Source organism: Allobosea sp. FW305-C-101, from assembly GCF_058783685.1.
This window is the reverse complement of record NZ_JBYSYT010000004.1, coordinates 332,539-387,551: the sequence shown is the minus strand read 5'-3', so window position 1 is coordinate 387,551 and position 55,013 is coordinate 332,539. Positions and strand designations below refer to the sequence as shown.

Below are 55,013 nucleotides of genomic sequence, written 5' to 3'. Positions count from 1 at the left end.
ACCAGCGCTCGCGCGAGATTTTTCGCCAGATCGTCGACGGCTACCTGACGACGGGGGAGCCCGTCGGCTCGCGCAACATCGCCCGCCTGCTGCCCATGGCGCTGTCGCCGGCGACGGTGCGCAATGTCATGACCGATCTCGAACTGGCCGGGCTGATCTATGCGCCGCACACCTCTGCGGGACGCCTTCCGACCGAGCGGGGCCTGCGCTTTTTCGTCGACGCGATGATGGAGGTCGGCAACCTCACCGCCGACGAGCGGTCGCGCATCGAGGCGCAGATCAGGGTCGCCGCCAGCAACCGCAATCTCGACCAGACCCTGACGGAAGCCTCGGCACTGCTCTCCGGCCTGTCACGCGGGGCGGGCGTCGTCGTCACCACCAAGGCCGATGTCCGGCTGAAGCATATCGAATTCGTCCGGCTCGACCCGGCCCGCGCGCTCGTCGTGCTGGTCTCGGAGGACGGCACGGTCGAGAACCGCCTGCTGGCGCTGCCGGCCGGTCTGCCGGCCTCGGCCCTGAGCGAGGCCGCGAATTTCCTCAACGCCCGCATCCTCGGCAAGACGCTGGCCGAACTGCGCGGCGAGATCGGCGGGCAGCGCGCCCTGATGGAGCGCGAGCTCGATGTCCTGACGGCCCGCCTCGTCGAAAGCGGCATCGCGACCCAGGCCGGCCCGGGCAGCGACCGCCATCTCATCGTGCGCGGCCAGGCCAATCTGCTCGACGATCTCCGGGCACAGGAGGATCTCGAGCGCATTCGCATGCTCTTCGGCGATCTGGAGACACAGACCGACGTCATCGACCTGCTGACGCGCGCCGAGGATGGCGACGGCGTGCGCATCTTCATCGGCTCGGAGAACAAGCTGTTCTCGATGTCCGGCTCCTCGATGGTCGCCGCGCCCTTCCGCGACGCCGAGCAGCGCATCGTCGGCGTCGTCGGCATCATCGGCCCGACGCGCCTGAACTATGCCCGCATCGTCCCGATGGTCGACTACACCGCCAAGGTCGTCGGCCGCCTGCTGGACGGCAGCCGCTAGGCGTTGGCCAAGGCCCTGAGTTGGCTTTGCCGGCGGAAGCGGTTATCGAGCGGGCAAAGCATCCCTTTCCGCAATTCAGGTGCGAGCCATGTCCGAACAGCTTCCCGACCGTCTGTCCGTCAACCCGGAGAGCCCCTTCTACAATGAAGAGGTGCTGGCGCGCGATATCGGCATCCGCTTCAAGGGCGTCGAGAAGACCAATGTCGAGGAATATTGCGTCTCCGAAGGCTGGGTGAAGGTCGCCGCCGGCACCGCCAAGGACCGCTTCGGCCGCCCGATGACGATTACGCTCAAAGGCCCGGTCGAGCCTTACATCCGCGGCAACGTCGAGGGCTGAGCGTTTACCAACGTCATTCTCGGGCTTGACCCGAGAATCTCAGGCAGAATTAGGCGCCCGAGCCTCCGCCGGCACGAGATGCTCGGGTCAAGCCCGAGCATGACGAGTGTCGCTCAGGCCAGGCTCTTGTAGAAAAACGTCGAGCCGCAATCGGCGCCATCCGGCATCAGCGCATAGCGCGGGATGGTGCCGGCTTCGCTCCAGCCGAGCCGGTTATAGAGCCGCCGCGCCGCGCCGTGCTCGTCCGTGTCGAGTACCAGCAGGTCGCGGCCCTTCTCCCGCGCGATCGCCTCGGCCCGCTGCATCAACGCTTCGCCGATGCCCTGCCGGCGCGCGCGCGAATGCACCAGTACCTTGGCGACCTCGGCCCGGTGCGGCTGGTTCGGTTTGCCGATCAGGTGAAGCTGGGCCGTGCCGACGATGCCGTTCTCGTTCCGTGCGGCCAACAGGATGACCTGCCCGCTCGCGACACTCGCCGCGACATCGCGCCAGAAGCGCTCGTAGTCGGCTGCCGTGTTCCAGTTCATGAAGCCGACCGAGGCGCCGTTGGCGACGCTGTCGCGCAGGATCTCCGCAAGGGCCGGAACGGCTGTCTCGGCAGCGCTGGCGTCGAGCGTTTCGATGGCGACGGCGAGGCTGGTCGCATTCATGCGATATGTCCCGGAAAGGCGCCGCTCCTGGCGGCGAGGATGACGGTGTAGCGGACGGGCGCATCGCCCGGATTGCGGTAGATGATCGGCCCGCGCAGATGCATCTGCAGGCAGTCGCCCTCGGCCAATTCATGGCGAACGCCTTCGACGGTCAGGTCGAGACGGCCGCGCAGCACCCAGATCTGCTGATCGAGCGCCGCGGCGCCGGTCGCATTGTCCAGCCTCACTTCGGCGCCGGCCGGAAGCTCCACCTCGACGATCTCGAAGCCCGAGCCCGTCCCGCGCGGCGAGACATTGCGGCGCAGATAGCCGCTCGCCGGATCGCGCCAGAGCGGCTGGGCGTCGCGGCGCGCCAGCGGCCCGCTGCCTGCATCTTCTTCCAGCAAGGCCGAAAGCGACAGGCCGAGCCCGGACCCGAGCCGGACCAGCAGGGCGGCAGTCGGGCTCGATTCGCCGCGCTCGATCCGCGAGATCATGGCGCGACTGACCCCGGAACGCCCTGAGAGATCGTCGAGCGTCCAGCCGTGATGCACTCTCGCGGCCTTGAGCTTGAGCCCAAGTTTGCGGTCGAGATCGGCGTCGTCCAAGTGGTCCATGAAATAGGATTATTTCTACTAAAATAGAAAAGCAATACAGCAAGATCGAACTGCCGCGCTTGCGGCTGCGATCGCCCGTCAACCTCGCTTTCATCACATTTCGAGTTATCGCGAGGGCGGCTCTGCCGTTGCGCCCCGCATTTCAGGAAAAATCAGGCTTTCATGCTCTGATCTCGGTCAAACGACGCCAGTTCGATGGCGCATCGCAGGGGAAGCGACAAGGAAGCAGCGGTCATGAATCGCGGTCTCGAATGGTTGGGACGCTCGGTCGTCCGATTCATCACCCGCAACAAGCAGGTTGCGGCGTCGGCGGACTCGAAGGCCCTGGACCGCCTGAAGGCGGCGCTTCAGCCCGGCGATGTGCTGCTGGTCGAGGGCGGCATGAAGGTCTCGACGGCGATCAAATACCTCACCCAGTCGACCTGGTCGCACGCAGCGCTGTATGTCGGCGAGACCGGGCAGTTCGACGAGCATCGCGAACCGCTGGTGCTGGCCGAGGTCGAGATGGATGTCGGCTGCGTACTCTCGCCGCTCTCGAAATACGGCGCTTTCGGCACGCGCATCTGCCGGCCGCAGGGGCTGGACGCGCAGGGCCGCGGCACCGTCATCGCCTTCGCTCTCTCCCGTCTCGGCACGCAATACGACCTCAAGAACATCATCGATTTGCTGCGCTGGCTCGTGCCGCTGCCCTGGGTGCCGCAGCGCTGGCGCCGGCGCATGATATCGATCGGTTCCGGCGATCCGACACGGGCGATCTGCTCGACGCTGATCGCCCAGGCTTTCGAGGCAGCGCGCTACCCGGTCTTGCCGACGGTGGAATACGCGCGGGCGATGAGCGATGAGGATTTCGAGGAAATTCTGCACATCCGGCATCACTCGCTTTACATGCCGCGTGATTTCGACATCTCGCCCTATTTTTCGGTGGTCAAGCCAACGCTGGAGGCCGGCTTCGACTATCGCGCCCTAAACTGGGCGCAGGATCGCCTGGTCGCGGCGTAGCGCGGCGGCGATATCCCACTGCAAAGCCTTGGCGCAGTGAGGCAACGCTGCTATCTGCGCCCAATGAGCACCCGTTCCATCGACAATATCCGCAACTTCTCGATCGTTGCCCATATCGACCACGGCAAGTCGACGCTGGCCGATCGTCTGATCCAGCAGACCGGCACCGTCGCTGCCCGCGACATGAGCGACCAGATCCTCGACTCGATGGATATCGAGAAGGAGCGCGGCATCACCATCAAGGCGCAGACGGTGCGGCTGGATTACCGGGCCAAGGACGGCAAGGACTATGTCCTGAACCTGATGGACACCCCCGGCCATGTCGACTTCGCCTATGAGGTCTCGCGCTCGCTCGCGGCCTGCGAGGGCTCGCTGCTGGTGGTCGATGCCTCGCAGGGCGTCGAGGCGCAGACGCTCGCCAACGTCTATCAGGCGCTCGACGCCAATCACGAGATCGTCACCGTCCTCAACAAGATCGACCTGCCCGCCGCGGAGCCGGAGCGCATCAAGCAGCAGATCGAGGATGTGATCGGGCTCGATGCCTCCGAAGCCGTGCCGATCTCGGCCAAGACCGGCCTCAATATCGAGGGCGTGCTGGAGGCCATCGTCGAGAAGCTTCCGGCGCCGAAGGGCGATTCCGATGCGCCGCTCAAGTGCCTGCTGGTCGACTCATGGTATGACGCCTATCTCGGCGTCGTCGTGCTCGTGCGCGTCATCGACGGCGTGCTGAAGAAGGGCATGACGATCCGGATGATGCGGGCCAACGCCTCCTATGGCGTCGATCGCGTCGGCGTGTTCAAGCCCAAGATGACCGAGGTCAAGCAGCTCGGGCCCGGCGAGGTCGGCTTTTTCACCGCCTCGATCAAGGAAGTCGCGGATACCGCCGTCGGCGACACCATCACCGATGAGAAGAAGCCGATCGCCGAGCCGCTGCCGGGCTTCAAGCCGGTGCAGCCGGTGGTGTTCTGCGGCATCTTCCCGGTTGACGCCGCCGATTTCGAGGTGCTGCGCGCCGCGATGAGCCGGCTGCGGCTGAACGACGCCTCGTTCTCCTATGAAATGGAGACCTCGGCTGCGCTCGGCTTCGGCTTCCGCTGCGGCTTCCTCGGCCTGCTGCATTTGGAGATCATCCAGGAGCGGCTGGAGCGCGAGTTCAACCTCAACCTGATCTCGACCGCGCCGTCGGTGGTCTACCACCTCAAGCTGCGCGACGGCACGACGCTGGAACTGCATAACCCGGCCGACATGCCGGACGTGATGAAGATCGAATTCATCGAGGAACCCTGGATCAAGGCGACGATCTTCACGCCGGACGAATATCTCGGTTCCGTCCTGAAGCTCTGCCAGGACCGTCGCGGCATCCAGACCGATCTGTCCTATGTCGGCTCGCGCGCCAAGGTCGTCTACGACCTGCCGCTGAACGAAGTGGTGTTCGACTTCTACGACCGGCTGAAATCGATCTCGAAGGGCTATGCCTCCTTCGACTACGCGATCACCGATTATCGCGAGGGCGACCTCGTGCGCATGTCGATCCTGGTCAATGCCGAGCCGGTCGATGCGCTCTCGATGCTGGTCCACCGCTCGCGCGCCGACGCCCGCGGCCGCGCCATGTGCGAGAAGCTCAAGGAATTGATCCCGCCGCACATGTTCCAGATCCCGGTCCAGGCCGCGATCGGCGGCAAGATCATCGCCCGCGAGACCATCCGCGCGCTGCGCAAGGACGTCACCGCCAAGTGCTATGGCGGCGACGCGACCCGCAAGCGCAAGCTTCTGGAGAAGCAGAAGGAAGGCAAGAAGAAGATGCGGCAGTTCGGCAAGGTCGAAATCCCGCAGGAAGCCTTCATCGCCGCCCTCAAGATGGACGATTGAGCCGGCGCAAAAGCGCGACTTGAATATTCGCTGCTCCAAAAGCAGCGCGCGTCATCCCGGACAAGCCGCGTCAGCGGCGCAGATCCGGGATCCATCATAGAGCGCGGCACCCTTCGATGGATCCCGGGGCAAGCCCGGGATGACGGCACGGTTCTCGCGGGAAATGACACGCTAAAGCGCCTCGGCGCCGAGCCTCGCCTGCCAATGGGCGAGGCGTTCTTTCAGCACGCAATCCAGCACGTAGGCGATATCCTCGTCCTCCAGCCTTTCGAGCGCCTCGAAGCGGAAGGCCTCGGGGCCATGCGCGTTCCACGCCGCCTGCAGGGCGCGCTGGCGGTGGCTGCCATGGCGCAGCGTGAAGCGCAGGCGGTTCTCGATCGTTGAAAGATCGGGCGCGCGGCCAACCCATGTCAGCCCGGCCGCCTCGCAATGGAAGGCGAAGATGCCCGCCACCGTCTTCCGTTCCTTGTAGGCGGCCGTTGCCGCCTTCCTGTCCGCGCTCTGCATCGGTGCGATCCATCCTGTTCGATGGACGCTCGATAATACCCGGATTTTAATAAGGCAAGTTTTTATCCGGGTAATTTAACCTGGGCGGCTCTGAGCCTGCGCCCGCACCGCCGCCATGATGAAATCGGTCGTGGCTGCGATATAGGCCTCGATTGAGGTGCCGCGCTTCCGGTACTTGGCCCGTTTCACATACCATTCCTGTAGCAGCGGCTTGATCAGCGCGGCGGCGAGGTCGACATCGGCAATGGCGAAAACATCGTCAGCCACGCCGCGCCGTAGCACATCGGCGATGATCGCCTCGGTTGCAGCCTCGCTGTCGACGGCCTGCCTGCGCTCGGCCGCAGGAAACGACTTCGCTTCCATGAAGGCGAAGACGAACCAGGGCTGCATCGCCTCGGTCAGGCGGATATGGCGCTCGATCAGCCAGGCGAGATGGCGCCGCGGATCGCCGGCGATGGCGGCAGGGGCCGCGCTGAGCGCCTCCTGCGCCGCGCACGCGACCTCGCCGAGGATCATCGCCAGCAGCGTCGTCTTGTTGGGGAAATAGGCATAGAGCCCGCCCATGCTGAGCCCGGAGGCCTCGGCAAGGTCACGCAGGCTGGTGGCGTGAAAGCCCTGCCGGTTCGAGAGCTTGAGCGTGGCCTCAACGATGCGCGCGAGATTGGCGACGGCGACATGCGGCTTGCGCACGCGGATGGCGTCGTGATGGCGCTCGAAGATGCGCTGGCACAGCGCCTCCATCGAGACAGTGCTGGCGTCGTCCTTGTAATACGCAGACTGCACCTCGGCCCCGCCCGAATGTCCCGCTGTCCAAACAAGCCTATTGCAAGAGCAGGCGCGTCGCCATAAAAATAGCGAGCGCTCGCTCGATTTTTGGTGGAGGAACCGCCGCGATGTTCGACGACCTTCCAGGCCGGACGGCTTTGGTGACGGGTGCGTCCGGCGGGCTGGGGCTGCATTTCGCCAAGCTGCTCGCGCGACATGGCGTCGAGGTCACGCTCGCGGCGCGCCGGCAATCCGCGCTGGATCAGGCGCGTGCGGAGATCGCTGAGACGGGCGGCACCTCGAAAAGTATCCAGCTGGACGTGGCCGATTCCGCTTCGATCGCGACGGCGCTCGCCGGTCGGCCTTTCGACATCCTCGTCAACAATGCCGGGGTCAGCGGCGCCGGCCCGGCGGCTGATCTGTCCGAAGCCGCATGGGATGCGGTTCTCGATACCAACCTGAAGGGGGGCTTCCTCGTTGCCCAGGCCGTGGCGCGCGGCATGCGCGAGGCCGGCAAGGGCGGCGCCATCGTCAATATCGCCTCGATCCTCGGGCATCGCGTCGCCGGTGGCGTCAGCGCCTATGCGGCCTCGAAGGCGGGCGTGATCCAGTTGACCAAGGCGCTGGCGCTCGAATGGGCCCGTGACGGCATCCGCGTCAACGCGCTCTGCCCCGGCTATATCGAGACCGACATCAACCGCGATTTCTTCGCGACCGAAGCGGGCCTGAACTTGATCAGGCGCATCCCGCAGCGAAGGCTGGGCCAGCCGGAGGAGCTCGACGGCGCCTTGCTGCTGCTTGCTTCCGCTGCCGGCAGCTACATCACCGGCTCAACCATCGAAGTCGATGGCGGCCATCTCGTTTCGTCCCTGTGAGAATGGCCATGGATTTCGAGATTTCTCCCCGGATCGAAGACTACCGCACGCGGATCGCCGCCTTCGTCGAGCGCGAGATCCTGCCGCTCGAAGCGGACCGGGCGTCCTACGACCCTCATGGCAATATCGCGCTTCCTCTGCTTGAGACCATGCGCGCCAAGGCGCGTGCCGAGGGGCTCTGGTGCCTGCAGCTCAAGCCCGAAACCGGCGGTGCAGGCCTGGGCAAGATGGGCATGGCGGTTGCTTACGAGGAGATGAACCGCTCGATCTTCGGCCCGGTCATCTTCAACTCGGCTGCGCCCGACGACGGCAACATGATGGTGCTGGAGGCGCTTGGCACGCCCGAGCAGAAGGAACGCTGGCTGAAGCCGATCGTCGCGGGCAAGCTTCGTTCCGCCTTCGCCATGACCGAGCCGCATCCGGGTGGCGGTTCCGATCCCTCGATGATCCAGACCAGGGCTGAGCGGCGCGGCGACAAGTATGTCGTCAGCGGCCGCAAATGGTTCATCACCGGCGCCGAGGAGGCCAAGCACTTCATCCTCGTCGCCCGCACCTCGGACGATCCGCGCAACGGCCTCACCGCCTTCCTCTTCCATGCCGACCAGCCGGGCTGGCGCATCCTGCGCCGCATCGAGATCATGGGGCCGGAAGAGCATGGCGGCCATTGCGAGTTGGAGTTCGACGGGCTCGAAATCCCCGTCGAGAACGTGCTGGCCGGCGAAGGCAAGGGCATGAAGGTGACGCAGGTCCGCCTTGGCCCGGCGCGCCTGACCCATTGCATGCGCTGGCTCGGCCTCTCCAAGCGCTGCATCGAGATCGCCCAGGCCTATGCCGCCGAGCGCCATGGCTTCGGCCAGCGCCTCGCTGATCGCGAGAGCATCCAGCTCAAGCTCGGTGATCTCGCCATGCGCATCGAGATCGGCCGCCTGCTGGTTATGAAGGCGGCCTGGGAGCTCGACCGCGGCGGCTTCGCCCGCAAGGAGGTCTCAATGGCCAAGGTCCAGGTCGCCAACGTCCTGCACGATGCCGCCGATGTCGCGATCCAGGTCAATGGCGCGCGCGGCTACTCCAAGGATACCGTGCTGGAGTGGATCTACCGCTATGCCCGTCAGGCGCGATTGGTGGATGGCGCCGATGAGGTCCACAAGATGGTGCTGAACCGCTTCCTCACGCAGGAAGGCCGGGATTTCTGGCGCTGGCCCGTGGCCGGCGAGGCGCAGGGCTGAGGCGATGGCAGCCCCAGTGCCGTCCAGCATCGATTTCGATCCGGCCGCCTTGGCTGACATTCTGCGCGCGCAGTTCGGCCCCGGCGAACTCGCGCTCGAACGCATCGGCGGCGGCCAGTCCAACCCGACCTATTTCGTCGATTGGGGCACGCGCCGCCTCGTGCTGCGCAAGCAGCCGACCGGGCCGATCCTGCGTGGCGCCCATGCGATCGACCGCGAGTTCCGCGTGCTCGAAGCGCTCTCCCGGACGAACGTGCCGGTGCCGCGCGCGCTGCTGTTCCACGCCGATTCCAATCCGCTCGGCACGCCCTTCTACCTGATGGAGCGGCTGGAAGGCCGGGTCTTTCATGACGCTGCCTTGCCCGGTCTCGCGCCAGAAGAGCGACACGGCCTCTATCTCGGCATGGCGGAGGCTCTGGCAAAGCTGCATGCGGTGAAGCCCGACGAGGTCGGTCTCGGTGATTTCGGCCGGCCGGGCAATTATTTCGAGCGCCAGATCGCGCGCTGGACCAAGCAATTGCGTGAATCGCCCGGCGAGCCGATCCCCGAACTGGAGGCCGTCGCCGATTGGCTGCCGGCGCATCTGCCTGATGATGACGGCCAGATCTCGATCGCTCATGGCGATTTCCGGCTCGGCAATCTGCTCTTCCACCCCGAGAAGCCCGAGGTGATCGGCATCCTCGACTGGGAGTTGTCGACACTCGGTCATCCCTTGGCCGATCTAGGCTATTGCGCCATGCCCTGGCATACGGCGCCCGATGAATATGGCGGTATTCTCGGGCTCGACCGGGCCGCGCTCGGCATTCCCACCGAGGCCGCGTTCCTCGCGCATTATTATGCCCATGCCGTGCCGACGGCGCCGCTCCTGCGCTTCCATCTCGTCTTCGCGCTGTTCCGCTTCGCCGTGATCTTCGTCGGTATCGCCGACCGGGTGCGCGCCGGCACGGCTGCGGCCGCCAACGCGGCCGAGGTCGCGCCGCTCGCCCGGCGCTTCGCCATACGGGCGCGGGAGGCGATGCAGGGGCCCGAGAGGCTGGGCTGATCGCAAGACGACGATAGGATTCGATTGCCGGTTGTTTTCGAAGACTGACGTAGTCTGGCAAGATTCCAGAATAGATCTAATTTAGATCGATTCAAAACAATTAGAATTGCTTTGCCGACCTGAGACGGCCTGTGTTAGCGCGAGGGCATCTTTCCCCGGCAGGATGTTGTCCGATGCCCGCTCCCCGTTGGCTTTCCCGTCTGTCTTGCGCCGTTCTGTTCGGCGCTTCCGTGTTGATGGCGGGAGCCGCCAGCGCCGAGACGATCGAGGTCACCGACCTCGCCGGCCGCGTCGTCAACGTCACGCGCGACCCCCAGAAGATCGTGCTCAGCGAAGGCCGCCAGCTCTATACGCTGGCGATGCTCGACCGCGATGACCCGTTCAAGCGCGTCGTCGGCTGGGGCAACGACCTGATCGAGAACGATCCGGGCGCCTGGCAGAAATACCTGGCCAAGTTCCCGAAGGCCAAGGACGTCGCGAACATGGGCAATCCCTATGCCGCCGATGTCAGCATGGAGAAGATCGCCTCGCTCGGCACGGAGGTCTACATTCTCGACCTCTCCAACTACTTCAAGGCGCAGGAGACGGGTCTGCTCGCCAAGCTCGAGAAGGCCGGCATCACCACGGTCTTCGTCGATTTCCGCCAGGACCCGACCCAGAACGTGCTGCCGAGCGTGCAGCTTCTCGGCCGCATCCTGGGCCGCGAAAAGGAGGCGAACGCCTTCTCCGACTACTACATGCGCCAGACCCGCAGCATCTATGCCCGCGTCGGCGCGATCCCCGACAAGCAGAAGCCGCTGGTCTTCGTCGAGCGCGCCGCGGGTCTCCTGCCTTGCTGCGCCACGTTCGGTCCGTTCAATTTCGGCCGCTTCATCGAGGAGTCGGGTGGGCGCAACTGGGGCAGCCAGTTCTTCTCCGCGTTCCAGGCGCAGGCCGCGCAGGAGAAGGTGCTCGCCGACAACCCGGACGTCTATTTCCTCACAGGCGCCAATTGGTACGGCAGCAATCCCGGCAGCAGCGCCGTCAGCCTCGGCTATGACGCGACGCCCGAGAAGGTCCAGAAGGAAATGGCGGCGCTGATGAACCGCCCCGGCTTCCAGCAGCTCAAGGCGGTGCAGGCCAAGAAGGTGATGGCCTTCTACCACCAGTTCTACGACGCGCCGTATTACTTCATCGCCGAGCTCGCGATGGCGAAGGAGTTCTATCCGGATCGCTTCAAGGACGTCGACCCGGAGGCGGTCTTCAAGGAATTCCACGAGAAATTCCTGCCGATCCCCTATTCCGGCGTGTTCTGGGCCAAGCTCCAGTAAGGATGGCCTGAGCGACGATGGCCGCGATCCTGCCCATGACGGCAAATGCCACCGGGGACTATCGCCGGCGCAATGCGCGCCGGCTGAAGCTCGTCCTGCTCGGCCTCGTCGCGCTCGCCGTCGCGCTGGCGCTCGACGTCTCGATCGGCCCCGGCAACCTGCCGCTCGGTGACGTCCTGCGCACGCTGGTCGATCCGCAATCGGCGACGCCGCGGCTCTCCGTCATCGTCTGGGACCTGCGCCTGCCGATCGCGCTGATGGCGATGGCCGTCGGCGCCATGCTGGGCCTGAGTGGGGCGGGCATGCAGACCATCCTCGCCAACCCGCTGGCCGACCCCTTCACGCTCGGCGTCTCGGCCGCGGCGACAGTCGGCGCCTCCGTCGCGATCGTCTTCGGCTGGAGCGTCATCCCCGGCGCCGGCCCCTATATCGTCACGGCGAACGCCTTCGTCTTCGCGCTGTCGGCCTCGCTCGTCCTGTTCTTCATGACCAAGCTGCGCGGCGTCAGCCCCGAGACGATGATCCTCGTTGGCATCGCCCTGCTCTTCACCTGCAACGCCATCACCGCGCTGCTGCAATACCGTTCGAACGAGGTGCAGCTCACCCAGATCGTGTTCTGGACGCTTGGCAGCCTCGCCCGCGCCAGCTGGGAGAAAGTCGGCGTCGCCGCGCTACTGATCGCGCTTGCGCTGCCGTTCTTCCTGATGCGGGGCTGGGCGCTGACGGCTCTGCGCCTGGGCGACGAGCGCGCCGAGAGCCTCGGCGTCCGCGTCGATCGCCTGCGGCTGGAAATCCTCGTCGCGACCTCGCTGCTCGCCGCCGTCTCGGTCTCCTTCGTCGGCGGCATCGGCTTCATCGGCCTCGTCGGCCCGCATATCGCGCGGCTTCTGGTCGGCGAGGACCAGCGCTTCTTCCTGCCGACCGCGACGATCGCGAGCGCGGTGCTGCTCTCGCTCGCCTCCACCGTCTCGAAGGTGATCACGCCGGGCGTGATCTATCCGATCGGCATCATCACGGCCCTGATCGGCGTGCCCTTTTTCATCAGCCTGGTGATGTCGATCCGTGGGCGGGGAGTCTGAGCGATGGCGCTGCTGATCCGCGATCTCGACTTCCGCTATGGCACGACGCCGGTCCTGCAGGGGCTCGGCACCGAAGCCCTGCCGCGTGGCGAGCTCGCCGCGCTGGTCGGCCCCAACGGCTCCGGCAAGTCGACCCTGTTCCGCTGCGCCGCTGGCTTGCTACGCCCCGAGCGCGGCACGGTTGCGCTCGACGGCCACGACCTCTCGTCGCTCTCGCAGCGCGAGCGGGCGCGCAAGGTGTTCTATCTCGCGCAGGATACCGGCGCGCGCGTCGCCCTTTCGATCTTCGATATCATCCTGCTCGCCCGCAAGAGCCTGCATCGCGGCTATGCGCTTGCAGCCTCGCCCGAGGATACCCGCGCCGTCGAGGCGGTAATCGAGGAGCTCGGCCTCGCGCCCTTCGCCTCGCGCGATATCGCGACGCTCTCGGGCGGCCAGCGCCAGCTCGCGGCGATCGGCCAGGCGCTGGTGCGCGAGCCCGACGTCCTCCTGCTCGACGAGCCGACCAGTGCGCTCGACGTGCGCCGCCAGCTTGACGTCATGGCGACGATCCGCGCGGCGACGCGTCGGCGCGACATCGTTACCGTGGTGGCGATCCACGATCTCTCGCTCGCGGCCCGCTTCGCCGACCGGGTGCTGGTGATGAATTCGGGGCGCATCGCGCAGGCGGGTCCCCCTGCGGATGTGCTTGCACATCAGGCGGTATCGGAGACATATGCGGTCGGCGTGCATCTGGAGCGTTCAGCCCGGGGCACGCTTCTGGTCGAGCCTTACATTCAGGTCTGAGCGATGTCCGCGCCCGCCTCGCATGACAATTTCACCTTGAAGGAAGAGATCCGCGCCTATTGGTCGGCGCGGGCCGAGAGCTTCGATCTCTCCTTCGGCCACGCGATCAAGTCCGATCGCGAATTGAAGGCCTTCCAGCGCCTGATCGGCGATTCCTTCGGCCCGCAGCCGCTCGATGTGCTCGACCTCGCCTGCGGCACCGGCGAAATCACCCGTGCCCTGCTCTCGCTGAACCACCGTGTCACCGCGCTCGACTTCTCCGAGGCGATGCTGGAGCGCGCCCGCGCCAAGCATGGCAAGGCCGCCCGCTTCCGGCTTGGCGATGCCGAGCGCCTGCTCGATGAAGACGCGAGCTACGACGCGGCGATCACCCGCCATCTCGTCTGGACGTTGACTGATCCGGAAGCTGCCCTCAGCGAGTGGTTCCGCGTCCTGCGCCCCGGCGGCCGCATGCTGATCATCGACGGCGACTGGATCAACCGCACGCGCTGGCAGGCGCTGGTCAATCGCTTCGGCAACTGGCTGCGCGAGAAGCGCGGCGCGGCCGTCCACCAGATCGATGCCGACACCCATGCCTCGATCACCAGCCGCTTCTATTTCAAGGACGGGCTGAGCCGGCAGCGTCTTGAAGACATGCTGACCGCTGCCGGCTTCGTCGACATCGTCCCGGCCGATTACATTCAGGTCGTGCGCGAGCAGCAGCGCGCCGCGCCCCTCCATGACGCGATCCGGCTGGGCGCCTCGACCCGCTTCGCCCTTCTGGCGCGGAAGCCCGCGGCATGATCGCCAAGCCGGACTGGGACGCCGCGCAATATCTGCGCTTCGAGGATGAGCGCACGCGCCCGCCCGCCGATCTCCTCGCCCGCGTGCCGCTGAGCGACCCGAAGCGCTGCATCGACCTCGGCTGCGGCCCCGGCAACAGCACGGAACTGGTCGCGGCCCGTTTCCCCGACGCCGTGAACGAGGGCCTCGATTCCTCGCCGGACATGCTGGAGAAGGCCAGGACGCGCCTGCCGAACCTCTCCTTCGTCCTCGGCGACGTGAACAGCTGGTCGGATGCGGCGGGCTACGACCTGATCTTCGCCAATGCCGTGCTGCAATGGCTGCCGGATCACGAGGGCCTGTTTCCGCGTCTGGCAGGCTCGCTGACATCAGGCGGGTGCCTTGCCGTGCAGATGCCGAACAATCTCAACGAGCCTTCGCATGTCGCGATGCGCGAGGTTGCGGCGGAAGGCCCCTGGGCTGAAAAGCTTGCCACCGCGAAGGCGGAGCGCTCGGCGATCGGTTCCTTCGGCGATTACCGCCGCTTGCTGATCGAGGCCGGCTGCCGCGTCGATATCTGGCAGACCACCTACGTTCACGCGCTGACCAATCTCGAAGCCATCGCCGAATGGTTCAAGAGCACCGGCCTGAAGCCTTATCTCGACCGTTTGACGGCCGAGGAGCAGAAGGACTTCCTCGCCCGCTATCTCGAGCGCATCGCGCCGCATTATCCGGTCGAGAGCGACGGGAAGGTGCTGCTGCGCTTCCCGCGCCTGTTCATCGTCGCGGTGCGCGAGGGCTGATCAGGCCTTCGCGGCTTCCGCCTTCTTGGCGGCGACATGCTCCTCGTCGGAGGCACCGGCGCGCCAGTAGCTGACGACGAGGTTCTGGTCGCGCTCCGGCCTGAGCTTGCCGCGCGAAGCCGCCCGGATCGCCTTGAACGCGGCATGCTCCGACGCCGACCAGAGATAGGTTGAAGGTCCGTCCTCCGGCCAGTCGACCGTCGCGAAGGCCTCCTGCAGCAGCGGCAGGCTGCCCGGTGCCGCGTCCCCGCGATGCAGCCAGGTCAGCGCCATGCCGGCCGGGTGGCGCAGGGGCTGTTCCTCGCCGGCGTCGGCGACCTCAATGAAGATTTGGCCCACGGCTTGGGCCGGCAGGTTCTCCAGCATCCGCGCCACGGCCGGCAGGCCGGTCTCGTCGGCGAGAAAGACATAGCGCTCGGCCGGCTTGAGCCCGCGCCCGCCGGGGCCTGCCATGCCGATCCTGTCGCCGGCCTTGGCCCGGAACGCGAAGGCCGAGCCCGGTCCGGCATCCTCGTGCAGCACGAAATCGAGCGCGAGCGTGCCGTTGGCGACGTCGATTTCGCGGATCGTATACTTGCGCACCAGCGGCTTCGTTCCCGCCGGCGAGGGCAGCAGGAGCCCGTCATCGCCGACCATCGGCCAGCTCGGCTCGCTCACACCCTCGGGCGGGATGAACAGGCGCACATGCAGCGCGTCGATATGGTCGTAGCGCGCGAGATCGTCGCCCGTGAAGCGGATGCGGGCCATATGCGGCGTGATCCGCTCGACGCGGGTGACGGTCAGGATGCGGAATTCCGCGGGCAGGGCGGGGCCGGTGCCGTCGCCGGTCCAGCGCATCTCGGGCGCTGCGTCCTTCGGGGCGAACTCGATGACATGGCTGGCGATGGCGCGTTTCATGCCGAGCAGCGCGGCCACATCCGGCGCCTCGACGGTAACGTCGAGGGCGCTGGCCGAAAGGTCGATGCGCGCCTGGCTGCCGTCGAGGGCGATGATCGTCGTGTCGCCCTGCTCGGTGATGACGGCCTCGTGCTCGACGAGATGCTCGCAGAGCGGCTTCAGGACATCAGCCGGTTTGGCGAGTGCGATCCGGGTCGAGGTGGCCAGCATGAGGGTCTCCGTTAGGCTTTCGGCGGCGCCGCGATCCAGAGCGTCCCGTCGAGCGGGATCGCCGAGAAGCGGGCGCCCTCGGCAAGCGTCGCAGCCGGGTCGATATCGGCGAAACGCTCCGGGTGGAGCCATTTCGCCAGCGCCTCGATCGCGACGACATGCAGCGGGGTGTCGTTGAACAGGTGCCAGAAGCCGAAGGCGCGGCGCTTCTCGATGGCACTGAGCATCTTGAGCGAGGGCGTGGCCAAAAGCTTGGCAAAGCTCGCGGCGGCATCCGTCTCGCTGACGCCGAGGCCGAGCACGAGCCCACCGAGCTTGGTCAGATGCGTGCCGCCGGTCGCGATATAGACATCCGGGTCGGCGCCGATGAGCTGTTCGAGGCCGATCTGCCCGGTCGCGCCCGGCAGCATGGCAGCGGCGATGTTGCGTCCGCCGGCGGCCTGGATGAATTCGTTGAACGTGCCCTGCCCGGCCGTCATGCAGCAATCATAGCCGCCGGCGTGGGCGTGAATGAAGACGGAGGGGCGCTTCGCATCCGCGACCCGGCTCGCGATTCGCTTCATTCGCTCCTCGTAGAAGGCGATCAATCGCCCGGCCTGGTCCTGCTGGCCAGTGAGGATGCCCAGTGCCCTGAGGCTCGGCACGGTGTCGCGCAGTGGCTCCAGGAAGAAATCGACGACCGCGACGGGAATGCCGGCGGCTTCCAGCTTCTCGACGAGATCGCCGGAGCCGCGGCGCGTGCCGGCGAGCGATTTGCTGAGCACGACGAGATCGGGGCCGAGCGCGATCGCCCGTTCCAGCGAGAAGCCGGCAGCCGTGCCACCATCGCCGACGAGCGGGAGCGCATTGATTCCCGGAAAGCGCGTCCGATAGCGGGCGAGCCCGTCAGGGTTCTGGCGTTCGAGGTCGCTGCCCCAGCCGGCGAGGATGCTGACCGGATCGGGGTGGATCAGGCCGAGTGCGTTGAGCTGCCGGCCTTGCGCCAGCACGATGCGTTTCGCCGGAGCCGCGAGTCTGACGGTACGGCCGAGCACATCGGTTGCGACGACCGGGTCGGCGGCCATGGCGGGCAGGACTGGCAGGCTCAAGCCGCCCAGGATCAGCGAACGCCTGTCGAGCATCATGCCGCTGCCGCCTTGTCCTGCGCCGTGCCGGCGAGCGTGAAGGCGACAGTGCGCGCGAGCATCGGCAGGATCACCGAGACATGGTTCTCGCCGGGGAATTCGGTGAAGCTGCAATCGACGCGGCCGGAGGCGCTCAGGCGCTCCGCCATCTCGGCGGCGTTGTCGCACATCCGCGCCCGTGCCAGCCGCTCGGCCCGTTGTTGGGTGACGGCGAGCAGCGGGTCCTGCTCATGGCCGCCGACCGTGATCAGCAATCGCCCGGCGGGAGCGGCGCCAGCGCGCCGGAAGGCTTCCTCGCTCGCGAGGATGGCGCGATCCTGCCACCAGATCGACGGGCTGCCGGCGACGAGGGACTCAAACAGGCCGGGCCGGGTGAACAGTGCATGCAGCACGAACAGCCCGCCATAGGAATGGCCGGCGAGCGCGCGCCTTGCCGGGTCGAGCGGGGCGATCTGGGCGACAGCCGGCAACACCTCATCGACGATCATGTCGAGGAAGCGGTCGGCTCCGTCAGGCACGGGCAGGAGGTCGCGCTGGCGCCGCTCGGCATCGAAGGGCCGCTCACCGGGATAACCGATTCCGATCACGACGGCTGGGCCGACGCTGGTCGCTTCCGGGCGTTGCGCCTGCAGGCGGGCGGCGGTGGCAGCGACCGGGAACAGCGCGTGGCCGTCGACCAGCACGAGGCTCGGGAAGCCGCCTGCCGGAGCGGGGCCTTCCGGCACGGAGACCAGCAGCCGGTAGCGCGCGCCGTCCCGCGCCTCGAAATCACGCTGCCAGGCCTGCGGCAGCGTGACGGGGGCGAATGCGGGATCGGCAGGGCTGCCTGGCTGCATGGGCGCTCTCACCAGCGGTAGGACAGTGTCGCGAGCACCGTGCGGCGCAGGCCGAAGGAGCACTGCGTCGTGCCGTAGCAGCCGGAGATATACTCCTTGTCGAACAGGTTCTGGGCGTTGACCTGCAGCCTCCAGCCCTTGAGCGCCGGGCTGGCGGCGGCGAGGTCGTAGCTGATCGCGGCATCGACCAGCGTGTAGTCCGAGGTCGAGAAGGTGTTGCCGGGATCGCCCGCGCCACCGCCGACATAGCGCACGCCGGCACCGAGCCCGAGGCCGGAGAGCATGCCCGTCCGGAAGGTGTAATGCGCCCAGAGCGCCGCGGTGTGGCGCGGCACGACCGGCGGGCGCTTGCCGAGGTCGACGCCGTTGCTCTTGGTCACCTCGGCATCGGTATAGGTATAGGCCGCGACGAGATCGAGATTCTCATAGACGCTGGCGCGCGCCTCGACCTCGACGCCGCGGGCGCGGATCTCGCCGGTCTGGATCTGGAAGGTCGGATGGGCGAGGTCGGTCGTTGTGACGTTGGTTTGGGTCAGCTGATAGACCGAAGCCTGCAGGAAGGCATTGGTCCCCGGCAGCTCGTATTTGAAGCCGGCCTCGTACTGCTCGCCTTCGGTCGGCTTGAACGGCGTGCCGCCGAAGGCCGTGCCCGCGACCGGCTCGAACGAGGTCGAGTAGCTGACATAGGGCGCGAAGCCGTTGTCGAAATTGTACATCAGTGCGACGCGGCCGGTCCGTGCCGTATCGTCCTGCTTGGTCAGCACGCTGGTGGACAGCGCGCGGGTGCGCGCCTCGGCCCGGTCGAAGCGGCCGCCGACGAGCAGCGAGAGCCGGTCGAGCTTGATCTGGTCCTGCAGGTAGATGCCGTACTGGGCCGTCGTCTGCGTGGTGCTCGGCACGGTCGGCAGGATGAAGGGCAGGCGCCCGTAGATCGGATTGGTGAAGTCGAGCGACTGCACCGTGCCGCCGGCGCCGGTGGCGGCCTTGGCATCGGTCCAGTAGCCGTCGACGCCGAACAGCACCTTGTGCGTCAGCGGCCCCGTGCGGAAATCGGCCTGGAGCTGGTTGTCGATGCCGGCGGTGCGGGCGCGCTCGTTCGAGATCGTGGCGCGGCGCGTCAGGGTCTTCTGGTCGGCTGCGATGCCGCCGACCGCGACGGTGCGGTTGCGCGATTCGAGATCCGAGATGCGGACGTTCTGGCGGAAGGTGAAGACGTCGTTGAAGCGATGCTCGAAGGCGTAGCCGAGATTGGCCTGGTTGCGGCTATAGCCTTCGAAATTCGGCTCGCCCGGGAAGAAATTGCTCCGGATGCGGCCGGCGCGGCTCGGCAGCACCGTGCCGACCGCCGGGATGAAGCCGTAGAAGCCGGTCTCCGGATCGCGCTGGAACGAGGCCAGCAGGGTCAGGCTCGTCGCCGCATTCGGCCGGTAGGTCAGCGATGGCGCGATGAAGATGCGCTCCTCGCGGGTGTAGTCGACCTGCGTGTCCGCCGCCCGGCCGAGGCCGACGACGCGGTAGAGCCAGGTCTTCTGCTGGTCGATCGGCCCGCCGAAATCGAAGGCCATCTGGGCGCGGTCATGGCTGCCGAACTGGAGCTGGACCTCGCCGTGCCGCTCCTCCCGCGGGCGCTTGCTGACCATGTTGACGATGCCGCCGGGCTTCACCTGCCCGAACACCACCGAGGACGGGCCGCGCAGCACCTCGACCCGCTCCAGCCCCCAGGATTCATAGGTGGGACGAGGAAGTTGATGCCGCGCTGGTAGCGCAGGCCGTCGAGATTGTTGACGAAGCCGGCCGTGCCGCCCGAGCCGCCGAAGCCGCGGATGAAGACGCTGTCATAGCGGCCCATCGAGAGGCGGGTCTCGCCGAGCACGCCGGCAGTATAGCGCAGCGCCTGGCTGACATTCTGGGCGCCCTGGGCGTCCATCTGGTCGCGCGTGACGACCGTGATCGACTGCGGCGTCTCCATGATCGGCGTGTCGGTCTTGGTCGCGGTGTCACTGCGGCGCGCGACATAGCCGTTGACCGGGCCGCCGGCGCGCTCGCCCTGGACGTCGATCGTATCGAGGCCGATCGCTGTGCCCGCGGGCTGCGGCTGGGCGCCCTGCGCCAGCGCCGTGCCGGCGCCACCGACGAGAAGCGCGGCCAGTGCCACGCCGGCCCGTCCCATGGCGCGATTGCTGCTGTTGATCCCGGTCATGCCTGCATTCCTGCCCCCGGCGCCTGCGCGCCCTCGTCCCCGGGGTTCTTTCAGGAAGGCCGCACAGCCGGCAACGCGCTTGGCTTTCGATCGCGGCAGTATTTCTTTCGGTCGCGTTTCGAACGCGTCCAAGCAAGAACGGGAGGGCAGGGACATGGCTTGAATCAGCGCAGCGAGCTCGGAGCGACGCCGAAACGCTTGCGGAACAGCCCTGAGAAATGCGCCGGGCTGTAGCCGACCTGGAAAGCGGCGACGGCGACGCTGGCTTCTCCGTTCGCGATCAGCGCATAGGCCTGCTGCAGGCGCTGCTCCTGCAGGTACTCGAAGACGCTGGCACCGAACTCGGTTCGGAAGGCGGAGGTGAGCTTGGTCGGATTGAGCCCGCTTTCGCGCGCCAGCTCCGCCAGGCTGAGGGGCTCCTGTAAAGTTTCGAGCAGGCGGTCGCGGGCCGCATGAACCTGCTCGCGCAGGCGCGGGCTGAGCCGCGCCGGGCGGACGGGGCGCTCGCCGAGCATCCGGTCCAGCACCAGCGCTCCGAGTTCCAGCGCCTTGCCGGCGAGATAGAGCGGGCGCAGCGCTTCGCCGACCGGGCATTCCGCCATCTGCAGCGCCAGCGAGCGGATCGGCGCATCGGCTGGGCGCACCCAGAAGCCGGCATCGTCGGAACAGGCGAGGCGGGCGGCCTTGGCGACATCCGGCCCGAACTCGCGGGCGACGAAATCGAAATCGAACTGCATCAGCGCGCAGCGCAGCGCGCCGTCGGCGAGGCCCGTCCGCTGCTGCATATGCTCGCCGCCATTGGCTGCGACGAGGACCGTAGGCCCATCGAGCAGGACGGCCGGGCGGTCATCGAGCTCCAGCGCCTGCCGGCCCTCCAGCATGACCGCGACCTTGAGGCCCGGCCGCATCGGGCCGACGATCCGCTCGCCTTCCTGGATCAGGAACGTGCCGGCGGAGAGCGAGAGATTGCGCGAGAACAGCTCCAGGCTCGTGGCAGATTTCTGTACGGGGCTGGAACTGGCGGGCATCGCGACCTCTGTGAGGAGGTTATGTTTATCCGATGCTGGAGTAAAAATCAAATAATATCAATAGTTTAAATGTGTTCTAAGGTTCGCCGGTGTAGTCCTGCTGGCGTTTTCTCAAAGGTAGGGCGGCGTGCAGGCGCTCACGACGATGCAGCGCTCCGTCCCGATATTGCGATAGCGGTGCGGGATGCGGCTGTCGAAGAGATAGGCATCGCCGGGCTTCAGCACCTTGATCTGGTCGCCGACCGTGATTTCGAGCTCGCCGGCCAGCACCACCCCGCCTTCGTGGGATTCGTGCTTGAGCATGGCGGCGCCGGTATCGGCGCCGGGATCGTAGGATTCGTGCAGGATCTGCAGGTTATGGGCCTGGGCATCCCCGACCTGGCGGAAGGACATCTGGCCGCGGCTCTCGCCGCCATTGACCTGGTGCAGGCGCGAGGTCAGGTCGAGCAGGTCGGAGGCCTCGAAGAACACCTTGTCCCGTGGTGCCTTCGCCTCGTCAAAAAAATTCACCATCGTCATCGGGATGCCGTCGAGGATCTTGCGCAGCGACGCGACCGACGGACTGTTCCGGTTCTGCTCGATCAGCGAGATCAGGCTATGGGTCACGCCCGAGCGCGCCGCGAGCTCGCGCTGGGAAAGCCCGGCTGCCAACCTGATTTCCTTTAGCCTACCGCCGACGTCAAAGCTCATGGCCGTTCCGTTTCCCTCTTCTGCGCGCCTTGTCGTTCCTGCGCGTCATGCAGGGCCCGCCTGCTCGGCGGTCCTTGCCATGTTCAATATTCTGAGCGATGCTGCCGGAAAGCCAATAAGAAAATAGTGTCATGGGGAACCGGCGGAGTGGCATAGTTTTCGCGTTCAAAGCACACCGTCCAGACTAAATCCCCATTCGCTGCGATAGGGCCGCATGGACGCGCATAGCCGCGTGCATGGCACGGGAGATGCTTGCCGAAGACTATCGCCTCGCCAATGCCTCGCGGCGAGAATTCAACAGGGAAAGCAGGGTAATCCGGGCCGATGACGCAAGCCGAGACCGTTTTGTTGAATGGCCGCATCTTCTGCGGCTTGGCGGAAGGCTTCGTGGAAGCCCTGGCGATCGGCGGGGGGAAGGTTCTGGCTGCCGGTTCGGCTGCCGAGATCGCCGCCTTGCAGGGCCCGGCCACCAGGGTCGTCGACCTCGCCGGCCGCGTCGCCATTCCCGGCCTGAACGACGCGCATATGCACCTGCTGCCGCTCGGCCTCGCCATGAGCGAGGTCAACCTGCGCCCCGAGGAGGGCGTGAATAGCATCGACGAGATCCTGCGCCGCATCGCTGCCGCCGTGAAGGGCAAGAAGCCCGGCGAATGGGTCACCGGCCGCGGCTATGATCATAACGAGCTGGCCGAGGCCCGCCATCCGACCGCCGAGGAGCTCGACCGCGTCGCCCCGGACAATCCCGTCTATATCAAGCGCACCTGCGGCCATGTCGGCGTCGTCAATGGCCGCGCCATGGCGGCGGCCGGTATCGGCCACAACACGCCGAGCCCCGATGGCGGCCTGATCGAGCGCCGCGACAACAAGCTGACGGGCCTGCTGGCCGAGAGCGCCATGCGCCTGATCGTCGAGGCGATGCCGAAGCCGAGCCTGGCGGAGCTGAAAGCCGCGATCGAGAAGGCCGGGCACTACATGCTCGCGCAGGGCTTCACCAGCGTGATGGATGCCGGCGTCGGCATGGGCGCCGGTATGGCCGAGATCGAGGCCTATGAGGAGGTCGCGCGCGCCGGCACTCTGCCGGTCCGCACCTGGGTCTGCATTTACGGCAATGCCGACGGCATCGGCGACGAAGCCTATGCGGCGGGTTACCGCTTCGGCCGCGAGACCGGCCTCTTGCGCTACGGCGCGATGAAGGTCTTCGGCGACGGTAGTGCCGGCGGTCTGACCGCCGCGATGAGCGAGCCCTACCTCGTTGGCGACCCCGATAATCGCGGCATCTTCATCTATTCCGATGCCGCCATGCATGGCTATCTCCGGCACTACCACGAGCTCGGCTACCAGCTCGCGATCCACGCGATCGGCGACGCCGCGATCGAGCAGGTTCTCTCCGGCATGGAAAAGGCCGACAGTCCGGCGCATCCGATCAAGGGCCGCCGCCATCGCATCGAGCATTGCGGCTTCCTGACCGATGGCCAACTCGCCCGCATGGCCGCTGCCGGCATCGATCCGGTGCCGCAGCCGGCCTTCATCTACGAATTCGGCGATCTCTATGTGATCAATCTGGGCGAAGAGCGCGCCGGCGCCTCCTACCCGATGCGCAAATGGCTCGATGGCGGCCTGCATGCCGCGGCAAGCTCGGATGCCCCGGTCTGCGCCACCGACCCGTTCAAGAACCTCTTCACGATGGTCACCCGTCAGACCAAGCGCCATACCGAGATCGGCGGCGCCGAGAAGCTGAGCATGGAGGAGGCCGTCCACGCCTATACCTTGCTCGGCGCCTATACCCAGTTCGCCGAGGACAAGCTCGGCCGGCTGGTGCCGGGCCAGCTCGCTGATATCGCCGTGCTCTCGCACGACATTTTCGCGATCCCCGTCGGTGAGGTCGAGAACGACGTGCGCTGCGACCTGACGCTGCTCGGTGGCGAGGTGGTCTTCGACCGGCACGGCCAGCTTGCGGCTGCGGCGCAATAGGCCGGGACCTCAGCAATGCTCAAACATACGCTGCAAAGGCTGCTGCTGGTCCTGCCGGTGATGCTCGGCGTCCTGCTGATCGGCTTCCTGCTGATGCAGGTCGTGCCGACCGATCCGGCCCAGGTCCGCGCCGGGCCGACCGCGACGCAGGACGTGGTGGAGGCGATCCGCCAGGAACTCGGGTTGAACCAGCCCCTGTGGAAGCAGTTCGCGATCTATATCGGGCGGCTGCTCCAGGGCGATCTCGGCGTCTCCATCATCAACAACGTCCCGGTGACGCAGGAACTCGGCAACACCATCGGCCCGACGCTGGAGCTGATGTTCGCCTCGCTGATCTGGGCGATCCCGCTCGGCATGTTCTTGGGCACCGTCGGCGCCTATTACCGGGGCTCGCTGATCGACCGCGCGATCATGGCTTTCTCGGTGGCCGGTGTCTCGCTACCGGTCTTCTTCCTCGGCCTCGGGCTGATCTGGCTCTTCGGCTTCTATTACCCGATCCTGCCCTTCACCGGCCGCACCGGCCCGCTCTGGACCTGGGAGGGCATCCAGGGGATCATCCTGCCGGCGATCACTTTGGGCGGCGTCTTCGTCGGCCCGGTCGCCCGTATGACCCGCACCTCGGTGCTGGACGAGCTCGGTGCCGACCATGTCCGCACTGCCCGTGCCAAGGGGCTCGGCGAGGGCACGGTCGTGCTGCGCCACACGCTCCGCAACGCGCTCGTTCCGGTCGTCACGCTGATCGGCCTGCAGATCGGCTTCCTGCTCGGCGGCGCCGTCGTCACCGAGACCGTGTTCTCCTGGCCGGGCATCGGCCGGCTCGCGGTCGGCGCCATCCTGTCGAGCGACCTGCCGATGGCGCAGGGCACGATCATCATGCTCTCGCTCGGCTTCATCCTGGTCAATCTCGCGGTGGACGTCCTCTATGCCGTGCTCGACCCACGCGTGAGGGGCACCTGATGAGCTCCCCCATGAAGCTCGATCGCAATGCGTTCCAGCCCGGCGCCAAGACGGTCGAAGCGGCCGTCAGCGTCGCCGCCGCCACGCCCGTGCGCCGCAAGACCGTGCTCCGGATGCTGATCTCCGATGTCGGCTCCTGCATCGCGCTGGCGCTCGTCGTCCTCGCCATCCTCTGCGCGGTCTTCGCGCCCTGGCTCGCACCGACCGATCCCTTCGGCAACGATCTCGCCAACACGCTGAAGCCGCCGGGCGAGGCCGGTCTGCTCGGCACGGACGGGCAGGGCCGCAACATGATCACGCGCCTGCTCTACGGCTTGCGCACGACCCTGCTGATGGGCTCGGCCTCGGTCGCCTTCGGCTGCGTGATCGGCGGCATCATCGGCTTCGCCGCCGCCTACTATCCGAAGCTGTCCGGCGTGCTGATGCGGTTCATGGACGTCCTCCTGTCCTTCCCCGCGATCCTGTTCGGCCTCGCCATCGCCGCGATCTTCGGGCCGGGCCTGCTCGCTGTCATCATCGCACTCTCGATCGCGACAGTGCCCTTGATGGCGCGCGTCGTGCGTGGCTCGGCGCTGGTCGTGCTGCAGCAGGGCTATATCGAGGCGGCGCGCTCGCTGGGCCTGAGCGATCTGCGTATCATCCTGCGCTATGTCCTGCCGAACTGCCTCTCGGCCATCTTCGTCTTCGTCACCTTGCGTTTCGGCCAGGTCATCCTGCTCGGCGCAGCGCTGTCGTTCCTGGGCCTCGGCGCCCAGCCGCCAACGGCCGAGCTCGGCGCCATGGCGGCGGACGGCCGCAACTTCCTGTTCTTCGCGCCGCATGTCTCGGTCCTGCCGAGCCTGGTGATCTTCGCGGTCGTGCTGGCTTTCAACGTGCTTGGCGACTCCCTGCGGGACGCCCTCGATCCCAAGCTGCGCAAATAGCAGCGATATCAACCAAGAAGCGTCAAAAAGGGGACTTGCTCGATGTTCAAACTCTCAACTCTGCTTCTCGCCGGCGCCGCCGCCGCAAGTTTTGCGGTCGTGCCCGCGGTCGCCCAGCAGAAGGCGCCGCTCTCGATCCTGCGCGTCATCGATGCCGACAATTACGACCCGATCCGCACCACCGCGACGGCGGCGGCCGAGGTCATGTACATGCTGGCCGACACGCTGGTGACGGTCGATTTCGACATGAAGACGATCAAGCCCGGCCTCGCCGATAGCTGGACGATCTCGCCGGATGGACTGACCTACACCTTCAAGATCCGGAAGGACGTGAAGTTCTGCGACGGCCGGCCGATGACGATCGACGACGTCGTCTATTCGCTGAAGCGCTGGACCGACCCGGCCAACAAGTCGCCGGTCTCCTTCCGCGGCGGCCCGGTCAAGGACATCCGCGCCGACGGTGATTCCACGCTGATCTACGAGCTGAAGGAGCCCTATAGCGACCTGATGTTCCAGCTCGCCCTGTCCTTCGCCTCGGTGGTCGACAAGGCGACCGTCGAGAAGCTCGGGCCGAATTTCGGTGTCCAGGGCTTCAACGCCACCGGCCCCTATTGCTGGTCGCGCTGGACCCCGCGCCAGGAGCTCGTGCTCAAGAAGAACCCGCACTACAGCTGGGGCCCGCCGATCTACAAGGACCCGAAGCCGCAGATCGACGAGATCGTCTGGAAGGTCATCCCCGAGTCGAACACGCTGATGGCCGCGATCCAGGCCAAGCAGGCCGACGTGACCTATTACATGCCCTATATCGCGCTCGACACCATGCAGCGCATCCCCGGCATGACGGTGCAGCGGCAGGAAAACTACATCTACGACATCTTCATGGGCTTCAAGATCGACAAGCCCGTGTCGAAGGACGCGGTGATCCGCGAGGCCGTCAACATGGCGACCGACAAGCAGGCCATCGCCAAGGCGATCTTCTTCGGCAAGGGCCAGGTGCTGCCCTCGCTGCTGAACCCGGCCGTGCTCGACTACGACAAGGATTCCGCCAGCAAGATGCCGAAGCATAACCCGGCCGGCGCCATCAAGCTGCTGGACGAGGCGGGCTGGAAGCCGGGCGCCGACGGCATCCGCGAGAAGGACGGCCAGAAGGCGACCTTCACGGTCTACGGTATCCGCAACGACGTGAACCCGCGCATCTCCGAGGCGATGCAGGCCGACCTGCGCAAGGTCGGCATCGACCTCAAGATCCAGCTCTGGGACGCCACCGTCGCCTGGGGCAAGCTCGCGACGCAGGAATTCGACGCCTTCTACATGGCCTATCCCTATGTGACGGCCACCGAGGCGCTGAACCTCTACTTCGCCAGCCGCCAGGCCCCGACGCCGAACCGGATGAACTGGAAGGACCCGAAGACCGACGAGTTGCTCAAGGCCGCGGCGACCGCCGTCGATGCCGACAAGCGCAAGCAGGCGATCGGCGCGGTCCAGACGCAGCTCACCGAGGCGAATGTCTGGGTTCCCCTGGCTTCGCAGCCGCTCTGGGTCGTTGCCGGCGACCGGCTGGAGGGCGTGCGGGCCCACGGCATCTACGGTGCCGGCCTCTACAAGGGGCTCGACCTCAAGCTGAAGCGCTGAGCGTCTTCGGCGCCGCGCGGTGAGAACCGCGCGGCGCTTTTTCTATGTCTGATTGCTCCAGCCCGTTGATTTTTCTCGGAACCACGGCGTCATCCCGGACAAGCGGCGCAGCCGCGCCGATCCGGGATCCATCGTAGAGCGGAGCGCCCTTCGATGGATCCCGGGTCAAGCCCGGGATGACGCCGTGGTTCCGAGAAAGACCACCAAGGAGGAGGAAACAAAGATCATGACGATCACGGTCATCAAGAACGCCGAAGTCGTTGTCGCCTGGGATGCGGAAGCCTCCCGGCATGTCTATCTGCACGGAGCCGATGTCGCCTTCGAGGACGGCACGCTGCTTTATGTCGGGCCGCGCTACGAAGGTCAGGCCGACGAGACCGTCGACGGCAGCGGGCGCATGGTCATGCCCGGCCTCGTCAACATCCATTCGCATCCGTCGAGCGAGGCGCTGAACAAGGGCTTCCTCGACGAACTGGGCTCGCCCGCGCTCTACAATTCCTCGCTTTACGAGTTCATGCCGATCCTGCGGCCCGATGCCGAGACGGTGCCGGATTGCGTGCAGGTCGCCTATTCCGAGCTCCTGCTCTCCGGCGTCACCACGCTCGCCGACCTCTCGGTCGCCCATCCCGGCTGGATCGACCTTGCGGCCAATAGCGGCCTGCGCGTCTGCGTCTCGCCGATGTTCCGCTCGGCCCGCTGGTACACGAAGAACGGCCATGTCGTCGAATACGAGTGGGACGAGAAGGCCGGCACTGCTGCCATGGAGACCGCCTTTGACGTTATCGAGCAGGCGCAGAAGCACCCTTCAGGGCGCCTCTTCGGCATGGTCTGCCCGGCGCAGATCGACACCTGCAGCGAGGGCCTGATCAAGGACAGCCATGCGGAAGCCAAGCGCCGCAACCTGCCCTGGCAGATCCACGCGGCCCAGTCGACGGTCGAGTTCCACGAGATCACCCGCCGCCATGGGGTGACACCGATTCAGTGGCTGGAGAAGCTCGGCGTGCTCGGCTCGACCAGCATCGTCGGCCACGGCATCTTCCTCGACGACTACCCGCGCCTCGGCTGGCACAGCCGCCGCGATCTCGCGCTGCTGGCCGAGACCGATACGATGGTCGCCCATTGCCCGACGGTCTTCATGCGCCGCGGCATCGCGCTCGATGATTTCGGGCGCTATCGCCGCGCCGGTATCCGCATCGGCATGGGCACCGACACCTATCCGCACAACATGATCGAGGAGATGCGCCATGTCGGCTATGTCGCCCGCATGATGGCGGAGAACCCGCGCACGCTCACCACCACCGACATTTTCGAGGCCGCGACCACGGCGGGCGCCGCCGCGCTCGGCCGCGACGATATCGGCCGCCTGGAAGCCGGCTGCAAGGCCGACCTCGTGATGGTCGACCTCAAGCATCCGATGATGCAGCCGCACCGCGACCCCGTGCGCAGCATGGTCTATGCCGCCGCCGAACGCGCCGTCGACCGTGTCTATGTCGATGGCAGGCTCGTCGTCCGCGACGGCACCGTGCTGACCATGGACTATCCGGCCGCGGCCCTGCGCCTCCACGAAGGCCAGAAGCGGACGGAAGCGGCCGCGCCCGGCAACGACTGGATCAAGCGCCCGGTGACGGATTACTCGCCGCTGACCTTCCCGGTGAAGTGAGCAGAACCTCCGCCGTCATGCTCGGGCTTGACCCGAGCATCTCATGAAGGGGAGGCGCCAGAGCCTTTCCCTGTCAGAGATTCTCGGTTCTGCGCTTCGCTTCGCCCGAGAATGACGCGCTATTATGCTTCAGGGCGCATCGCCGTATCGTGAGCCCCCTGCGTCACGCCGCCCGCTTTCGGACGGCGCGATCCCGCGATAGGTTATGCCTATGTCGCAGGCAGACGAGACAACGCAGACGGAAGCCGGCTCTTCGAGCCGTCTCGGCCTCATGCTGATTGGCGGGGGCTTCTTCGCCCTGTTCCTCACCGGCCTGCTGCTCTGGTGGCGCGAAGGCGACCGGCTCTTCACTGACGGGCTGATCGCCGCCATCGTCGCATGCTTCTAGGCATCGGCCCGAAAAGTGGGAACCGGTTTTCGGACCCAGCCGATGCATGAAAAACGCTGTCTAGCGGCTGCCGCCGCCTGCCCGGGAATGTCTCCGTGAACCGCCGTCTCGTCCTGCCCCTCGTCGTCTTCCTGGCCGGGGCGCTCGCGCTCGCCGCAGCCGCGATCCTGACCTTCTCGCCCGGTCGCCAGGGAAGCAGTGGCAGCGGCACGGCCAGCGTCGGCGGCCCGTTCACGCTGACGACGCAAGAGGGCAAGCCGCTCTCCGACACCGACCTGAAGGGATCGCCCTTCCTAGTCTTCTTCGGTTTCACCCATTGCCCGGATATCTGCCCGACCAAGCTCTTCGAGATCTCGGAGGCTCTGCGCGCGGCCGGCGACGGCGCCAAGGCGAAGGGGCTTAAAGCGCTCTTCATCACGGTCGATCCCGAGCGCGACACGCCGGACGCGATGAAGAGCTATCTCGGCTCCTTCGACCCGCGCATCGTCGGCCTGAGCGGCGACCGGCCGGCCATCGACGCCGTGGTCAAGGCTTATCGTGCCTATGCCAAGAAAGTGCCGCTGAAGGATGGCGACTACACGATGGACCACACCGCGCTGGTCTATCTGATGGGCAAGGACGGCAAATTCGTCGGCGCCTTCAATATCGAGCAGCCTCCGGCGCAGGCCGCGGCGGAATGGCTGCGTCACTCGTAGCCGGTTCGATCGGCGCGCGCCGGCGCGCCAGCCCGTGCTCGGTCTTGTTCCAGGCGAAGCGGCGGTTGAAATACTCGTAGAACGCCATCCAGGCGGCGACCGAGACCAGCGCATAATAGAGCGGCAGCAGCGGCACGAGCAGCAGCAGGCCCGGCGCGCCCCGCCGGACTGCGCCGACGACGGGCGGCACGAACAGGGCGACGCTGCCGAGAAGCCAGACGCCGAGCGCGATGGTCGAGGTCAGGGTCGCCGCGGTGCCGACCGGTGCGAAGAGCGAGCCGTCCCAATAGGCGATCAGCGCGGCGACGGCGAAGGCCGGATAGCCCAATGCCGTGGCGACGGTGCCGAAGACCAGCGACAGGAAGGCGAAGGTCGCGGCGATCCCGGCCTCGCGCATCAGCCGCAAGGGCGCGCGCGAATGCGTCACCAGCGTCTGGATATAGCCCTTGATCCAGCGCGAGCGCTGCTTGAGCCAGGCAGGGATGGAGACCGGCGCCTCCTCGCGGGTGTTGGAGGGCAGGTCGCCGATGCGATAGCCGGCGCGCACCAGCCTGAAGCCGAGATCGGCATCCTCTGTCACGTTCCAGGCGTCCCAGCCGCCCACAGTGCGCAGCGCCTCGGTGCGAAAATGGTTCGAGGTCCCGCCCAGCATGATCGGCAGCTGGAATTGCAGCAGGCCGGGATTGAGCACCTCGAACAGCCCGGCATATTCGAGCGCGAACAGGCCGGGCAGAAGGCCCTCCTCCGCATGGTCGATCACGAGTCTCGCCTGCAGGCAGCCGAGTTCCTTCGGGCCGCCGAGGAAGCGCGCCGCTGCCATCCGCAATTGCTGCGGATCGGGAATGTCCTCGGCGTCATAGATCGTGAAGAGCGCCCCGCGCGCTTCGAGCAGGGCGAGGTTCAGCGCGCGGGGCTTGGTGCGCGGAAGGCCGGGCGGGACGATGGTCACGGAAAAATGCGATGGCAGTGCCATCTGCGCCAGCGCGCCGCGCATGGCCGTGTCGTCGGCTTCGATCAGCAGGCGGATATCGAGCTTGGCTGCGGGGTAGTCGAGCGCGCCGAGCGCATCCGTCAATTGCCGGAGCACGGCAAGCTCGCGGTAGAGCGGCACCGCGACCGTGTAGACGGGCAGGCGGGCATCATCGATCCGCCAGCGATGGCTGCGCCAGAGGTCGGGCGCGGAGCGCTCGATCGAAGCCGCAAGCCGCAGCAGGATCAGGCCGAGGAAGAGTGGGCCGAGCAGCAGCGCGAGCCCGAAGAAGGTTTCGAGCGGCGCGAAGACCCCGCCGATCGCGGCAGCGGAGACGCCGCAGCCGGCGGCGATCACCTGGCCCCGGCTCGCACCGGTACGGGCGCTGTCGCGGGCGAGGCCGGCGGGATCGAGCCCGGCCGCGTGCTCGGCCAATAGCGCGGCATTGCTGCGGCGCAGGGCGTCGCCGAAGCGGCGCGGGGTCGTCACCGCGATGTCGTCGCGGTTGCGCGGTCCGGCCTCGATCATCCGCCGCAACGCCGGTCCCTCCGGCGCGAGGATGAAGCGGAAGCGCGCGTCGCCGTCGGCCGGCGCGATGCCCTGGCGCAGGATGGCGTCGTGTCCGCCACCGGGCCGGAGTGGCGGAGGCTGTGCCACGAAGGCCAGGCCCATCTCGGCGGCCAGCGCCCGATAGAAGCGGGTCTCGTCGATCAGGCCGCGTGCGATCGCTTCGCGGACCGGATCGGTGCGGTTGCGCCGGGATGTCTCGGCTATGCCTGCGAGGAAGGAAGGCGGCAGGCCATGCCGCGTCAGGAAGGCGAGTTCGACTGGCAGGCCGGCTGAGCCGGGCCCGACCTCGCTCGGACGGTCGTCGTTACCGCTGCCCCCCACTGGCCCCGGTCCCGCTCCACGCAACATGCCCGGCGCGGGTGCGCCGGAAACAACCTATGCTTGTCGTTGCCGGTGCGAGAGTCGAGAGGCCACGCCTAGAACTTTGGACGGGGCCTTTCGAGCGTCAGCGTGCCGCGAGAATCTCCGCGACCTGCGGGATGTCCTTGTCGCCGCGGCCGGAGAGATTGACCACCATCAGGTGATCCTTCGGCTTCTGCGGGGCGAGATCGGCGACGCGGGCGAGCGCATGCGCGGACTCCAGCGCTGGAATAATACCCTCCAACCTTGAGATCAGCTGGAACGCCTCCAGCGCCTCCTCGTCGGTGGCGGAAAGGTACTTCGCCCGGCCGACATCGTGCAGCCAGGAATGCTCCGGGCCGATGCCGGGATAGTCGAGCCCGGCCGAGATCGAGTGGGCGTCCTTGATCTGCCCGTCATCGTCCATCAGCAGGAAGGTGCGGTTGCCGTGCAGCACACCCGGGCGCCCGCCGGTGAGCGAGGCCGCATGCAGGCCGCTCGGGATGCCGTGGCCGGCCGCCTCCACGCCGTAGATCTCGACGGAGGAGTCATCGAGGAAGGGGTGGAACAGGCCCATCGCGTTCGAGCCGCCGCCGATGCAGGCGACGAGTGAATCGGGAAGGCGGCCTTCGGCCTCCTGCATCTGCTCGCGGGTCTCCTTGCCGATGATCGACTGGAAATCGCGCACCATCGCGGGATAGGGATGCGGGCCGGCGACCGTGCCGATGCAGTAGAAGGTCGTGCCGACATTGGTCACCCAGTCGCGCAGCGCCTCGTTCATGGCGTCCTTCAGCGTCTTGGTACCGGATTCGACCGGAACGACCGTGGCGCCGAGCATCTGCATGCGGAAGACGTTGGGCGCCTGCCGGGCGACGTCGACCGCGCCCATGTAGACGATGCATTCCAGCCCGTAGCGGGCGCAGAGCGTCGCGGTGGCGACGCCATGCTGGCCGGCGCCGGTCTCGGCGATGATGCGCTTCTTGCCCATGCGCCGCGCCAGCAAAATCTGGCCGAGCACGTTGTTCACCTTGTGGGAGCCGGTATGGTTCAGCTCCTCGCGCTTCAGATAGACCTTGGCGCCGCCGAAATGGTCCGTCAGGCGCTCGGCGAGATAGAGTGGCGAGGGCCGGCCGACATAGTGCTTCAGGCCGCTGGTCATCTCGGCGTGATAGGCCGGATCGGCCTTGGCGGCGTTATAGGCCTCTTCCAGTTCCAGGATCAGCGGCATCAGCGTTTCCGCGACGAAGCGGCCGCCGAACAGGCCGAAGCGGCCGTTCTCGTCCGGGCCGTTGCGATAGCTGTTCGGGGTCGAGGGGGCGTTCATGCGCTCGAGCTTTCCTGTCCTGCCGCCGCGGCCTTGCGGGCCGCCGCGATGAATTCCGCGATCCGGGCGGGGTCCTTGACCCCCGGCGCGCTTTCGACGCCTGATGATACGTCGATGCCCGCCGGATGGGTCACATGGATCGCCTCCGCGACATTCGCCGGATCGAGCCCGCCCGATAGCATGAAGCGCTGCGAGGGGTCGAGACCGCCCAGCAGGCCCCAGTCGAAGGGCTTGCCGTGCCCGCCGGGGAAGGCCGCATCCTTCGGCGGCTTGGCGTCGAGCAGGATGAGATCGGCGGCATCGCGATAGCCGGCGACGGCGTTCAGGTCCTCGGCCGTGGCGATGCCGAGGGCCTTCATCACCGGCCGGGCGACGGCACGGCGCAGGGCCGCGGTCTGCTCGGGCGTCTCGCGGCCATGGAACTGGAACCAGTCGGGTTTCAACGCCTCGGCAAGTTCGGCGGCCCGCTCCTCGCTCCAGTCGACGACGAGCGCGACGACCTCCGTCTTGCCGCGCGCGATCGCCGCGAGCTCCTTGGCGCGCTCCAGCGTCACGTAGCGCGGGCTCTTCGGGTGGAAATTGAGCCCGATCATGTCGGCGCCGGCCGCGAGCGCGGCCTCCAGCGTCTCGGGGGTCGAGAGGCCGCAGATCTTGATCAGGAAGGGCGAACCAGTGGACATGGCCCGGCGTTTAGCACGGTCCGTTCCCGGGCGCATGCCGTACTTGCGACATGATGGCGAAGGAAGCCATGCTTGCATGGGGCGAAGAAGGGGGCATTGATTGATCCGGCTGGGTATGGGCAGGCGCGGGCTGGCGATCGCGGCGGGGCTGCTCGCCGTCTCCGGCCTCGTCGTGGCGGTATTCTATTATGTCGGCCAGCCACGGACCCTGCGCCTTGCGGTCGGGCCGCTCGGCTCCGAGGATGCCCGCATGGCTGCTGCCTTCGTGCAGGGCCTCAATCGCGACAAGGCTTCCATCCGCCTCCGCCTCGTCCTGACCGAGGGCTCCGAGGACAGCGCCAAGAAGATCGATGCCGGCCAGGCCGATCTCGCCATGCTGCGCGCCGACATTGCCATGCCCTCGACGGCCGACACGGTCCTGATCACCCGGCGGACCTTTCCGTTCTTCATCACGACGACCGAGACCGCGATCGGCCGCATCGCCGAGTTGCGCGGCCGCAGGATCGGCGTGTCCCGCAACCCGACCGGAAACATCACCCTGCTGAAGCGGGTGCTGGCGCAATACGAGGTCCGGCCCGAAGAGGTTGAGATCGTCGGCCTGAGCCAGGAGGAGATCGTGGCGGCCGCCAAGGAGAAGCGCATCGACGTCTTCTTCTCGATCAATGCCGTCGGCTCCCACACCAACAACGACGGCCTGCGCCGCCTGCGCGAGGCCTGGGGCAACGATCCCGTGCTGATCCCGGTCCGCGAGGCGGATGCGCTGGCGGCGCATTACCGGGCGATCGAGTCGGGCGAGATCGTTCGTGGCGCGCTGGGCGGCGATCCGCCCCGTCCAGCCGAAAGCCTGCAGACCATCTCGATCACCTCCCGCCTCGTCGCGGCGCAGAGCCTTGACGACAACCTCGTCGGCGAACTGACCAAGGACATTCTCGGCCTGCGCCTGACGCTGGTGTCGGAGCTGCCGGCCGTGCAGGCGCTGGAGACGCCCTCGACCGACAAGGACGCCCCCCTGCCGGTCCATTCGGGCGCGGCCGCCTATATCGATGGCGAGCAGGAAACCTTCTTCGATCGCTATGGCGACTGGTTCTATATCGGCGCCATGGCGCTCTCGGCGGTGGGCACGGGCGGTGCAGCCTTGCTCGGCCGCGAGAGTGCCAATAGGCGCCGGCGTGCCATGGCCGGCCTCGACGAATTGCTCGGGCTGCTGGCCCTGATCCGCGCCTGCGAGGACGAGGTGGAACTGATGCGGCTCGGCCGCGAGGCCGACCAGATTCTGACGCGCGTGCTCGCCGACTACGCCAAGGGCGATCTCGACACGGCGGCGCTTGCGGCCTATCGCCTGGCCATCGATCAGGTCGGCCGGGCCGTGGCCGAGCGGCAGCGCGCACTGGCGGAGACCTGAACGCATTTACTTTTCGGCAGGCTCGGCGGTTGCCGAAAAGCCCGCCAGCGTTTATGTGCAGCGCAACGAATTCCAGATTCACGTGAAACAGGCTACGCCGGCGGGGCAGCGCTCCAGACCGGCTCGTGGCCTTGAAAGCAAGGCCCAGACCCGCATGTCCATGCGCAACATCGCCATCATCGCGCACGTCGACCATGGCAAGACGACCCTCGTCGACAAGCTGCTGCAGCAGTCCGGCACCTACCGCGACAACCAGCGCGTCATCGAGCGCGTGATGGATTCGAACGACCTCGAGAAGGAGCGCGGCATCACCATCCTGGCCAAGGCGACCTCGGTCGTCTGGAAGGACACGCGCATCAACATCGTCGACACCCCCGGCCACGCCGATTTCGGCGGCGAGGTCGAGCGCATCCTGAACATGGTCGATTCCGCCATCGTGCTGGTCGATGCCGCCGAGGGCCCGATGCCGCAGACCAAGTTCGTGGTCTCCAAGGCGCTGAAGCTCGGCCTTCGCCCGATCGTGGCGATCAACAAGGTCGACAAGCCCGACGCCCGCACCACCGAAGTCATCAACGAGGTCTTCGACCTCTTCGCCGCGCTCGACGCCACCGACGAGCAGCTCGACTTCCCGATCCTCTACGGTTCGGGCAAGCAGGGCTGGATGGCCCATTCGCCGGAAGGTCCGCAGGATAACGGCCTCGCGCCGATGTACGACCTCATCCTCTCGCATGTGCCGGAGCCGACCGTCGAGGAAGGCCCCTTCCGCATGATCGGCACGCTGCTGGAGGCCAACCCCTATCTCGGCCGCATCATCACCGGCCGCGTCACCTCGGGCACGGCCAAGCCGAACCAGACCGTCAAGGTGCTCTCCGGCGACGGTTCGACCGTCGAGACCGGTCGCATCTCGAAGATCCTCGCCTTCCGCGGCCTTGAGCGCCAGCCGATCGAGGAAGCCGTCGCCGGTGACATCGTTTCGATCGCGGGCCTGGTGAAGGGCTCCGTTGCCGACACCTTCTGCGACCCGTCGGTCGACACCCCCATCAAGGCGCAGCCGATCGATCCGCCGACGGTGTCGATGACCTTCATGGTCAACGATTCCCCGCTGGCCGGCACCGAGGGCGACAAGGTCACGACCCGCGTCATCCGCGACCGCCTGTTCAAGGAGGCCGAGGGCAATGTCGCGCTGAAGATCGAAGAGGCTAGCGACAAGGACAGCTACATCGTCTCCGGCCGTGGCGAATTGCAGCTTGCGATCCTGATCGAGACCATGCGCCGCGAGGGCTTCGAGCTTGGCGTCTCCCGTCCGCGCGTCGTGTTGAAGCGCGGCGAGGACGGCCAGCTCTTGGAGCCGATCGAAGAGGTCGTGATCGACGTCGACGAGGAGCATTCCGGCGTCGTCGTGCAGAAGATGTCGGAGCGTAAGGCCGACATGCTGGAGATGCGCCCGTCGGGCGGCAATCGCCTGCGCCTCGTCTTCCACGCTCCGACCCGCGGTCTGATCGGCTACCAGGGCGAATTGCTCACCGACACGCGCGGCACCGCGATCATGAACCGCCTGTTCCATGACTACCTGCCCTACAAGGGCGAGATCGGCGGCCGCCGCAACGGCGTGCTGATCGCGATGGAGACCGGTGAGGCTGTGGCGTACGCGCTGTGGAACCTCGAGGATCGCGGCCCGATGATGATCGAGCCCGGCTGGAAGGTCTATCAGGGCATGATCGTCGGCGAGCACACCCGCGAGAACGATCTCGAGGTGAACGTGCTCAAGGGCAAGAAGCTCACCAACATCCGCACGACCTCGAAGGACGAGGCCGTTCGTCTGACGCCGCCGATCCGGATGACGCTGGAGCGCTCGCTCGCCTGGATCGACGACGACGAGCTCGTCGAGGTCACGCCGAAGTCGATCCGCCTGCGCAAGGGCATCCTCGACCCGAACGAGCGTAAGCGCTCGCAGAAGCAGAAGGCCGAAGTGGCCTGAGCGACTTGTCCGGCACAGACGTCGAGATCCTCCTGATCACCGGCCCCGCGGGGGTCGGCAAGTCGACTTTGTGCTGGGAAGCGAGCGGGTTGCTGGCCGAGGCCGGCATCCCGCATGCGGCGATCGAGAGCGACGAGCTCGATCGCGTCTTCCCCAAGCCCGGCGCGGAGGAGCTTGCCCCGCTCGCGCCCGGCGCACGCGATGTCAGCCAGCTCAATCTGGCGGCGCTCTGGGCGACCTATCGCGCACTCGGGCACCGGCGCCTGCTGATGTCCGGCGTCATCCTCCATCCCGCTTTCGACCGGCGCTGGATTCTCGCGGCCATCCCTGAGGCGCGGATCACCCTCGTGCGGCTGCGCGCCGGTGACGAGGCCTTGCTGGCGCGCCTCGACCGCCGCGAGCAGGGTGCCGGCCGCGACGCACAGATCGAGCGCAGCCTGCGCCAGTCCCGGCGCATGGCGAGCGAAGCCGCCGAGGATTACCTCGTCGTCGATACGGACGGGCAGTCGCCGGTTGAATTGGCCCGCCTCGTCCTCACCCGAACAGGTTGGCTGACACCCGCTTGAGCCGGCGGCCGTTCGGCTGCCGCGTGTCCGCCTTGCGCCGGGCGCCATTGTCTCGCCGCGCCGGCTCTGATCCTCTGCCGCCCTCTCGATCATCGTGTTGTCGCGTCGGATTTTTCCGAAAAGTGGTGCCCACTTCTCGGTCCGATGCGAAAGGGGAAGGATCACCACCATGCAATTCCGCAATCTCGGCCGCTCGGGCCTGCGCGTCTCGCTCGTCGGGCTAGGCTGCAACAATTTCGGCGGCCGCATCGATCTCGACGCGACGCGCAAGGTCGTCGATGCCGCGATCGAGCATGGCATCACCCTGTTCGACACCGCCGATATCTACGGCGAGCGTGGTGGCTCCGAGACGGCGCTCGGCGAGGTCTTGGGTGCGCGCCGCAAGCAGATCGTGCTCGCCAGCAAGTTCGGCATGGATATGGATGCCGAGGGCGTGAAGAAGGGCGGTTCGCGCCGCTACATCATGAACGCCGTCGAGGATTCGCTCCGGCGCCTCAAGACCGATTGGCTCGATCTCTATCAGCTCCACCGGCCCGATCCGCTGACCCCGATCGAGGAGACGCTGCGCGCCATGGACGATCTCGTCCGCCAGGGCAAGGTCCGCTATATCGGCTGCTCCAATGTCGTCGCCTGGCAGGTCGCCGATGCCCAGTGGACGGCACGCGATCTCGGCATTCCCGGCTTCGCCTCGGCGCAGGACGAGTACAGCCTGCTGAAGCGCGGCGCCGAAAAGGACCTGATCCCGGCGATTGCCCATTACGGCATGGGGCTCCTGCCCTATTTCCCGCTCGCCAACGGCGCTCTCACCGGCAAGTACAAGCGCGGCGCGGCGATGCCGGAAGGCGCGCGCCTGACCAAGCTGCCGCAGCGCGCCGACGAAATCTTCAGCGCGGATAACTGGCGCCGCATCGAGGGCCTGACCGCCTTCGCCGAGCAGCGCGGTCATACGCTGGTCGAGCTCGCCTTCTCCTGGCTGGCAGCTCAGCCGGTCGTTTCCAGCGTCATTGCCGGCGCGACCAGGCCGGAGCAGGTCGCGGCCAACGTCAAGGCGGCCGACTGGGCTTTGAGCGCGGAAGACCTCGCCGAGATCGACAAGATCACTGCTTAAGGCGTGCCGAATTTTCTCGGAACCTCGTTGTCATCCCGGGCCTGCCCCGGGATCCATCGGAGGGCTCCGGAGCTTTACGATGGATCCCGGATCGGCGCGGCTACGCCGCTTGTCCGGGATGACGGCGCGCTTGTTGAAGCGGACATCTCACAGGAAGGTCGCGATCTCCTCCAGCGGTTTCTTGCCGATGGCGGGGACGAGGCAATCCTCCTTGGGATAGCCGACGACGAGCAGGATCAGCGCCTTCTCGTTGTCGGGCCGCCCGCAGAGTTCGTTGAGGAAATTCATCGGCGCCGGCGTATGCGTCAGCGTCGCCAGCCCGGCATCGTGCAGCGCCGCGATCAGGAAGCCGGTGGCGATGCCGACCGATTCCGGCACGTAATAGTGCTTGATCTTGTTACCCTCGGCATCGACGCCCCAGCGCTGGGCGAAGATCGCGATCAGCCAGGGGGCGGTCTCCAGGAAGGGCTTCTGGTCGTCCGTGCCGAGATGGGCGAGGGCGTCCAGCCATTCCTCGCCGGCCCGGCCGGCATAGAAGGCGCGCTCCTCCTCTTCCGCACCCTCGCGGATCAGCTTCTTGCGCTGCGGGTCCGCGATGCAGACGAAGCTCCAGGGCTGCTGGTTGGCACCGGACGGCGCGGTGCCGGCGACGCGCACCGCCGTCTCGATCAGCTCCCGCGGCACTGACCTGTCCGAGAAGTCACGCACCGTGCGGCGCTTGCGCATGCGGGCGAGGAAGGCATCGGCCCGCCCCTGCATCTCCGCTTCCGGGACACCCTCGAACACGAGGGGCATGGTGACATAGGGACTCACGGGCGCTTCGCTCCTGACGCAATTTGGTCAGCTTGCTGCGAATCGCGGGCGGGATGCAATGGACCCGTTGCGCCGGCCCGCTTATGGTCCGCGCCATGAGCGAGAAAGCCACCACCGCCCCCGCCCTGAAGCCCGGCGACCATCTCTTCCTGGTCGACGGTTCGAACTTCATTTTCCGAGCCTATTTCCAGTCGATCAACCAGGACCGGAAATACAATGCCCGCTCGGACGGCCTGCCCTCCGGCGCGGTCCGGCTCTTCGCGACGAAGCTCTTCCAGTTCGTGCGCGAGGGCGTGCTCGGCGTGCGGCCGACCCATCTCGCCATCGTCTTCGACAAGTCTGAGAATTCGTTCCGCAAGGCGATCTACCCGGCCTACAAGGGCAATCGCTCCGACCCGCCGCCCGATCTCATTCCGCAATTCCCGCTGATGCGCGAGGCGGTGCGTGCCTTTGGCCTCATTCCGGTCGAGCAGGATGTCTACGAGGCCGACGACCTGATCGCGACCTATGCGAAACAGGCCCGCGAGGCCGGCGCCGACGTGCTGATCGTCTCCGCCGACAAGGACCTGATGCAGCTCGTGAAGCCGGGCGTCGCGATGTACGACCCCGCCTCCGGCGACCAGAAGAAGGGCGCGGGCTTCCGCGCCGAGCGCCGCATCGGCGAGCCCGAGGTCGTCGAGTATTTCGGCGTGATGCCGGACAAGGTCACCGATGTGCAGGCGCTCGCGGGTGACGCCACCGACAACGTGCCGGGCGCGCCCGGCATCGGCATCAAGACGGCGGCCCAGCTGATCGGCGAATACGGCGACCTCGAAACCCTGCTGGCCCGGGCCGGCGAGATCAAGCAGCCGAAGCGCAGGGAGACCCTGACCAATCCCGAGGTGATCGAGAAGGTCCGCATCTCCCACAAGCTCGTCAGCCTCGTCGAGGACGTGAAGGTCGAGACGCCGCTGGAACACCTGACGCTGGAGCAGCCCGATCCGGCGAAGCTCATCGCCTTCCTCAAGGCGATGGAGTTCACCACCATCACCAAGCGCGTCGCCGAGGCCTACGAGGCAGATGTCGGCGCCGTCGATGCCGATCCGGCTCTGGCTCCGGGCGGCGCGCGCGCAGCTGAGCTCAAGGCGCTCTATGCCGGCGCCGATGCCGCCGAGGACGGCGCGTTCGGTGCTACCCCGGCCGCCACTCCTGCGCCCGCCGCGGCTGCCTCAGGCGCTCCTGCTGGCGAAGACGGCTGGCTGAAGCCGGGCGATCTCGCGGCTTCCCGCAAGAACGAGGCGATCGCCGGCAAGATCGACCGCTCGAAATACGAATGCGTGCGCACGCTCGCCGATCTCGAACGCTGGATCGGCTGGGCCTATGAGGTGGGCTACGTCGCGCTCGACACCGAGACCACCTCGCTCGACGCGATGCAGGCCGACCTCGCCGGCATCTCGCTGGCCGTCGCGCCGGGCCGGGCCTGCTACATCCCGCTCCAGCATCGTGGCGGCGATGGCGGCCTCTTCGACGAGGGCCTGTTGGCCGGCCAGATCCCGATGGCGCAGGCCGTCGCCGCGCTGAAGCCGCTGCTCGCCGATGCCGGCGTGCTCAAGATCGGCCAGAACCTGAAATACGACCTGCTGGTTCTGGAACGCCATGGCCTCAGCGTGTCCCCGATCGATGACACGATGCTGATCTCCTATGCGCTCGATGCCGGCAACAACACGCACGGCATGGACCGTCTCTCGGAATTGCACCTCGGCCACGAGACGATTCCGTATTCCCAGGTCGCCGGCACCGGCAAGAACCAGGTCACCTTCGACAAGGTGCCGCTCGACCGGGCGACCGACTATGCCGCCGAGGATGCCGACGTCACGCTGCGCCTCTGGCTCGCGCTGAAACCGCGCCTCGTCGCGGAGAAGAAGACGGCGGTCTACGAGGTGCTGGAACGGCCGATGGTCGAGGTCCTCGCCAGGATGGAGCGCCGCGGCATCGCCATCGACCGGCAGATCCTCTCGCGCCTCTCCGGCGATTTCGCGCAAGGGCTGGCGCGGCTGGAGGACGAGATCTACGAGCTCGCCGGCAAGAAGTTCACGATCGGCAGCCCCAAGCAGCTCGGCGACATCCTGTTCGGCAAGATGGGGCTGGAAGGCGCCAAGAAGACCGCGACCGGCCAATGGGCGACGGGTGCCGGCGTGCTCGAGGACCTCGCCGAGCAGGGCCACGCGCTGCCGTCGAAAATCCTCGAATGGCGCCAGCTCGCCAAGCTGAAATCGACCTATACCGACTCGCTGCCGGGCTATGTGAACCCCGAGACCAACCGGGTCCACACCTCCTATGCGCTGGCGGCGACCACCACGGGCCGGCTCTCCTCCTCCGAGCCGAATCTGCAGAACATCCCGATCCGCACCGAGGCCGGCCGCAAGATCCGCACCGCCTTCGTGCCGGAGAAGGGCTACAAGCTGGTCTCGGCCGATTACAGCCAGATCGAATTGCGCCTGCTCGCCCATATCGCGGAGATCCCGCAGCTCCGGCAGGCCTTCGCGGATGGTATCGACATCCACGCGATGACGGCCTCCGAGATGTTCAGCGTGCCGGTCCAGGGCATGCCGAGCGAGGTGCGCCGCCGCGCCAAGGCGATCAATTTCGGCATCATCTACGGCATCTCGGCCTTCGGCCTTGCGAACCAGCTCGGCATCGGTCGCGAGGAGGCCAGCGCCTATATCCGCAAGTATTTCGAGCGTTTCCCCGGCATCCGCGACTACATGGACCAGACCAAGACCCATGTCCGCGCCCATGGCCAGGTCACCACGATCTTCGGCCGCGTCTGCCATTTCCCGGCGGTGGCCTCGAAGAACCCGTCCGAGCGTGCCTTCGTCGAGCGTCAGGCGATCAACGCCCCGATCCAGGGCTCGGCCGCCGACATCATCCGCCGGGCGATGACCCGCATGGACTCGGCGCTCGCCGCCAACCGGCTGAATGCCCGCATGCTCCTGCAGGTCCATGATGAACTCGTCTTCGAGGTGCCAGAGGCCGAGGTCGAGAAGACCCTGCCGATCATCGAGAAGGTCATGATCGAGGCGCCGCATCCGGCCGTGCAATTGCGCGTGCCGCTCGCGGTCGAGGCCCGCGCCGCCGATAACTGGGACGAGGCGCACTGAGAGCCTCCGACCAGCCGGAACCCGGCCGATCCTTCCGGCGTTGATCCCTTCGACGCGCCAGGGGGGCGCGGGTCGCGCGTTGGAATCGAAGACATGCTCAGCTCATCGGCCTGGCGGCCGTTTCCGCGGTACATGGCGGAACCGGAACCGGTGGTGGAGGAAACCGCGGAGGTCACGCCCTCAGAGCATGATCTCATCGTGCGCTACGCCATCGTCGGCATCTTCGTCATTCTGGCGACGGCCTCGCTGGCACTGACCAAGGTCATCGCCATGCCGGTCGTCGCGGGGGTGATCTTCGGATTGGTGCTCGGCCCGCTCGTCGACGTGCTGGCGCGCCATCGCGTGCCGCAGCATGCGGCCGCCGCCTTGGTCGTGCTGCTCTTCATCGGCCTGTTGCTCGCCTCCATCGCGATCCTCGCCGTGCCGGTCGCCGGCTGGAGCGATCAGGCCCCGGCCATGATGGCGGCGCTCAAGACCAAGCTCGCGGGCGTCTTCGTCTTCATGGACGAGTTCAAGCGCGGCATCGCCTCGATCACCGGCAAGGGTGCCGAGCTCAGCGTCTCCCAGGGCAATCCGCTCTTCGACATCGCCATGTCCTCCTCGACGGCGGCCGGCGGCATGCTGATCTTCGTCGCGACGATCTATTTCTGGCTGGCGACCCGCCGCCATCTCAAGGCGCGGGTGCTGAGGCTCTGTCTCGGCCGCGGCGCACGCCGCTCGGCCGGCTCGTTCTTCGAAGAGATCGAGGCCCGCGTCGCCCGCTATTTCGCGCTGGTGACGACGATCAATCTCGGCATGGGCGTCCTCACCATGGCGATCGCCTGGATTGCCGGGCTGCCTTTCCCGGTGTTCTGGGGGGCGCTCGCCTTCCTGCTCAACTATCTCGCTTTCATCGGCCCGATCATCGTCGCGATCCTGCTGCTCGCGGGCGCTCTGCTCGATGCGCCCTCGATCCTTGCGGCGCTCTGGCCGGCGACGGCCTATTACGCCCTGCACCTGATCGAGGCGAATGCAGTCACGCCCGTCTTCGTCGGCAACCGCCTGACAATCTCGCCCTTCCTCGTCTTCATCGCCTTCATCTTCTGGCTCTGGCTCTGGGGGCCGGTCGGTGCAGTGCTCTCGACGCCGATCGTCATCGTCGCCATGGTCGCGCAGGAGGAGTTCGCGCGTTATCGCCACGACAAGGCGAAGGCGGATGCCGAGGAGGCCGGTGAGGCGAAAGCCGCCTGATCGCGGCTTCCGGAACTGAAGTCACGCCTATGCGTTGCCAAAACAGGCGGAAGCCCTTGCGGCAGCCGCATCTCCCCGCCACCATCGAAACTTCTAACAGCGACAGGACGACACCGCCATGGCCACCACGACATCCGCGAAACGTCAGGCTGCCGCCGCTGCCAAACGCGCGAAGGCCGAGGTCGAGGCCGGCGCCGAGGATGTCGCGGCCGAGGCGCGCCAGGCCGGAGCCCGCGCCAAGCGCCAGGCGAGCGCGCTCGAGGACACTCTGACCCGCAGCGCCGAGGACATCGCCGCCACCGTCAGCGAGCGCCTGCGCGCCGTCGGCGTCGATACCGACAAGATGGTCGATGTCGCCAAGGAACAGGCGACCGAGTTACAGCAGCTGATCGAGGACGAGATCCGCGAGCGGCCGCTGCGTGCGCTCGGCATCGCGGCGGCGGTCGGCCTGTTCGTCGGCTTCCTGTCGGCACGCTGACCATGTTCGGGGGGATCGGTTCCTTCATCGCCTCGGAGGTTTCCGGGGTGGTGAGGCGTAATGTCACCGTCTACGGCCTGTTTGGCCTTGCCGTCCTGCTCATGCTCTGCGCCGGCGGCTATGCGCTGAATGCCCTGCATACCGTGCTGGAGCAGCGCTATGGCGCGATCGCCGCGAGCCTCTGGGTCGCCGGCGGCCTTTTCCTGGCCGGGCTTTTCGCCATCTGCATCGCGCTTGTCGTCAAGGGGCGGCGCCGGCCGCCGCGCCCGGCCGCGACGGCGGCCCTTGCGGCGGCGCCGATCGCCGCCAAGCTCATCGGCTCGCGGCTCAGCTGGCGCATGGCGCTTGCCGGCGGCATCGTCGTGCTCGGTGCGATTCTGGGCCGTCAGATCGTCGCGGGCGGCGATGATGACGATGCGGAAGCCTGATTCCGTGTGAATCGGCAGGCATGGACGAAGCATGTCTTTTTACATAGGGATGTCGGCATGCGTCCCTTAACAAGACTTGCATGTCTGCTCAGGTGAGGCCCCGCAACCGCTTTCCGCTGCCGGTTTTTCCGGTCTTCGGCGCGCGCGTCCGTTCGGCCACGACCACGATCATCGCGATCGCGGTGGTGGCGCTCGCGGTGGTGCTGGCCGCCTGGATCAACTGGCAGGCGCGGCAGACGGCGGACCGCGTCTCCCATGCGATCGAGATCCGTGAGCGGGCCGAGCGTTTCCTCGGCCGGATGCGCGATGCCGAGACCGGGCAGCGCGGCTTCCTGCTGACCGGGCAGGCCGCTTATCTCGAACCCTTCACCGAGGGCCGGGCCGCCGCCGGACCCGAACTCGATATCCTGACGGCGCTGGTCGACGCCGACCCGGCTCAGAAAGAGCGGGTCAGAATCTTGCGCGAGAACATGGGCGTCAAATTCGCGGAGCTCGACCGGACAATCTCGCTGGAACGCGCGGGCCGCCGGACGGAGGCGCTGGCGCTGGTCCGCAGCGACGCCGGCACCGCCGCCATGGAAGGGCTGCGCGATACCGTCCAGGAGATCCAGCAGAGCGAGAACATCCGTTTGAGGTCGCTCTACAGCCGGGAGGAGCGCCGCCGCCTCTGGGGCAGCACGGGCATCGTCATCGCGCTCGCCGGGCTCGCCTTCGCCGCCTGGCAGCAATTGCGCAGCCGCCAGCGCCGCAGTACCGCGCTCGCCGTCAGCAACGCCGAGCTGGAGCGCATCGTTGGCGAGCGCACGCGGCAGCTCGAAAGCGAGCGCCTGCGCATCGAGGCGCTGCTGCGCGACGTCAACCACCGGGTCGGCAACAACCTCGCCATGGTCTCGGCGCTGCTCAACGTGCAGAGCCGGCAGACGCGCGAGCCGGCGGTCAAGGCCGCGCTGGGACAGGCGCAGTCGCGCATCCAGGCGATCGCGGCCGGGCAGCGGCGCCTGCGTCTCGATATCGAGACCGACGAGATCGATGCGCGGCCCTATATGGAAGATCTGCTCGCCGAGATCGGAAAATCGGCTGAAGGCCGGCCGATCCGGATCGATCTCGACATGGAATCGATTCGCCTGCCCGGCCGCGACGCCGTGTCCTTCGTCGTCATCGTCAACGAGCTCGTGACCAACGCCATCAAGCATGCCTTTCCTGACGGCATGTCGGGGCGGATCGTGATCCGCTTTGCTCCGGCAGAGCATGAAGGGGAACCGGCCCTTGCCCTCTCGATCGAGGATGACGGCGTCGGCATGCCACCGGAGACGGCGAGCAAGGGCCTTGGCCAGACGGTGATCGCGAGCCTGCTGCGGAGCATGCGGGCGACGATGACCTCGCAGCCGGCGCACCCGGAACAGGCCGAGCGTCCGGGCACGCAGGTGACGATCGTCTTTCCGAAGCGGGAAAGCCTCCAGGCTCAGGCCTGATGGTGCGGCGTCAGCCTTGCACCGCCTTGAGGCGAGGCATACCCACCGCGCTTTTCACGAAGGCTGCGACCTCGCGCGTCGAGAACGGCTTGCGCAGGAAACGGGCGCCGCGCAGCGTCGCTGGCACCTCATGCGGCGCCGAACCCGAGACGAAGGCAAAAGGCGTCCCGCTTTCCTGAAGCGTGCTCGCCACGTCGAAGGTCTTGCCGCCGACGACATCGATGTCGAGCAGGGCGCACGCCAGTTGCTGCGCCGTCATCCGCCGCGCCTCGGCCACGGATTCGACGATGATCAGCTCGACACCGTCGCCGAGCTGCTCGGCCACGGCACTTTCGATGTCCATCGCGATGAACGGGTCGTCTTCGACGATGAGTACGCGGATATCAGCCATTGACCGGCTCTCTCACTCACACTGCAATCCTGTTACGCCGTCTCAACGTGACAGGATTGGCGATGTTCCTGCTTTTACGCCATGCGCCGGCGGAAAGCTTGGGATTTGAGTCGATTTTGACCAGTCAAGGTTAGTAAAGGGTAAGCCTGCCCGCAGTTCGTTGACGTTAGCGTCGGCGCCCGGGCTCGACCAGCGTCAGGTCGAGAGCTGTGACGCCGATGGCGACATTGATGCCGCGATTGCCCTGGAGCGGCAATGGCAGCAAGGTCGCCTCGTTGTCCTTGCCACCGACCAGTGCATTGCCGGGCGCGGAAGGAGCGGTCGCGCTGCCGCTCTTGAACGGACCGCTGAGTGCCCCGAGCGGTGCGCGCGCGTAGGGTCCGTAGACGCGCCAGACCATGGTCGCAGTGCGCACCGAGCCGAGGTCCAGGCTGAAGCTGCGGACGATCCCGTTATAGTGCTGGATCGGCCCGCGACGCGGCCTGAAGCGGCATTCCGCCGGGCGCTGGGACTTGGCGATGGCGGCGAAATTGGTGCCGACGGTGCAGGACAGGCGCCCGGTCGGCGGGCCGGCGGGCTGCGCGGCGGCAGGCTCATGCATTCCTATGAGGCCAACGAGGGCAAGGGCGGTTAGGCAGGGTCGGGAATGCCCAAGGCTCATCTCGAATGCTCCTGGTGAACTGGCGGTACGAACGCCCCAAGAAACCCACAGTTCCGGGCTAGGGAACCGGGAAGAGTTTGTAGCGTTGGCGTTTCATCTTGGCATGGGAATGTCGATGTCCGTGAGTCGTCCACGTGGGGAAACCCCAATAATAATCGATCCCGAAACCCTGACGGCGCTGCCGCCTTTCTGGGAGCTGGAGGATCTCGTCGCCACGGGTCTCGATCAGGAGGCCGCGCTGGCGGTGATGGTCGCGCGCCGCAGCGGCCCGCGGCTGGTTGGCGATATCGCTCCGGGCGACGACCAGCAAGGCTTCCTTCTGCGCTTTGGCCCGGCCGAGTTTCCGCACTAGGGCCGCTGGTTTATCGCATATTCGCTGGCGCCGACCTTCGGTTCTTCACGTGAACCTGCGCCCACTTCGCGCGAAAATGCTCTCGCCTCGTTATTGGCAGAAGCGGGAGGCGCGAGAACGTCGCTCCTGGATATCGATGTGCAGGTGATTGGCATGGGCCGCGTCCGAGCCCGGCCCCAGCGTGGTCATGAAGGCACCGCAGGCCGATTGCCTGACAGCATCGAGGAAGCGGTTCTGCGCCAGACCTTCCGGCTTCTCCACCACGACTTGTGACGCGCCGCCGTCGCTCCCCAGCTTGAAAGCGAAGATGTCGAGTGCCTGGCCTGTCGCGTGTTCGCTGACAGGGCCGGCCGAGGCCCGGTTGCGCCGCCGGCATTCATGCCCGCCGCCGACACGCAGGGCCACGAGGTCGCGCTCGAAATGGCCGCGCGCCAAAGGCTGGACGCTGCTGTCGAGCCAGCCGGCAAGGGTCTTCGCCATGGCGCAGCTCAGCACCGGCGGGGGATCGAAGGATACGCTGGCGCTGCCGCCCGGCCGCCTGATGGCGAGAGCCTCGACCCGGACGGGTTCGCTGACGCGACAGGCGGGGTCGGTGTTTTTGGGATCGGGGCTGGCCGGCAGGACGCGGTTGCCGGGGATGGCGGCGAGTGCGGCAACGCATGATGGCTGTTCGGATGGCGGTGCTGGGCTTGCGGCGCTCGAAGGTGGCGGTACGGCCGCAGGCGCTTCGGGCGGCGCCGGGGCGCTCGGCATGGACGGCCGCAGTTCTGGCGGGCGCGGCGGGGGGCGCTGCTGGGACAGTGGCGCGGTGGCCGGGGCGGCGACGATCGGCAGGAGCACGATTCCAATGGCAGCGATACGTGCGACGATTCCTCTGCCGCCGCCGGGCCACGCGCCTGCGGCGCACGACGCCTTGCGTCTGCCAGCGTCTTGATCGTCGTGGCTGACTAGCTGTCCAGGGCCGAGGCGCTGGCGATCGCCAGACCGGTCAGCCCGGCGAGCGCGAGTGAGAGAATCTCCGCGCTCGGGGCTCCCGGTTGGATGAATCCTGAGAAGAGGGCAGTCCCGATCGATAGTGCCGCGATCGCGGCCGAGAAGCAGGTCGTCGCCATGATCCACGCCCTCCCCAACTGCAAACGAAACTGTCATTCAACGCGGAACGCATCATTTCCGCTCTGGTTCCGGACGGCAAGAAAAAAGGCCCGCGGATGTCAGCCGCGGGCCTTGATCGCTTTCGACGATGGTCGAGGCGTCAGGCGGCCTTGCGGCCGGCGCGGCGGTCGAAGAACAGGGCCTGGCTGATCGCGGCCTTCACGGCCTCCGGCTGGAACGGCTTGGTGATCAGGAAGGCGGGCTCCGGCCGGTCGCCGGTCAGGAGCCGCTCGGGATAGGCGGTGATGAAGATCACCGGCACGTCGATCGAGGACAGGATCTCGTTGACGGCGTCGAGGCCCGAGCTGCCATCGGCGAGCTGGATATCGGCAAGCACCAGGCCCGGCCGCCGCTTGGCGACGAGCGCGAGCGCCTCGCGCTGGGTGCGGGCGACGCCGGTGACGGTATGGCCGAGCTCCTCGACCATCGTCTCGATGTCGAGCGCGATGATCGGCTCGTCCTCGATGATGAGGACCTCGGTCGCCACCTGCTCGGCGATTTCCTGCCCGGCGGTCTGGATCAGTGCGGAAGCCTCGGCGGCCGTGACGTCCATCACCTTGGCGACGTCGTCGAGCGGGAAGCCTTCCACGGTGCGCAGCAGGAAGGCCTGGCGCGGGCGCGGGGTCAGCGCCTCGAGATTGCGCTCGGCCGGCGCGCGCGACAGCTCCACGATCGGGGCTGCGGCATCGACGCTGGCCGAGGACCACAGCTTCAGGAACGTCTTGTACAGGCCGATGCGAGGATCGATGTCGCGCGGGAACCCGGAGGGGTCCGCGACCAATGCTTCCAGCATGGCGACGACATAGGCGTCGCCGCTCGGCTGGCTGCCGCAGAGCGCCCGCGCGAACCGGCGCAGATAAGGAAGATGAGGCGCAATTTCTTTTGCAATCGACATGAACGCGTCCCTTTTAACGTGCTGGAATAATGGCTTAGGATGCGTCGGAAACAAGGAATTTATTTTTGCGGGATCATGGAACCTTGGGCTGGGAGGCCCGTTGTTAAGGCGCATTGGTGTCGCCATCGCGACCTCGCTTCGGCGTCGCCGGCAGGAAGTGGCAAGACCAGGTATGACGGGACGTAGAGATGTGGGATCGGCTGGAAAAGCTGACCCGGTGGTGGTGCGAGGGCTGATATGAGCAGGTTGGATGCAGCGATGACTGAGCCGGAGGATCCCGACGAGGGTTTCGATCTGGTTTTGGACCCCAAGGTGCAGGAATCCATCGGCCGCTCCCTCAAGGCCCATTACGACGACATCGTGAACGCACCCGTGCCCGACAAGTTTCTCGTGCTGCTGGCGCAGCTTGAGGCGACCGAGCAGCGTGCAGCTGGAGCGTCGCGCGATGAGTCCCACTGAGATCGCGTCCGCCAGTCAGGTCGAGACTCTGGCGCGGGAACGCAGGACCGAAGATTTCAAGGACGGGCTGATCCGCGAGATTCCCAATCTCCGCGCTTTCGCCGCCTCGCTTTCGGGCTCGATGCAGCTGGCCGACGACCTCGTGCAGGACACGCTGCTGAAGGCCTGGGGCAATTCCGACAAGTTCGAACCCGGCACCAGCCTGCGCGCCTGGCTCTTCACCATCCTGCGCAACACCTATTACTCGCTCTACCGCAAGCGCGGCCGCGAGGTGCAGGACAGCGAAGGCACCTATGCCGAGCGCATGGCGACCCACGGTAACCAGGAGAGCCATCTCGATCTCGCCGATTTCCGCAAGGCGCTGGCGAAGCTCCCGGAGGAGCAGCGCGAGGTGCTGATCATGGTCGGCGCGACCGGGCTGTCCTATGAGGAAGCGGCCGAGATCTGCGGCGTGGCGATCGGCACGATCAAGAGCCGGGTCAATCGCGCCCGCACGAAACTCGCCGAACTGCTCTCCATCGGCAGCGTCGACGATCTCGGGCCGGGCCGCACCAACGCGGCGGCGATGCAGAGAGTTGGTTCCGAACCTGTTGGCTCCTGATGCGTTTGCGGCGTTTCAGCACTGTCCGGACACGTCTGCTGGCTTTGCTGGTCGTGATCGCCATCCCGATCGCCTGCGCCTCGGCCTTCGCGGCCTACGCCACCTATCGGGCCGCAATCGTCGCGATCGAGGCGGCGCAATCGCGTACCGTCGATGATTTCGCGGTGCGCACCCGCGTCTGGTATCGCGGGATGTCGCGCGCCTTGCTTGCCTTCGGCACCACGGCGGGGGAGTTCGGCCTCGATGCGCCCGGCTGCCGCGATGCCGGCGTCAAGGCGATGGAGCGGGCCGGAGGATTCCGCGCCTTCCTGTTGCGGCAGGCTGACGGGCGGCTCTGCACCGGGGCGCTCGATCCCGACATTTCTGCTGAAACGCTGGACGGCATAGCCGGCAAGCTGGCCGGCCGGTCGGCGATCGGGATGTGGAACGGCGCCAATCTCGGCCGGATGCGCTACGATCAGGTCACGGCCGGCGGGCGGCGCTATCTCGCGATCCTCGCTTCCGACCTTCCAGGTGCGAATGGCGGCTTGCAGCAGGCGCTCCTGCTGGTCTCCCCGGAACTGCTCGAGAATGTCTTCGACCTCGGCGAGGACGGCCAGGTCCTGAACGTCGCGTTGGTTGGCCGCGATGCCGGCCTCGTCGCCAGCCGGGGTGAGAACCGGGACATGTCCTGGCTGCCGCGCACCGACCTGATTCCCGAGAAGCATGCCCGCTGGGCCGGCCCGAGCCGTGCGGGCGAGGTCAGCGTCTATGCCGCCCGGATGGTCGCGGAGCCGGATTTCTACATCGTCGCGAGCTTCGACGACCGCCCGGCCGAGGCGGCGCGGCTGCAATTCGTCGTGCTGCTGCTCGCGCCGCTCCTGACGCTCGCCCTGCTCTGCCTCGTCTGCATGCGGGCGATCGAGAAACATTGCCTGCGCTGGCTGCGCGGCATCGAGGTCGCGGCCCGCTCGCGGACCACCAATAACCGGGTTCGTGCCGCTGTGGCGGAGGACATGCCGAGCGACATCCGCAGCGTCGCCGAGGCCTTCAACGGCATGGTCGAGGAGCAGGAGGTTCGCCAGCGCCGTCTCCAGACCGCGCTCGACGACAACCGCTTCCTCGTCCGCGAGCTGCATCACCGGGTCAAGAACAGCCTTCAGGTCGTGCAGAGCTATATCGGGCTGAGCAAGCGCGATCATCGCGACGAGGCGCGGCTGGCGCTGGCCGATGCCGAATGCCGCGTGCATGTGCTGTCGGCAGCCTATCGCTTCACGCTCGCCGACGGTGAGATGCAGCCGGTCCGGATCGATCTCTTTCTGGACGATGTCGTCACGATGATCTCCAACCTGATCCGCAGCCGCGACCAGTGGGTGACGAGCCGGATCGAGACCGCTGCGACGTTGTCCGTCGACCGGATCATTCCGCTCGGCTTTCTCGTGGCCGATGTCGCGTCCCGCGCCTTGCGAGGTACGCCTGGCGTCCGGATCGCCGTGGAGGTGCTGGATGTCGACGCCTCCGCGATCGAGGTCGGCCTCGAAGTCGATCGCGATATCGGGCACAGCGCGCCGCCGCGGCTCTTCGCCGGCCTGCTCACTCAGATCGAGGCGGTGCAGACGCAGGAGCCTCATGGCCGGAGCCTCGGCCGCTGGCGGATCGGCCACGGCTCCTGAGGCACTGGCTCAAACGAAAACGCGCCGCCAGACCGTTCGGGACTGGCTGCGCGCTTGTCAGAAGAATTCGTTGGCGCGTCAGCGCACGATATGCGTGACCGGCCCACCGGCCATCGCCTGCTGCGACGGCGACGCGATCGCGCGCTTGGCGGTGCTGCGCGAGCGGTCGGCATGGTCCACGGCAGCGACCTGCAGGCTATCGGCATAGCCGCGCTCGCTCGCGCCCTTGGCCAGCGCCACCGTCGTCGAGCTCTGGTCTTCGGGCATCTGGAGCCCGGCACCCAGGGTCAGGCCGGTCACCGCCGTCCCCATGAGGCCGAAGAAGACGATGGCGCGCATGGCCGGCGCGAGGCTGGACTTCGGCATGTATGTCTCCAGGGCTGGCCGGTCGATTGACCGGCTTTCGGTTTGGAAAACGTCCGAAACGGCGCTTTGGTTCCCTGAAACCTGCGAAAGGCGATCGGCCATGTCCTTGCGGAACGCTGAGCCGCGTCGCTGCGTTGTCCCGAAGCCGGCTCCCTGCCGGGGATCGGGGGATCGCATTCGACCATGAACATCGCCAACCGGCCGGCCCGCCTCGGCACGCCGTGCCTCGCCTGTCCCTTGCGGCTGAAGCCGGCCTTCCGGGACAAGACCGATGACGAGATCCGCTTCATCCAGACGATGAAGGTCGATCACCGGACCGTGCGCGCGGGCCTCGACATCATTCATCCCGGTCAGGAGGATGCGGAGCTCTACACGCTCTATTCGGGCTGGGCCTTCCGCTACAAATCCCTGCCGGACGGGCGCCGCCAGATCCTCAACTTCCTGCTGCCAGGCGATCTCGTGGGATTGCAGGCATCGCTGCTCAGTGCCGCGGAGCATGGCATCGAGGCACTGACCGATGTCGAGCTTTGCGTCTTCCCGCGCAAGCGCCTGTGGGAGCTGTTCGAACGGATGCCGACGCTGGCCTATGAGGTGGCCTGGCTCGGCTCGCGCGAGGAAAGCATGGTGGACGACAACCTGACCTCGGTCGGGCAGCGCAACGCGGCCGAGCGCCTCGCCGCCCTGATCATCTCGCTTCATCACCGGGCCGATGCGCTAGGCCTCGTGACCAATGACAGCTTCGCCTTTCCGCTTTCGCAGCAGCAGATCGCCGATGCGCTCGGCCTCTCGCTCGTCCACACCAGCAAGACCTGGTCGCGGCTGCGCAAGGAAGGCCTGTTCTCGCTCTCCCAGGGGCGGCTGACCCTGCTGAACCCGCACCTGACGGCGCGGATGGCGGCAGTCTACGAACGAACCATGGCCCCAAGGCCGCTGATCTGACGGCGCCGGGGGGTTTCGACATGGAATAAAAGCTTGGCGGCAGCCCGCTCTTGACCCCATATGCCGCGCAGGTAACGTGATTTGCGTCAGACGCGTCGTCTCCGCGGCGTTCAAGGGGTGTCATGTCTTCGACGATCCGCCATCGCCCACCGCGTGCCGCATCGCTGGCCGCCCGTCTTGGGCAGTCCCGCGTCGCGACGCGGATCGAGGGCGAGATGCGTGTCACCGCCGCCGATCTCGTCGATCGCGTGGCCGAGGCGAAGCTGAAGGTCGCGGCCGTTCGCTACAAGGTCGAGGGCGAGGTCCGCAGCAAGGCCGAGAAGCTCAAGAATCGCGTCAGCGAAGCCAAGGCGAAGCTGGGCGACGAGGCGCGCTTCATCAAGTCCTGGCTCGACGACCCCCGCCGGACCGGCTCGGTCACGCCGTCGAGCCCGGCGCTGGCCAAGCGGATGGCGTCCTATGTCGATCCCGAGCAGCCCGGCCCGGTCATCGAGATCGGCCCCGGCACCGGCCCGGTCACCGAGGCGCTGATCGAGCGGGGCATCGACGAAAGCCGCCTGATCCTCGTCGAGTACAGCCCCGAATTCTGCGAATTGCTGCGCAAGCGTTTTCCGCGGGCGACGGTGGTGCAGGGCGATGCCTATGCCCTGGCGACGACGCTGGCCGGCCATCTCCAGGAGAAGGCGATCGCGCTTGTCTCCAGCCTGCCGCTGTTCAACCGCCCGCCCGCCGCGCGCACCGCATTGGCGCGCGAGGTGTTTCCGCTGCTCGTGGACGGCGCGCCCTTCATCCAGTTCACCTATTCGGTGATCTCGCCAATCCCGCGCAAGGGCTCGGGGCTCAAGGCCTCCGTGTCAGACTGGGTGCTGCGCAATATCCCGCCGGCGCGGGTTTGGGTTTATCGCCAGATTCGTTGATTTTTCGCCGAGTTGACGCTGCGTCATCGGCGTTTCCCGCGAATTGTCGCCGTTTCCATACGGATTCGTAAGACCTCGCTGTTAGGCAGCACGCGCGGCCGGCTGCTTGCTGGCCGGCCTGCCGGTGAGGAGCCTAAACAGCCGATGAGTGGCGCAGTCCTCCGTTACAGTTTGCCGCGTTGGCGTCTGACGCGTTGGCTGGCGGATGCCGGGCCGGATGTGCCGCCGGAAATCCGGGTCGCACTGATCGGCAGCCTCTACGGCACGCTCCCGATCTTC

Annotated in this window: 56 protein-coding genes (2 of these 56 only partly in view); 35 read left to right on the top strand and 21 right to left on the bottom strand. The window is 66.8% G+C overall.

The window, feature by feature from the left end; genetic code table 11:
* Positions 1–1,034, top strand: the 3' portion of a protein-coding gene (gene hrcA / locus AC3WMA_RS19355; protein ID WP_492286977.1) for a heat-inducible transcriptional repressor HrcA. It extends 52 nt beyond the left edge of the window; the window shows 1,034 of its 1,086 coding nt (coding positions 53–1,086); the start codon falls outside the window, past its left edge; it ends in the stop codon at positions 1,032–1,034.
* 88 nt (positions 1,035–1,122) lie between these two features.
* Complete coding sequence (locus tag AC3WMA_RS19350; RefSeq protein WP_492286976.1) at positions 1,123–1,371, top strand: DUF3297 family protein; 249 nt, start codon at positions 1,123–1,125, stop codon at positions 1,369–1,371.
* Positions 1,372–1,484: 113 nt separating this feature from the next.
* On the opposite strand, the gene AC3WMA_RS19345 is transcribed toward AC3WMA_RS19350, so the two are convergent.
* Complete coding sequence (locus AC3WMA_RS19345) at positions 1,485–2,021, bottom strand: GNAT family N-acetyltransferase (protein ID WP_492286975.1); 537 nt, start codon at positions 2,019–2,021, stop codon at positions 1,485–1,487.
* Positions 2,018–2,617 (bottom strand): helix-turn-helix domain-containing protein, encoded by a 600-nt coding sequence (locus AC3WMA_RS19340; RefSeq protein WP_492286974.1) that lies wholly within the window; start codon positions 2,615–2,617, stop codon positions 2,018–2,020. Before AC3WMA_RS19340 ends, AC3WMA_RS19345 begins: the two co-directional genes overlap by 4 nt.
* Before the next feature lie 234 nt (positions 2,618–2,851).
* On the opposite strand from AC3WMA_RS19340, the gene AC3WMA_RS19335 reads away from it, so the two are divergent.
* Positions 2,852–3,616 carry a YiiX/YebB-like N1pC/P60 family cysteine hydrolase gene (locus AC3WMA_RS19335; protein ID WP_492286973.1) on the top strand — a complete coding sequence of 255 codons (765 nt, stop codon included), beginning with the start codon at positions 2,852–2,854 and terminating at the stop codon, positions 3,614–3,616.
* A 63-nt stretch (positions 3,617–3,679) separates the two neighbouring features.
* Positions 3,680–5,485 carry a translation elongation factor 4 gene (lepA, locus tag AC3WMA_RS19330; protein WP_492286972.1) on the top strand — a complete coding sequence of 602 codons (1,806 nt, stop codon included), beginning with the start codon at positions 3,680–3,682 and terminating at the stop codon, positions 5,483–5,485.
* A 171-nt stretch (positions 5,486–5,656) separates the two neighbouring features.
* Here lepA and AC3WMA_RS19325 read toward each other — a convergent pair whose 3' ends face one another.
* Positions 5,657–5,992: a GIY-YIG nuclease family protein gene (locus AC3WMA_RS19325; protein WP_492286971.1), complete on the bottom strand. Its 336-nt coding sequence runs from the start codon at positions 5,990–5,992 to the stop codon at positions 5,657–5,659.
* A gap of 75 nt (positions 5,993–6,067) precedes the next feature.
* On the bottom strand, positions 6,068–6,775 hold the full coding sequence (locus AC3WMA_RS19320; protein WP_492286970.1) for a TetR/AcrR family transcriptional regulator: 708 nt from the start codon (positions 6,773–6,775) through the stop codon (positions 6,068–6,070).
* Positions 6,776–6,885: 110 nt separating this feature from the next.
* On the opposite strand from AC3WMA_RS19320, the gene AC3WMA_RS19315 reads away from it, so the two are divergent.
* From AC3WMA_RS19315 to tam, 8 genes are all read left to right on the top strand, one after another.
* Positions 6,886–7,632: an SDR family NAD(P)-dependent oxidoreductase gene (locus AC3WMA_RS19315; protein ID WP_492286969.1), complete on the top strand. Its 747-nt coding sequence runs from the start codon at positions 6,886–6,888 to the stop codon at positions 7,630–7,632.
* An 8-nt stretch (positions 7,633–7,640) separates the two neighbouring features.
* Complete coding sequence (locus AC3WMA_RS19310; RefSeq protein ID WP_492286968.1) at positions 7,641–8,858, top strand: acyl-CoA dehydrogenase family protein; 1,218 nt, start codon at positions 7,641–7,643, stop codon at positions 8,856–8,858.
* 4 nt (positions 8,859–8,862) lie between these two features.
* The gene (locus AC3WMA_RS19305) at positions 8,863–9,900 is read left to right on the top strand and encodes a phosphotransferase family protein (RefSeq protein ID WP_492286967.1); all 1,038 of its coding nucleotides are present in this window, start codon (positions 8,863–8,865) and stop codon (positions 9,898–9,900) included.
* Positions 9,901–10,073: 173 nt separating this feature from the next.
* Positions 10,074–11,210: an ABC transporter substrate-binding protein gene (locus AC3WMA_RS19300; RefSeq protein WP_492286966.1), complete on the top strand. Its 1,137-nt coding sequence runs from the start codon at positions 10,074–10,076 to the stop codon at positions 11,208–11,210.
* Between the two features lie 35 nt (positions 11,211–11,245).
* Positions 11,246–12,289, top strand: coding sequence for a FecCD family ABC transporter permease (locus AC3WMA_RS19295; RefSeq protein WP_492286965.1), 1,044 nt, complete (start codon positions 11,246–11,248; stop codon positions 12,287–12,289).
* 3 nt (positions 12,290–12,292) lie between these two features.
* Positions 12,293–13,075 (top strand): ABC transporter ATP-binding protein, encoded by a 783-nt coding sequence (locus AC3WMA_RS19290; protein WP_492286964.1) that lies wholly within the window; start codon positions 12,293–12,295, stop codon positions 13,073–13,075.
* Positions 13,076–13,078: 3 nt separating this feature from the next.
* A complete protein-coding gene (locus AC3WMA_RS19285; protein WP_492286963.1) occupies positions 13,079–13,858 on the top strand; it encodes a class I SAM-dependent methyltransferase in 780 nt (259 codons plus the stop codon).
* Positions 13,855–14,640 (top strand): trans-aconitate 2-methyltransferase, encoded by a 786-nt coding sequence (gene tam, locus AC3WMA_RS19280; RefSeq protein WP_492286962.1) that lies wholly within the window; start codon positions 13,855–13,857, stop codon positions 14,638–14,640. The genes AC3WMA_RS19285 and tam overlap by 4 nt, the downstream gene beginning before the upstream one ends.
* Here the strand turns inward: tam and AC3WMA_RS19275 are convergent, their stop codons facing one another.
* The 7 genes from AC3WMA_RS19275 to AC3WMA_RS19245 form a co-directional block, all read right to left on the bottom strand.
* Positions 14,641–15,747 carry a DUF2218 domain-containing protein gene (locus AC3WMA_RS19275; RefSeq protein WP_492286961.1) on the bottom strand — a complete coding sequence of 369 codons (1,107 nt, stop codon included), beginning with the start codon at positions 15,745–15,747 and terminating at the stop codon, positions 14,641–14,643.
* An 11-nt stretch (positions 15,748–15,758) separates the two neighbouring features.
* Positions 15,759–16,871 (bottom strand): ABC transporter substrate-binding protein, encoded by a 1,113-nt coding sequence (locus tag AC3WMA_RS19270; protein WP_492286960.1) that lies wholly within the window; start codon positions 16,869–16,871, stop codon positions 15,759–15,761.
* Positions 16,868–17,707: an alpha/beta hydrolase gene (locus AC3WMA_RS19265; protein WP_492286959.1), complete on the bottom strand. Its 840-nt coding sequence runs from the start codon at positions 17,705–17,707 to the stop codon at positions 16,868–16,870. The genes AC3WMA_RS19270 and AC3WMA_RS19265 overlap by 4 nt, the downstream gene beginning before the upstream one ends.
* Before the next feature lie 8 nt (positions 17,708–17,715).
* Positions 17,716–19,407, bottom strand: a complete 1,692-nt coding sequence (locus AC3WMA_RS19260) for a TonB-dependent siderophore receptor (RefSeq protein ID WP_492286958.1) — start codon at positions 19,405–19,407, stop codon at positions 17,716–17,718.
* Positions 19,368–19,907, bottom strand: a complete 540-nt coding sequence (locus tag AC3WMA_RS19255) for a TonB-dependent receptor plug domain-containing protein (RefSeq protein ID WP_492286957.1) — start codon at positions 19,905–19,907, stop codon at positions 19,368–19,370. Before AC3WMA_RS19255 ends, AC3WMA_RS19260 begins: the two co-directional genes overlap by 40 nt.
* Positions 19,908–20,071: 164 nt before the next feature.
* On the bottom strand, positions 20,072–20,935 hold the full coding sequence (locus tag AC3WMA_RS19250) for a helix-turn-helix transcriptional regulator (protein WP_492286956.1): 864 nt from the start codon (positions 20,933–20,935) through the stop codon (positions 20,072–20,074).
* A 111-nt stretch (positions 20,936–21,046) separates the two neighbouring features.
* On the bottom strand, positions 21,047–21,625 hold the full coding sequence (locus AC3WMA_RS19245; RefSeq protein ID WP_257733203.1) for a cupin domain-containing protein: 579 nt from the start codon (positions 21,623–21,625) through the stop codon (positions 21,047–21,049).
* A 324-nt stretch (positions 21,626–21,949) separates the two neighbouring features.
* Here AC3WMA_RS19245 and AC3WMA_RS19240 point away from each other — a divergent pair, with 324 nt between their 5' ends.
* The 7 genes from AC3WMA_RS19240 to AC3WMA_RS19210 all read left to right on the top strand — a co-directional run bounded on the left by AC3WMA_RS19240 (position 21,950) and on the right by AC3WMA_RS19210 (position 29,851).
* Positions 21,950–23,596 (top strand): amidohydrolase, encoded by a 1,647-nt coding sequence (locus AC3WMA_RS19240; protein ID WP_492286955.1) that lies wholly within the window; start codon positions 21,950–21,952, stop codon positions 23,594–23,596.
* Positions 23,597–23,611: 15 nt separating this feature from the next.
* The gene (locus AC3WMA_RS19235; RefSeq protein ID WP_492286954.1) at positions 23,612–24,553 is read left to right on the top strand and encodes an ABC transporter permease; all 942 of its coding nucleotides are present in this window, start codon (positions 23,612–23,614) and stop codon (positions 24,551–24,553) included.
* The gene (locus AC3WMA_RS19230) at positions 24,553–25,476 is read left to right on the top strand and encodes an ABC transporter permease (RefSeq protein WP_492286953.1); all 924 of its coding nucleotides are present in this window, start codon (positions 24,553–24,555) and stop codon (positions 25,474–25,476) included. The genes AC3WMA_RS19235 and AC3WMA_RS19230 overlap by 1 nt, the downstream gene beginning before the upstream one ends.
* A gap of 42 nt (positions 25,477–25,518) precedes the next feature.
* Positions 25,519–27,108: an ABC transporter substrate-binding protein gene (locus tag AC3WMA_RS19225; protein WP_492286952.1), complete on the top strand. Its 1,590-nt coding sequence runs from the start codon at positions 25,519–25,521 to the stop codon at positions 27,106–27,108.
* Positions 27,109–27,334: 226 nt separating this feature from the next.
* The gene (locus tag AC3WMA_RS19220; RefSeq protein WP_492286951.1) at positions 27,335–28,768 is read left to right on the top strand and encodes an amidohydrolase family protein; all 1,434 of its coding nucleotides are present in this window, start codon (positions 27,335–27,337) and stop codon (positions 28,766–28,768) included.
* Between the two features lie 211 nt (positions 28,769–28,979).
* Entirely contained in the window at positions 28,980–29,156 is a 177-nt protein-coding gene (locus tag AC3WMA_RS19215; RefSeq protein ID WP_156367053.1) for a hypothetical protein, read from the top strand.
* 95 nt (positions 29,157–29,251) lie between these two features.
* Positions 29,252–29,851: an SCO family protein gene (locus tag AC3WMA_RS19210; RefSeq protein WP_492286950.1), complete on the top strand. Its 600-nt coding sequence runs from the start codon at positions 29,252–29,254 to the stop codon at positions 29,849–29,851.
* Here AC3WMA_RS19210 and AC3WMA_RS19205 read toward each other — a convergent pair.
* The 3 genes from AC3WMA_RS19205 to AC3WMA_RS19195 form a co-directional block, all read right to left on the bottom strand.
* Positions 29,796–31,712, bottom strand: coding sequence for a glycosyltransferase family 2 protein (locus tag AC3WMA_RS19205; protein WP_492286949.1), 1,917 nt, complete (start codon positions 31,710–31,712; stop codon positions 29,796–29,798). The two genes, AC3WMA_RS19210 and AC3WMA_RS19205, sit on opposite strands and share 56 nt — an antisense overlap.
* A 124-nt stretch (positions 31,713–31,836) precedes the next feature.
* Positions 31,837–33,054 (bottom strand): tryptophan synthase subunit beta, encoded by a 1,218-nt coding sequence (trpB, locus tag AC3WMA_RS19200; protein WP_492286948.1) that lies wholly within the window; start codon positions 33,052–33,054, stop codon positions 31,837–31,839.
* On the bottom strand, positions 33,051–33,734 hold the full coding sequence (locus tag AC3WMA_RS19195) for a phosphoribosylanthranilate isomerase (RefSeq protein WP_492286947.1): 684 nt from the start codon (positions 33,732–33,734) through the stop codon (positions 33,051–33,053). Before AC3WMA_RS19195 ends, trpB begins: the two co-directional genes overlap by 4 nt.
* 100 nt (positions 33,735–33,834) lie before the next feature.
* On the opposite strand from AC3WMA_RS19195, the gene AC3WMA_RS19190 reads away from it, so the two are divergent.
* The 4 genes from AC3WMA_RS19190 (at position 33,835) to AC3WMA_RS19175 (ending at position 38,788) form a co-directional block, all read left to right on the top strand.
* Positions 33,835–35,136, top strand: coding sequence for a TAXI family TRAP transporter solute-binding subunit (locus AC3WMA_RS19190; RefSeq protein ID WP_492286946.1), 1,302 nt, complete (start codon positions 33,835–33,837; stop codon positions 35,134–35,136).
* Between the two features lie 154 nt (positions 35,137–35,290).
* Positions 35,291–37,114, top strand: coding sequence for a translational GTPase TypA (gene typA / locus AC3WMA_RS19185; protein ID WP_492286945.1), 1,824 nt, complete (start codon positions 35,291–35,293; stop codon positions 37,112–37,114).
* 5 nt (positions 37,115–37,119) lie between these two features.
* Entirely contained in the window at positions 37,120–37,680 is a 561-nt protein-coding gene (locus AC3WMA_RS19180; protein ID WP_492286944.1) for an AAA family ATPase, read from the top strand.
* 169 nt (positions 37,681–37,849) lie between these two features.
* Positions 37,850–38,788 carry an aldo/keto reductase gene (locus AC3WMA_RS19175; RefSeq protein ID WP_336811570.1) on the top strand — a complete coding sequence of 313 codons (939 nt, stop codon included), beginning with the start codon at positions 37,850–37,852 and terminating at the stop codon, positions 38,786–38,788.
* Positions 38,789–38,935: 147 nt separating this feature from the next.
* Here AC3WMA_RS19175 and AC3WMA_RS19170 read toward each other — a convergent pair whose 3' ends face one another.
* A complete protein-coding gene (locus AC3WMA_RS19170; RefSeq protein ID WP_492286943.1) occupies positions 38,936–39,601 on the bottom strand; it encodes a nitroreductase family protein in 666 nt (221 codons plus the stop codon).
* A gap of 95 nt (positions 39,602–39,696) precedes the next feature.
* On the opposite strand from AC3WMA_RS19170, the gene polA reads away from it, so the two are divergent.
* The 5 genes from polA (at position 39,697) to AC3WMA_RS19145 (ending at position 46,349) form a co-directional block, all read left to right on the top strand.
* Entirely contained in the window at positions 39,697–42,741 is a 3,045-nt protein-coding gene (gene polA / locus AC3WMA_RS19165) for a DNA polymerase I (RefSeq protein WP_492286942.1), read from the top strand.
* A 153-nt stretch (positions 42,742–42,894) separates the two neighbouring features.
* Positions 42,895–43,971, top strand: coding sequence for an AI-2E family transporter (locus AC3WMA_RS19160; protein ID WP_492286941.1), 1,077 nt, complete (start codon positions 42,895–42,897; stop codon positions 43,969–43,971).
* A 118-nt stretch (positions 43,972–44,089) separates the two neighbouring features.
* Positions 44,090–44,449, top strand: a complete 360-nt coding sequence (locus AC3WMA_RS19155; RefSeq protein WP_492286940.1) for a glycine zipper domain-containing protein — start codon at positions 44,090–44,092, stop codon at positions 44,447–44,449.
* A gap of 2 nt (positions 44,450–44,451) precedes the next feature.
* Complete coding sequence (locus AC3WMA_RS19150) at positions 44,452–44,877, top strand: hypothetical protein (protein WP_492286939.1); 426 nt, start codon at positions 44,452–44,454, stop codon at positions 44,875–44,877.
* 80 nt (positions 44,878–44,957) lie between these two features.
* Positions 44,958–46,349, top strand: a complete 1,392-nt coding sequence (locus AC3WMA_RS19145; protein ID WP_492286938.1) for a sensor histidine kinase — start codon at positions 44,958–44,960, stop codon at positions 46,347–46,349.
* Positions 46,350–46,359: 10 nt separating this feature from the next.
* Here the strand turns inward: AC3WMA_RS19145 and AC3WMA_RS19140 are convergent, their stop codons facing one another.
* Positions 46,360–46,740, bottom strand: a complete 381-nt coding sequence (locus AC3WMA_RS19140; protein ID WP_492286937.1) for a response regulator — start codon at positions 46,738–46,740, stop codon at positions 46,360–46,362.
* A gap of 166 nt (positions 46,741–46,906) precedes the next feature.
* Entirely contained in the window at positions 46,907–47,341 is a 435-nt protein-coding gene (locus AC3WMA_RS19135; RefSeq protein WP_492286936.1) for a DUF992 domain-containing protein, read from the bottom strand.
* A 145-nt stretch (positions 47,342–47,486) separates the two neighbouring features.
* On the opposite strand from AC3WMA_RS19135, the gene AC3WMA_RS19130 reads away from it, so the two are divergent.
* Positions 47,487–47,753, top strand: coding sequence for a hypothetical protein (locus tag AC3WMA_RS19130; RefSeq protein WP_492286935.1), 267 nt, complete (start codon positions 47,487–47,489; stop codon positions 47,751–47,753).
* Between the two features lie 90 nt (positions 47,754–47,843).
* On the opposite strand, the gene AC3WMA_RS19125 is transcribed toward AC3WMA_RS19130, so the two are convergent.
* From AC3WMA_RS19125 to AC3WMA_RS19115, 3 genes are all read right to left on the bottom strand, one after another.
* Complete coding sequence (locus tag AC3WMA_RS19125) at positions 47,844–48,506, bottom strand: extensin-like domain-containing protein (protein ID WP_492286934.1); 663 nt, start codon at positions 48,504–48,506, stop codon at positions 47,844–47,846.
* A gap of 194 nt (positions 48,507–48,700) precedes the next feature.
* Positions 48,701–48,865, bottom strand: coding sequence for a hypothetical protein (locus tag AC3WMA_RS19120; protein ID WP_257733228.1), 165 nt, complete (start codon positions 48,863–48,865; stop codon positions 48,701–48,703).
* Between the two features lie 140 nt (positions 48,866–49,005).
* Positions 49,006–49,800: a response regulator gene (locus tag AC3WMA_RS19115; RefSeq protein ID WP_492286933.1), complete on the bottom strand. Its 795-nt coding sequence runs from the start codon at positions 49,798–49,800 to the stop codon at positions 49,006–49,008.
* A gap of 258 nt (positions 49,801–50,058) precedes the next feature.
* Between AC3WMA_RS19115 and AC3WMA_RS19110 the strand changes: the two genes are divergently transcribed.
* The 3 genes from AC3WMA_RS19110 to AC3WMA_RS19100 are packed head-to-tail and all read left to right on the top strand — an operon-like array spanning position 50,059 to position 52,512.
* A complete protein-coding gene (locus AC3WMA_RS19110; RefSeq protein WP_492286932.1) occupies positions 50,059–50,259 on the top strand; it encodes a NepR family anti-sigma factor in 201 nt (66 codons plus the stop codon).
* Positions 50,246–50,860 carry a sigma-70 family RNA polymerase sigma factor gene (locus tag AC3WMA_RS19105; protein WP_492286931.1) on the top strand — a complete coding sequence of 205 codons (615 nt, stop codon included), beginning with the start codon at positions 50,246–50,248 and terminating at the stop codon, positions 50,858–50,860. Before AC3WMA_RS19110 ends, AC3WMA_RS19105 begins: the two co-directional genes overlap by 14 nt.
* Positions 50,860–52,512 carry a histidine kinase dimerization/phosphoacceptor domain -containing protein gene (locus tag AC3WMA_RS19100; RefSeq protein ID WP_492286930.1) on the top strand — a complete coding sequence of 551 codons (1,653 nt, stop codon included), beginning with the start codon at positions 50,860–50,862 and terminating at the stop codon, positions 52,510–52,512. The genes AC3WMA_RS19105 and AC3WMA_RS19100 overlap by 1 nt, the downstream gene beginning before the upstream one ends.
* Positions 52,513–52,590: 78 nt before the next feature.
* On the opposite strand, the gene AC3WMA_RS19095 is transcribed toward AC3WMA_RS19100, so the two are convergent.
* A complete protein-coding gene (locus AC3WMA_RS19095) occupies positions 52,591–52,878 on the bottom strand; it encodes a hypothetical protein (protein WP_257733232.1) in 288 nt (95 codons plus the stop codon).
* Positions 52,879–53,061: 183 nt separating this feature from the next.
* Between AC3WMA_RS19095 and AC3WMA_RS19090 the strand changes: the two genes are divergently transcribed.
* From AC3WMA_RS19090 to AC3WMA_RS19080, 3 genes are all read left to right on the top strand, one after another.
* Positions 53,062–53,817 carry a Crp/Fnr family transcriptional regulator gene (locus AC3WMA_RS19090; protein ID WP_492286929.1) on the top strand — a complete coding sequence of 252 codons (756 nt, stop codon included), beginning with the start codon at positions 53,062–53,064 and terminating at the stop codon, positions 53,815–53,817.
* 122 nt (positions 53,818–53,939) lie between these two features.
* Positions 53,940–54,734 (top strand): class I SAM-dependent methyltransferase, encoded by a 795-nt coding sequence (locus tag AC3WMA_RS19085; RefSeq protein ID WP_492286928.1) that lies wholly within the window; start codon positions 53,940–53,942, stop codon positions 54,732–54,734.
* 144 nt (positions 54,735–54,878) lie between these two features.
* Positions 54,879–55,013, top strand: partial view of a GGDEF domain-containing protein gene (locus AC3WMA_RS19080; protein WP_492286927.1) — the start only. Its footprint extends 1,059 nt past the window's final position; the window shows 135 of its 1,194 coding nt (coding positions 1–135); the start codon lies at positions 54,879–54,881; its stop codon lies off the right edge, out of view.

Coding starts and splice junctions, on each gene's coding strand:
- AC3WMA_RS19145 (WP_492286938.1), top strand. CDS start 44,958: ATGTCTGCTCAGGTGAGGCCCCGCAACCGCTTTCCGCTGCCGGTTTTT.
- AC3WMA_RS19215 (WP_156367053.1), top strand. CDS start 28,980: ATGTCGCAGGCAGACGAGACAACGCAGACGGAAGCCGGCTCTTCGAGC.
- AC3WMA_RS19120 (WP_257733228.1), bottom strand. CDS start 48,865: ATGGCGACGACCTGCTTCTCGGCCGCGATCGCGGCACTATCGATCGGG.
- AC3WMA_RS19310 (WP_492286968.1), top strand. CDS start 7,641: ATGGATTTCGAGATTTCTCCCCGGATCGAAGACTACCGCACGCGGATC.
- AC3WMA_RS19345 (WP_492286975.1), bottom strand. CDS start 2,021: ATGAATGCGACCAGCCTCGCCGTCGCCATCGAAACGCTCGACGCCAGC.
- AC3WMA_RS19235 (WP_492286954.1), top strand. CDS start 23,612: ATGCTCAAACATACGCTGCAAAGGCTGCTGCTGGTCCTGCCGGTGATG.
- tam (WP_492286962.1), top strand. CDS start 13,855: ATGATCGCCAAGCCGGACTGGGACGCCGCGCAATATCTGCGCTTCGAG.
- AC3WMA_RS19305 (WP_492286967.1), top strand. CDS start 8,863: ATGGCAGCCCCAGTGCCGTCCAGCATCGATTTCGATCCGGCCGCCTTG.
- AC3WMA_RS19255 (WP_492286957.1), bottom strand. CDS start 19,907: ATGACCGGGATCAACAGCAGCAATCGCGCCATGGGACGGGCCGGCGTG.
- AC3WMA_RS19195 (WP_492286947.1), bottom strand. CDS start 33,734: ATGTCCACTGGTTCGCCCTTCCTGATCAAGATCTGCGGCCTCTCGACC.
- AC3WMA_RS19125 (WP_492286934.1), bottom strand. CDS start 48,506: ATGCCGAGCGCCCCGGCGCCGCCCGAAGCGCCTGCGGCCGTACCGCCA.
- AC3WMA_RS19340 (WP_492286974.1), bottom strand. CDS start 2,617: ATGGACCACTTGGACGACGCCGATCTCGACCGCAAACTTGGGCTCAAG.
- AC3WMA_RS19140 (WP_492286937.1), bottom strand. CDS start 46,740: ATGGCTGATATCCGCGTACTCATCGTCGAAGACGACCCGTTCATCGCG.
- AC3WMA_RS19105 (WP_492286931.1), top strand. CDS start 50,246: ATGAGTCCCACTGAGATCGCGTCCGCCAGTCAGGTCGAGACTCTGGCG.
- typA (WP_492286945.1), top strand. CDS start 35,291: ATGTCCATGCGCAACATCGCCATCATCGCGCACGTCGACCATGGCAAG.
- AC3WMA_RS19135 (WP_492286936.1), bottom strand. CDS start 47,341: ATGCATGAGCCTGCCGCCGCGCAGCCCGCCGGCCCGCCGACCGGGCGC.
- AC3WMA_RS19110 (WP_492286932.1), top strand. CDS start 50,059: ATGACTGAGCCGGAGGATCCCGACGAGGGTTTCGATCTGGTTTTGGAC.
- AC3WMA_RS19100 (WP_492286930.1), top strand. CDS start 50,860: ATGCGTTTGCGGCGTTTCAGCACTGTCCGGACACGTCTGCTGGCTTTG.
- AC3WMA_RS19275 (WP_492286961.1), bottom strand. CDS start 15,747: ATGCTGGCCACCTCGACCCGGATCGCACTCGCCAAACCGGCTGATGTC.
- AC3WMA_RS19245 (WP_257733203.1), bottom strand. CDS start 21,625: ATGAGCTTTGACGTCGGCGGTAGGCTAAAGGAAATCAGGTTGGCAGCC.
- trpB (WP_492286948.1), bottom strand. CDS start 33,054: ATGAACGCCCCCTCGACCCCGAACAGCTATCGCAACGGCCCGGACGAG.
- AC3WMA_RS19220 (WP_492286951.1), top strand. CDS start 27,335: ATGACGATCACGGTCATCAAGAACGCCGAAGTCGTTGTCGCCTGGGAT.
- AC3WMA_RS19290 (WP_492286964.1), top strand. CDS start 12,293: ATGGCGCTGCTGATCCGCGATCTCGACTTCCGCTATGGCACGACGCCG.
- AC3WMA_RS19265 (WP_492286959.1), bottom strand. CDS start 17,707: ATGCAGCCAGGCAGCCCTGCCGATCCCGCATTCGCCCCCGTCACGCTG.
- AC3WMA_RS19115 (WP_492286933.1), bottom strand. CDS start 49,800: ATGTCGATTGCAAAAGAAATTGCGCCTCATCTTCCTTATCTGCGCCGG.
- AC3WMA_RS19225 (WP_492286952.1), top strand. CDS start 25,519: ATGTTCAAACTCTCAACTCTGCTTCTCGCCGGCGCCGCCGCCGCAAGT.
- AC3WMA_RS19175 (WP_336811570.1), top strand. CDS start 37,850: ATGCAATTCCGCAATCTCGGCCGCTCGGGCCTGCGCGTCTCGCTCGTC.
- AC3WMA_RS19230 (WP_492286953.1), top strand. CDS start 24,553: ATGAGCTCCCCCATGAAGCTCGATCGCAATGCGTTCCAGCCCGGCGCC.
- AC3WMA_RS19335 (WP_492286973.1), top strand. CDS start 2,852: ATGAATCGCGGTCTCGAATGGTTGGGACGCTCGGTCGTCCGATTCATC.
- lepA (WP_492286972.1), top strand. CDS start 3,680: ATGAGCACCCGTTCCATCGACAATATCCGCAACTTCTCGATCGTTGCC.
- AC3WMA_RS19315 (WP_492286969.1), top strand. CDS start 6,886: ATGTTCGACGACCTTCCAGGCCGGACGGCTTTGGTGACGGGTGCGTCC.
- AC3WMA_RS19350 (WP_492286976.1), top strand. CDS start 1,123: ATGTCCGAACAGCTTCCCGACCGTCTGTCCGTCAACCCGGAGAGCCCC.
- AC3WMA_RS19155 (WP_492286940.1), top strand. CDS start 44,090: ATGGCCACCACGACATCCGCGAAACGTCAGGCTGCCGCCGCTGCCAAA.
- AC3WMA_RS19270 (WP_492286960.1), bottom strand. CDS start 16,871: ATGATGCTCGACAGGCGTTCGCTGATCCTGGGCGGCTTGAGCCTGCCA.
- AC3WMA_RS19085 (WP_492286928.1), top strand. CDS start 53,940: ATGTCTTCGACGATCCGCCATCGCCCACCGCGTGCCGCATCGCTGGCC.
- AC3WMA_RS19095 (WP_257733232.1), bottom strand. CDS start 52,878: ATGCCGAAGTCCAGCCTCGCGCCGGCCATGCGCGCCATCGTCTTCTTC.
- AC3WMA_RS19240 (WP_492286955.1), top strand. CDS start 21,950: ATGACGCAAGCCGAGACCGTTTTGTTGAATGGCCGCATCTTCTGCGGC.
- AC3WMA_RS19250 (WP_492286956.1), bottom strand. CDS start 20,935: ATGCCCGCCAGTTCCAGCCCCGTACAGAAATCTGCCACGAGCCTGGAG.
- polA (WP_492286942.1), top strand. CDS start 39,697: ATGAGCGAGAAAGCCACCACCGCCCCCGCCCTGAAGCCCGGCGACCAT.
- AC3WMA_RS19285 (WP_492286963.1), top strand. CDS start 13,079: ATGTCCGCGCCCGCCTCGCATGACAATTTCACCTTGAAGGAAGAGATC.
- AC3WMA_RS19150 (WP_492286939.1), top strand. CDS start 44,452: ATGTTCGGGGGGATCGGTTCCTTCATCGCCTCGGAGGTTTCCGGGGTG.
- AC3WMA_RS19325 (WP_492286971.1), bottom strand. CDS start 5,992: ATGCAGAGCGCGGACAGGAAGGCGGCAACGGCCGCCTACAAGGAACGG.
- AC3WMA_RS19090 (WP_492286929.1), top strand. CDS start 53,062: ATGAACATCGCCAACCGGCCGGCCCGCCTCGGCACGCCGTGCCTCGCC.
- AC3WMA_RS19300 (WP_492286966.1), top strand. CDS start 10,074: ATGCCCGCTCCCCGTTGGCTTTCCCGTCTGTCTTGCGCCGTTCTGTTC.
- AC3WMA_RS19295 (WP_492286965.1), top strand. CDS start 11,246: ATGACGGCAAATGCCACCGGGGACTATCGCCGGCGCAATGCGCGCCGG.